Annotated in this window: 52 protein-coding genes and 1 tRNA gene (1 of these 53 running past the window's edge); 28 read left to right on the top strand and 25 right to left on the bottom strand. The window is 59.4% G+C overall.

What is annotated here, in order from left to right:
• Both IB245_RS27735 and IB245_RS27730 read left to right on the top strand, forming a co-directional pair.
• A protein-coding gene (locus IB245_RS27735) for a peptidoglycan DD-metalloendopeptidase family protein (RefSeq protein ID WP_008027123.1) crosses the window boundary here: on the top strand, nt 1-815 show its 3' portion. The gene continues 604 nt to the left of window position 1, outside the view; the window shows 815 of its 1,419 coding nt (coding positions 605-1,419); its start codon lies beyond the left edge, outside the window; the stop codon is at nt 813-815.
• A gap of 3 nt (nt 816-818) precedes the next feature.
• A complete protein-coding gene (locus IB245_RS27730; RefSeq protein WP_192229293.1) occupies nt 819-1,910 on the top strand; it encodes an anhydro-N-acetylmuramic acid kinase in 1,092 nt (363 codons plus the stop codon).
• Nucleotides 1,911-1,976: 66 nt separating this feature from the next.
• On the opposite strand, the gene erpA is transcribed toward IB245_RS27730, so the two are convergent.
• Entirely contained in the window at nt 1,977-2,327 is a 351-nt protein-coding gene (gene erpA / locus IB245_RS27725) for an iron-sulfur cluster insertion protein ErpA (protein ID WP_007947969.1), read from the bottom strand.
• 168 nt (nt 2,328-2,495) lie between these two features.
• Nucleotides 2,496-3,530: an N-acetyl-gamma-glutamyl-phosphate reductase gene (argC, locus tag IB245_RS27720; protein WP_192229292.1), complete on the bottom strand. Its 1,035-nt coding sequence runs from the start codon at nt 3,528-3,530 to the stop codon at nt 2,496-2,498.
• A gap of 135 nt (nt 3,531-3,665) precedes the next feature.
• Between argC and hemJ the strand changes: the two genes are divergently transcribed.
• From hemJ to coq7, 6 genes are all read left to right on the top strand, one after another.
• On the top strand, nt 3,666-4,094 hold the full coding sequence (gene hemJ / locus IB245_RS27715) for a protoporphyrinogen oxidase HemJ (protein ID WP_192229291.1): 429 nt from the start codon (nt 3,666-3,668) through the stop codon (nt 4,092-4,094).
• A 33-nt stretch (nt 4,095-4,127) separates the two neighbouring features.
• The gene (locus tag IB245_RS27710; RefSeq protein ID WP_192229290.1) at nt 4,128-5,096 is read left to right on the top strand and encodes an NAD(P)H-dependent flavin oxidoreductase; all 969 of its coding nucleotides are present in this window, start codon (nt 4,128-4,130) and stop codon (nt 5,094-5,096) included.
• Nucleotides 5,097-5,188: 92 nt separating this feature from the next.
• Nucleotides 5,189-6,133: a DUF805 domain-containing protein gene (locus IB245_RS27705; protein ID WP_192229289.1), complete on the top strand. Its 945-nt coding sequence runs from the start codon at nt 5,189-5,191 to the stop codon at nt 6,131-6,133.
• 95 nt (nt 6,134-6,228) lie between these two features.
• The gene (locus tag IB245_RS27700; protein ID WP_032828658.1) at nt 6,229-7,017 is read left to right on the top strand and encodes an SDR family NAD(P)-dependent oxidoreductase; all 789 of its coding nucleotides are present in this window, start codon (nt 6,229-6,231) and stop codon (nt 7,015-7,017) included.
• Between the two features lie 81 nt (nt 7,018-7,098).
• On the top strand, nt 7,099-7,437 hold the full coding sequence (locus IB245_RS27695) for a histidine triad nucleotide-binding protein (protein WP_008027110.1): 339 nt from the start codon (nt 7,099-7,101) through the stop codon (nt 7,435-7,437).
• 181 nt (nt 7,438-7,618) lie between these two features.
• Entirely contained in the window at nt 7,619-8,266 is a 648-nt protein-coding gene (gene coq7, locus IB245_RS27690) for a 2-polyprenyl-3-methyl-6-methoxy-1,4-benzoquinone monooxygenase (protein ID WP_008027108.1), read from the top strand.
• 116 nt (nt 8,267-8,382) lie between these two features.
• On the opposite strand, the gene speD is transcribed toward coq7, so the two are convergent.
• Together speD and IB245_RS27680 are read right to left on the bottom strand one after the other, a co-directional pair.
• Nucleotides 8,383-9,177, bottom strand: coding sequence for an adenosylmethionine decarboxylase (gene speD, locus IB245_RS27685; protein ID WP_008027106.1), 795 nt, complete (start codon nt 9,175-9,177; stop codon nt 8,383-8,385).
• A 239-nt stretch (nt 9,178-9,416) separates the two neighbouring features.
• Nucleotides 9,417-9,839, bottom strand: coding sequence for an OsmC family protein (locus IB245_RS27680; protein ID WP_007941657.1), 423 nt, complete (start codon nt 9,837-9,839; stop codon nt 9,417-9,419).
• Nucleotides 9,840-10,069: 230 nt separating this feature from the next.
• Here IB245_RS27680 and crp point away from each other — a divergent pair, with 230 nt between their 5' ends.
• Nucleotides 10,070-10,714: a cAMP-activated global transcriptional regulator CRP gene (gene crp, locus IB245_RS27675; protein WP_008027103.1), complete on the top strand. Its 645-nt coding sequence runs from the start codon at nt 10,070-10,072 to the stop codon at nt 10,712-10,714.
• Here crp and IB245_RS27670 read toward each other — a convergent pair.
• From IB245_RS27670 to IB245_RS27605, 14 genes are all read right to left on the bottom strand, one after another.
• Complete coding sequence (locus IB245_RS27670; RefSeq protein WP_192229288.1) at nt 10,711-11,412, bottom strand: biotin/lipoate A/B protein ligase family protein; 702 nt, start codon at nt 11,410-11,412, stop codon at nt 10,711-10,713. The genes crp and IB245_RS27670 overlap by 4 nt on opposite strands.
• 150 nt (nt 11,413-11,562) lie before the next feature.
• Entirely contained in the window at nt 11,563-12,399 is an 837-nt protein-coding gene (gene trpC / locus IB245_RS27665) for an indole-3-glycerol phosphate synthase TrpC (RefSeq protein WP_008035982.1), read from the bottom strand.
• Complete coding sequence (gene trpD / locus IB245_RS27660) at nt 12,396-13,445, bottom strand: anthranilate phosphoribosyltransferase (protein WP_008027097.1); 1,050 nt, start codon at nt 13,443-13,445, stop codon at nt 12,396-12,398. Before trpD ends, trpC begins: the two co-directional genes overlap by 4 nt.
• A gap of 9 nt (nt 13,446-13,454) precedes the next feature.
• Nucleotides 13,455-14,048 carry an aminodeoxychorismate/anthranilate synthase component II gene (locus IB245_RS27655; RefSeq protein WP_008027095.1) on the bottom strand — a complete coding sequence of 198 codons (594 nt, stop codon included), beginning with the start codon at nt 14,046-14,048 and terminating at the stop codon, nt 13,455-13,457.
• 107 nt (nt 14,049-14,155) lie between these two features.
• Complete coding sequence (gene trpE, locus IB245_RS27650; RefSeq protein WP_192229287.1) at nt 14,156-15,637, bottom strand: anthranilate synthase component I; 1,482 nt, start codon at nt 15,635-15,637, stop codon at nt 14,156-14,158.
• Nucleotides 15,638-15,708: 71 nt separating this feature from the next.
• Nucleotides 15,709-16,527 (bottom strand): phosphoglycolate phosphatase, encoded by an 819-nt coding sequence (locus tag IB245_RS27645; protein ID WP_084318377.1) that lies wholly within the window; start codon nt 16,525-16,527, stop codon nt 15,709-15,711.
• Nucleotides 16,524-17,198 (bottom strand): ribulose-phosphate 3-epimerase, encoded by a 675-nt coding sequence (gene rpe, locus IB245_RS27640; RefSeq protein ID WP_008035979.1) that lies wholly within the window; start codon nt 17,196-17,198, stop codon nt 16,524-16,526. Before rpe ends, IB245_RS27645 begins: the two co-directional genes overlap by 4 nt.
• Before the next feature lie 80 nt (nt 17,199-17,278).
• Nucleotides 17,279-18,427, bottom strand: coding sequence for an iron-containing alcohol dehydrogenase (locus IB245_RS27635; protein ID WP_192229286.1), 1,149 nt, complete (start codon nt 18,425-18,427; stop codon nt 17,279-17,281).
• A gap of 217 nt (nt 18,428-18,644) precedes the next feature.
• Nucleotides 18,645-19,469 (bottom strand): ABC transporter permease, encoded by an 825-nt coding sequence (locus IB245_RS27630; RefSeq protein ID WP_008027084.1) that lies wholly within the window; start codon nt 19,467-19,469, stop codon nt 18,645-18,647.
• A 13-nt stretch (nt 19,470-19,482) separates the two neighbouring features.
• Entirely contained in the window at nt 19,483-20,730 is a 1,248-nt protein-coding gene (locus IB245_RS27625) for an ABC transporter permease (protein ID WP_008027082.1), read from the bottom strand.
• Between the two features lie 207 nt (nt 20,731-20,937).
• Nucleotides 20,938-21,981 carry an ABC transporter substrate-binding protein gene (locus IB245_RS27620; RefSeq protein ID WP_008035977.1) on the bottom strand — a complete coding sequence of 348 codons (1,044 nt, stop codon included), beginning with the start codon at nt 21,979-21,981 and terminating at the stop codon, nt 20,938-20,940.
• A 44-nt stretch (nt 21,982-22,025) separates the two neighbouring features.
• Nucleotides 22,026-23,150, bottom strand: a complete 1,125-nt coding sequence (locus IB245_RS27615) for an ABC transporter ATP-binding protein (RefSeq protein ID WP_008027079.1) — start codon at nt 23,148-23,150, stop codon at nt 22,026-22,028.
• Between the two features lie 337 nt (nt 23,151-23,487).
• A complete protein-coding gene (locus IB245_RS27610; protein ID WP_003210977.1) occupies nt 23,488-24,117 on the bottom strand; it encodes a response regulator transcription factor in 630 nt (209 codons plus the stop codon).
• A gap of 141 nt (nt 24,118-24,258) precedes the next feature.
• The gene (locus IB245_RS27605) at nt 24,259-26,655 is read right to left on the bottom strand and encodes a PAS domain S-box protein (RefSeq protein WP_192229285.1); all 2,397 of its coding nucleotides are present in this window, start codon (nt 26,653-26,655) and stop codon (nt 24,259-24,261) included.
• A 73-nt stretch (nt 26,656-26,728) separates the two neighbouring features.
• Here IB245_RS27605 and IB245_RS27600 point away from each other — a divergent pair, with 73 nt between their 5' ends.
• Nucleotides 26,729-27,721, top strand: coding sequence for an alpha/beta hydrolase family protein (locus IB245_RS27600; protein WP_192229284.1), 993 nt, complete (start codon nt 26,729-26,731; stop codon nt 27,719-27,721).
• A gap of 118 nt (nt 27,722-27,839) precedes the next feature.
• Here IB245_RS27600 and IB245_RS27595 read toward each other — a convergent pair whose 3' ends face one another.
• Genes IB245_RS27595 through IB245_RS27585 form a run of 3 tightly spaced genes read right to left on the bottom strand, consistent with a single transcriptional unit; the run spans nt 27,840 to nt 30,296 of the window.
• Nucleotides 27,840-28,607 (bottom strand): TerB family tellurite resistance protein, encoded by a 768-nt coding sequence (locus IB245_RS27595; protein ID WP_008035968.1) that lies wholly within the window; start codon nt 28,605-28,607, stop codon nt 27,840-27,842.
• 1 nt (nt 28,608) lies between these two features.
• Nucleotides 28,609-29,280, bottom strand: coding sequence for an N-acetylmuramate alpha-1-phosphate uridylyltransferase MurU (gene murU / locus IB245_RS27590; RefSeq protein WP_192229283.1), 672 nt, complete (start codon nt 29,278-29,280; stop codon nt 28,609-28,611).
• Nucleotides 29,277-30,296 carry an aminoglycoside phosphotransferase family protein gene (locus IB245_RS27585; RefSeq protein ID WP_192229282.1) on the bottom strand — a complete coding sequence of 340 codons (1,020 nt, stop codon included), beginning with the start codon at nt 30,294-30,296 and terminating at the stop codon, nt 29,277-29,279. The genes murU and IB245_RS27585 overlap by 4 nt, the downstream gene beginning before the upstream one ends.
• Nucleotides 30,297-30,426: 130 nt before the next feature.
• On the opposite strand from IB245_RS27585, the gene IB245_RS27580 reads away from it, so the two are divergent.
• The 11 genes from IB245_RS27580 to IB245_RS27530 all read left to right on the top strand — a co-directional run bounded on the left by IB245_RS27580 (nt 30,427) and on the right by IB245_RS27530 (nt 44,621).
• Nucleotides 30,427-33,225, top strand: coding sequence for an LPS-assembly protein LptD (locus IB245_RS27580; RefSeq protein WP_192229281.1), 2,799 nt, complete (start codon nt 30,427-30,429; stop codon nt 33,223-33,225).
• On the top strand, nt 33,206-34,522 hold the full coding sequence (gene surA, locus IB245_RS27575) for a peptidylprolyl isomerase SurA (protein WP_192229280.1): 1,317 nt from the start codon (nt 33,206-33,208) through the stop codon (nt 34,520-34,522). The genes IB245_RS27580 and surA overlap by 20 nt, the downstream gene beginning before the upstream one ends.
• A complete protein-coding gene (pdxA, locus tag IB245_RS27570) occupies nt 34,519-35,508 on the top strand; it encodes a 4-hydroxythreonine-4-phosphate dehydrogenase PdxA (RefSeq protein WP_192229279.1) in 990 nt (329 codons plus the stop codon). Before surA ends, pdxA begins: the two co-directional genes overlap by 4 nt.
• Nucleotides 35,505-36,323, top strand: a complete 819-nt coding sequence (gene rsmA, locus IB245_RS27565) for a 16S rRNA (adenine(1518)-N(6)/adenine(1519)-N(6))-dimethyltransferase RsmA (RefSeq protein WP_192229278.1) — start codon at nt 35,505-35,507, stop codon at nt 36,321-36,323. The genes pdxA and rsmA overlap by 4 nt, the downstream gene beginning before the upstream one ends.
• 123 nt (nt 36,324-36,446) lie before the next feature.
• Nucleotides 36,447-36,827: a Co2+/Mg2+ efflux protein ApaG gene (apaG, locus tag IB245_RS27560; protein ID WP_192229277.1), complete on the top strand. Its 381-nt coding sequence runs from the start codon at nt 36,447-36,449 to the stop codon at nt 36,825-36,827.
• On the top strand, nt 36,827-37,711 hold the full coding sequence (locus IB245_RS27555; RefSeq protein ID WP_192229276.1) for a symmetrical bis(5'-nucleosyl)-tetraphosphatase: 885 nt from the start codon (nt 36,827-36,829) through the stop codon (nt 37,709-37,711). Before apaG ends, IB245_RS27555 begins: the two co-directional genes overlap by 1 nt.
• A gap of 33 nt (nt 37,712-37,744) precedes the next feature.
• A complete protein-coding gene (glpE, locus tag IB245_RS27550) occupies nt 37,745-38,074 on the top strand; it encodes a thiosulfate sulfurtransferase GlpE (protein ID WP_008027054.1) in 330 nt (109 codons plus the stop codon).
• A 296-nt stretch (nt 38,075-38,370) separates the two neighbouring features.
• Nucleotides 38,371-40,293, top strand: a complete 1,923-nt coding sequence (locus tag IB245_RS27545; protein WP_008027052.1) for a PrkA family serine protein kinase — start codon at nt 38,371-38,373, stop codon at nt 40,291-40,293.
• A 204-nt stretch (nt 40,294-40,497) separates the two neighbouring features.
• Nucleotides 40,498-41,769 carry a YeaH/YhbH family protein gene (locus IB245_RS27540; protein ID WP_008035961.1) on the top strand — a complete coding sequence of 424 codons (1,272 nt, stop codon included), beginning with the start codon at nt 40,498-40,500 and terminating at the stop codon, nt 41,767-41,769.
• Complete coding sequence (locus IB245_RS27535; RefSeq protein ID WP_008027050.1) at nt 41,766-43,328, top strand: SpoVR family protein; 1,563 nt, start codon at nt 41,766-41,768, stop codon at nt 43,326-43,328. Before IB245_RS27540 ends, IB245_RS27535 begins: the two co-directional genes overlap by 4 nt.
• Nucleotides 43,329-43,391: 63 nt before the next feature.
• Complete coding sequence (locus IB245_RS27530) at nt 43,392-44,621, top strand: multifunctional CCA addition/repair protein (protein ID WP_008035953.1); 1,230 nt, start codon at nt 43,392-43,394, stop codon at nt 44,619-44,621.
• Nucleotides 44,622-44,703: 82 nt separating this feature from the next.
• Here IB245_RS27530 and folK read toward each other — a convergent pair whose 3' ends face one another.
• Nucleotides 44,704-45,222 (bottom strand): 2-amino-4-hydroxy-6-hydroxymethyldihydropteridine diphosphokinase, encoded by a 519-nt coding sequence (gene folK / locus IB245_RS27525; protein WP_192229275.1) that lies wholly within the window; start codon nt 45,220-45,222, stop codon nt 44,704-44,706.
• The gene (gene folB, locus IB245_RS27520; RefSeq protein WP_008027044.1) at nt 45,213-45,569 is read right to left on the bottom strand and encodes a dihydroneopterin aldolase; all 357 of its coding nucleotides are present in this window, start codon (nt 45,567-45,569) and stop codon (nt 45,213-45,215) included. The genes folK and folB overlap by 10 nt, the downstream gene beginning before the upstream one ends.
• A gap of 74 nt (nt 45,570-45,643) precedes the next feature.
• On the opposite strand from folB, the gene plsY reads away from it, so the two are divergent.
• Nucleotides 45,644-46,213, top strand: coding sequence for a glycerol-3-phosphate 1-O-acyltransferase PlsY (gene plsY / locus IB245_RS27515; RefSeq protein ID WP_008035949.1), 570 nt, complete (start codon nt 45,644-45,646; stop codon nt 46,211-46,213).
• 23 nt (nt 46,214-46,236) lie between these two features.
• Here plsY and tsaD read toward each other — a convergent pair whose 3' ends face one another.
• Nucleotides 46,237-47,262 (bottom strand): tRNA (adenosine(37)-N6)-threonylcarbamoyltransferase complex transferase subunit TsaD, encoded by a 1,026-nt coding sequence (gene tsaD / locus IB245_RS27510; RefSeq protein ID WP_008027039.1) that lies wholly within the window; start codon nt 47,260-47,262, stop codon nt 46,237-46,239.
• A 199-nt stretch (nt 47,263-47,461) separates the two neighbouring features.
• On the opposite strand from tsaD, the gene rpsU reads away from it, so the two are divergent.
• The 6 genes from rpsU to IB245_RS27480 all read left to right on the top strand — a co-directional run bounded on the left by rpsU (nt 47,462) and on the right by IB245_RS27480 (nt 57,252).
• Complete coding sequence (gene rpsU, locus IB245_RS27505) at nt 47,462-47,677, top strand: 30S ribosomal protein S21 (protein ID WP_002551877.1); 216 nt, start codon at nt 47,462-47,464, stop codon at nt 47,675-47,677.
• Between the two features lie 481 nt (nt 47,678-48,158).
• Nucleotides 48,159-50,138: a DNA primase gene (dnaG, locus tag IB245_RS27500; protein WP_192229274.1), complete on the top strand. Its 1,980-nt coding sequence runs from the start codon at nt 48,159-48,161 to the stop codon at nt 50,136-50,138.
• 67 nt (nt 50,139-50,205) lie between these two features.
• Entirely contained in the window at nt 50,206-52,053 is a 1,848-nt protein-coding gene (gene rpoD, locus IB245_RS27495; protein ID WP_008027035.1) for an RNA polymerase sigma factor RpoD, read from the top strand.
• 122 nt (nt 52,054-52,175) lie between these two features.
• Complete coding sequence (locus IB245_RS27490) at nt 52,176-55,922, top strand: bifunctional diguanylate cyclase/phosphodiesterase (RefSeq protein WP_192229273.1); 3,747 nt, start codon at nt 52,176-52,178, stop codon at nt 55,920-55,922.
• Nucleotides 55,923-55,937: 15 nt separating this feature from the next.
• Nucleotides 55,938-56,014 (top strand) — tRNA-Ile (locus tag IB245_RS27485).
• 125 nt (nt 56,015-56,139) lie between these two features.
• Nucleotides 56,140-57,252: a site-specific integrase gene (locus IB245_RS27480; protein WP_192229272.1), complete on the top strand. Its 1,113-nt coding sequence runs from the start codon at nt 56,140-56,142 to the stop codon at nt 57,250-57,252.
• Here the strand turns inward: IB245_RS27480 and IB245_RS29495 are convergent.
• Nucleotides 57,167-57,346 (bottom strand): helix-turn-helix domain-containing protein, encoded by a 180-nt coding sequence (locus IB245_RS29495; RefSeq protein ID WP_412548049.1) that lies wholly within the window; start codon nt 57,344-57,346, stop codon nt 57,167-57,169. The two genes, IB245_RS27480 and IB245_RS29495, sit on opposite strands and share 86 nt — an antisense overlap.
• Nucleotides 57,347-57,671: the final 325 nt, after the last annotated feature.

The raw sequence follows: 57,671 nt of genomic DNA, 5'->3' as shown, positions 1-57,671 counted from the left end.
ACGTTCACGGCGTGATCAACAGCTCGTTGTCGCAATCCGCCGCGCGCGCAGGCCTGTCCCACAGCCTGACCATGGACATGGCCAGCGTGTTTGGCTATGACGTCGACTTCGCCCAGGATATTCGCCAGGGTGACGAGTTCGACGTGATCTACGAACAGAAAGTCGTCAACGGCAAGGCTGTCGGCAATGGCCCGATTCTTTCCGCGCGATTCACCAACCGCGGCAAGACCTACACCGCCGTGCGTTACACAAACAAACAAGGCAACAGCAGCTATTACACTGCTGACGGCAACAGCATGCGCAAGGCGTTTATCCGCACCCCGGTAGACTTTGCCCGCATCAGCTCGAAATTCTCCATGGGCCGCAAACACCCGATCCTGAACAAGATCCGCGCTCACAAAGGCGTCGACTACGCAGCTCCGCGCGGTACGCCAATCAAGGCGGCCGGTGATGGCAAGGTGTTGTTGGCCGGCCGTCGCGGCGGTTATGGCAATACCGTGATCATCCAGCACGGCAACACTTATCGCACGCTGTACGGCCATATGCAGGGCTTTGCGAAAGGTGTGCAGACCGGCAGCTCCGTCAAGCAGGGTCAAGTGATTGGCTATATCGGCACTACCGGCCTGTCCACCGGACCGCATCTGCACTACGAGTTCCAGGTCAATGGTGTGCACGTCGATCCACTAGGTCAAAAAGTGGCGATGGCCGATCCAATTTCCAAAGCAGAACGGGCACGTTTCCTCGCGCAGAGTCAGCCTCTGATGGCGCGTATGGACCAAGAGAAATCCACCCAACTGGCTTCGAGCAAGCGCTAAGCCATGACGCTCTATATAGGTGTGATGTCCGGAACCAGTCTCGATGGCCTGGACATCGCGCTGGTTGAGTTGAACCCGGCGATCAGACTGGTCGCCACGAACTACATTCCCATGCCTGATTCCCTGCGCACCGAGCTGCTTGGCTTGTGCGCCAGTGGCCCGGACGAGATTGCCCGCTCCGCCATCGCCCAGCAAAACTGGGTCACCCTAGCGGCGCAGGGCATTCGCACCCTTCTTGACCAACAAAACCTGAAACCCGAAGACATTCGCGCGATTGGCAGCCATGGCCAGACCATTCGCCACGAACCGGCACGCGGCTTCACGGTACAGATCGGCAACCCTGCCCTGCTGACCGAATTGACCGGTATCACCGTGGTCAGTGACTTCCGCAGTCGCGACGTTGCGGCCGGCGGGCAAGGCGCACCACTGGTGCCAGCGTTTCACGAAGCGCTGTTTGAAGAGCAAGCGGGCAACCGCGCGGTATTGAACGTCGGCGGTTTCAGCAACCTCAGCCTGATCGAACCCGGCCAACCCGTAGCCGGTTTCGACTGCGGCCCCGGGAACGTACTGCTGGACGCGTGGATTCATCAGCAACGCGGCGAAAACTTTGATCGTGACGGCCAATGGGCAGCCAGCGGCCAAGTCGAACCTGTTCTGTTGAAAGCGCTACTCAGTGATCCGTTCTTCGTGACCAAAGGCCCGAAGAGCACCGGCCGTGAAGTGTTCAATCTGCCATGGCTGACACAGCATCTTTCGCAATTGCCGACCTTCGCCGCCGAAGACGTGCAAGCAACACTGCTTGAGCTGACCGCGCTGACCATCGTCGAATCATTGCAAAGCGCCCAGGCGGATACCCGAGAGTTGCTGGTCTGCGGCGGCGGTGCGCACAACGCCACGTTGATGAAGCGCCTGGCCAGCCTGCTGCCAAACGCGAACGTCAGCAGCACCGCCACTCATGGCGTTGACCCGGACTGGGTCGAAGCCATGGCCTTCGCCTGGCTGGCTCATTGCTGCCTGGAAGGCATCGCGGCCAATCGCCCAAGCGTCACCGGCGCTCGCGGCCTGCGCGTACTTGGCGCCATCTACCCGGCCTGAACGCCAGACAGCAAAACGCCGCAGAGCCCTGAGGCCATGCGGCGTTTGTAATGCGGTGAATCGCGATCAGATCGAGAACGAAGAGCCGCAACCACACGTGGTGCTGGCGTTCGGGTTCTTGATCACGAAACGCGAACCTTCCAGACCTTCCTGATAATCCACCTCGGCACCTGCCAGGTACTGGAAGCTCATCGGATCGACGACCAGGCTCACGCCCTCGCGCTCGACGATGGTGTCGTCATCGGCCACTTCTTCATCGAAGGTGAAGCCGTACTGAAAACCTGAACAACCGCCGCCCGTAACGAATACGCGCAGCTTCAAGCGATCATTCCCCTCTTCATCGACCAGGCTCTTCACCTTGTGCGCGGCACCGTGGGTAAATTGCAAAGCCGTGGGGGTGAAGGATTCGACGCTCATGCTGACTATCTCCCGGCGTTACGCCGCCATAATGCGTGATGACGCGCATTATCCGCTTCTCCTAGAAAAGCGGTCAACTATTGTTACGGTATATCAATAAACCCGATCGCCGGCTCGAAACGCAAAAAGGCCCGTTCAACGGGCCTTTTTGCTGAGCGGGCTGAAGCCTTACGGCAACATGCCGGCGTGCGACAAGCCCAGACGCTCATCCAGACCGAACAGGATGTTCAGGTTCTGCACCGCCTGACCCGACGCACCTTTTACCAGGTTATCGATGACCGACAACACCACCACCAGGTCACCGTCCTGCGGACGATGCACGGCGATACGGCAGACGTTGGCGCCGCGCACGCTGCGGGTTTCCGGGTGGCTGCCTGCTGGCATCACATCAACGAACGGCTCGTTGGCATAGCGCTTTTCAAACAGTGCCTGCAGATCCACCGAACGATCCACGACCGTCGCGTAGAGCGTCGAGTGAATGCCGCGAATCATCGGCGTCAGGTGCGGAACGAAGGTCAGGCCGACATCCTTTCCTGCAGCACGACGCAGACCCTGGCGAATTTCCGGCAAGTGACGGTGACCTTTCACGGCGTAGGCCTTCATGCTTTCCGACGTTTCGGCGTACAGCGAACCTACGGCAGCACCACGACCGGCACCGCTGACGCCGGATTTGCAGTCAGCGATCAAGCGCGTGGTATCGGCCAGACTAGCTTCGAGCAATGGCAGGAAACCCAATTGCGTAGCCGTTGGATAGCAACCCGGTACGGCGATCAGGCGAGCCTGCTTGATCTGTTCGCGATTGACTTCCGGCAAGCCGTAGACCGCTTCTTCCAGCAGCTGCGGCGCACCGTGCGGCTGGCCGTACCACTTGGCCCACTCATCGGCATCTTGCAGACGGAAGTCCGCGGACAGGTCGATGACCTTGGTTCCGGCCGCCAGCAGTTCACCGGCCAGCGCGTGGGCAACACCGTGAGGCGTGGCGAAGAACACCACGTCGCAGGCGCCCAGGGTCTTGATGTCCGGAACGCTAAACGCCAGGCCGTCGTAATGGCCGCGCAGGTTCGGATACATATCAGCCACGGCCAGACCGGCCTCGGATCGGGAAGTGATCACCACCACTTCTGCCTGCGGATGCTGTGCCAACAGACGCAGCAGTTCGACACCGGTGTAACCCGTGCCGCCGACGATACCGACCTTGACCATAAACCTGCCCTCAACGAACCCACTGGAAAGCCGTCGATAATAGGGCCCGTATCGCCCTGCGACAACCGTCAAGGTGACGTGCGGACGCTCTACCCTCTACTATCTTCGCTACCGTGAACCTGGGAATAACCAAAAATGCTTTATCTGTGGCTCAAAGCGCTTCATATCATCAGCATGGTCTGCTGGTTTGCCGGCCTGTTTTACCTGCCGCGCCTGTTCGTCTATCACGCCCAAAGCGAAGACACCGTCAGCAAGGAACGCTTCAGCCTGATGGAGCGCAAGCTGTATCGCGGCATCATGGGCCCGGCGATGATCGCCACGCTGGTATTCGGCATTGCGCTGATTGCGCTGAACCCAGGCATATTCAGCCAAGGTGCCTGGATTCACGCCAAATTGACGCTGGTGGTGATCCTGATCGGCTACCACCACATGTGCGGCGCGCAGGTGAAACGATTTGCCCGTGGCGAAAACACCCGCAGCCATGTCTTTTATCGCTGGTTCAATGAAGTGCCGGTTCTGATATTGCTGGCTATCGTAATTCTGGTCGTCGTTCGGCCGTTCTAACTTCAATCGGCACCACTCACCGGGGTACTTCCAATGTCGCTGCCCGCTTTGCTCGAACAACGTTTGCGCCTGCCCGTGGTGGCAGCGCCGATGTTCCTGATTTCCAACCCGCAACTGGTACTCGCCTGCTGCCGTAATGGTGTGGTGGGCAGCTTCCCCGCGCTGAACCAGCGTGAGAGCAGCGGCTTCAAGGCCTGGCTGGAAGAAATCGAAGCAGGGTTGGCGACAATGGAAAACCCGGCGCCCTACGCCGTGAACCTGATCGTCCACAACAGCAACCCGCGCCTGCAAGCGGACCTGGAGATCTGCATCGAGCACAAGGTGCCGATCGTGATCACCAGCCTTGGTGCCGTTAAAGAACTGGTCGACGCAGTCCACGGCTACGGCGGCCTGGTATTCCATGACGTAACGACTCGTCGCCACGCAGAGAAAGCAGCGGAGGCTGGCGTAGATGGCTTGATCGCCGTTGCCGCAGGCGCCGGTGGACACGCGGGTACCTGGAGCCCGTTTTCGCTGATTGCCGAAATCCGCCAGTTCTTCGACAAGACGCTGTTGCTGGCCGGCTGCCTCAATCACGGTCACGAGATACTCGCGGCACAATTGCTCGGCGCGGATCTGGCCTACTTTGGTACGCGATTTATCGGCACCACTGAAAGCCATGCGCCTGAGGCCTACAAGGAGATGCTGCTGACATCCAGAGCGGCAGACATCATTCATACTCCAGCGGTGTCGGGTGTTCCGGCGAGTTTCATGCGCCAAAGCCTGGAAGCCGCCGGTTTCGACATGGCGGCGTTGCAAAACAAGGGCGAGGTCAACTTCGGCTCCAAGCTCAAGCCATTGAGCGATGAAGCCAAGGCCTGGAAAACCGTGTGGTCCGCCGGCCAGGGCGTCGGAGAGATAGACGATTTACCGAGCGTGGATCAATTGGTTGCCCGGCTGGACGCTGAATACCGCCAGGCGCTGGAGCTGGCAGCACAACTGCCGAAACGCTGGCCGCGTTAGCAGGAAATTTGGCCAGTCATCCTCGACTGGCCTGACACTCCGGGCTCGCAACTCTCTAACTATTCAAACACCCGCGACAAGGATGCTTCGCAATGAGCGACAACCGTTTCAAGATCGTATTCGACGGCGCTCTGCTGCCAGGGATCGACCTCACCACCGCCAAACTCAATCTGGCGGCGTTGTACAAAAGCGAAGTGGCAGCCGTCGAACGACTGTTCAACGGACAGGCTGTTACGCTCAAGCAAGGCCTGTCGCAGACTGACGCGCAAACCTACCTTCAGGCGCTGACGAAAACCGGCATCGAAGCCCGCATTGAAGCCGAGCCCTCGATTGAACTGAACCTGGCCGACGCTCACCACCACGCCCCCGCCAGCAGTAAACCCGCGTTCGCAGAACCAGAGTCGCCGTACGCACCACCTCAGGCCAGGGTCGGCGAAAACCTGCCGCCGTTCGGCACGCTCAAGCCTTTTGGCGTCGAAGGGCGAATCGGCCGTTTGCGCTATCTGGCCTGGACCATGGTGGCGACGCTGGTCATGCTCGGCGTCGGGTCGGTCGTCGCCATTTTCGCCATCGCCCTGATCGCCAGCGACTCGACTGCAGGCCTGATTGTCGGCGGCCTGGTGGTGGTGCTCCTGTGCATCGCCATCGCGGTCGTCACCGTTCAGATCAGCGTTCAGCGCCTGCACGACATCGGCTGGTCCGGCTGGCTCTGGCTGCTCAATCTAGTGCCGTTCATAGGCAGCTTCTTTCCGTTTGTGCTCATGTGCGTGCCGGGCAACACCATCGCCAATCGCTACGGCCCACCACCACCGCCAAACACCACCGCAGTCAAAGTGTTGTCTTCGCTGTGGGTGGTATTCATTGCCATCGTCTTTGTCGGTGTATTGGCCGGCGCTTTCAGTGCGATCCAGCAAGAGTACGAAGACGCTGCCGGACTCAGCTATGACAGCAGCTCGCTAACCACCGAAGAAGTGGAAGTCGAGCCCGCCGCAGAGGCTGAAGAAGTGCCGGATTCCGCAGACGAGGAAGCCCAATAAGCCCCGGCCCCTGTAGACTCTGCGAAAGAATGAACAGCGCTCCCCGCCCGTGACACCTGCGTCGCAGGCGCGGAGCTGTTGCGATGGAGAACTGCATGACCCGTTACGCTCTGATCACTGGCGCTTCCAGCGGCATCGGCCTGGCGATGGCCGAAGCGCTGGCCCGCCGTGGCCGCAGCCTGATTCTGGTGGCCCGACAGCGTGATCAGCTGGAAAGTATTGCAATTGAACTGACCCAACGTTTTGGCGTGGAGGTGTTGTTCCGCGCCTGCGACCTCGGCGAGCCGCTGCGCCTGTCCGGGTTTCTGCTGGAACTGGAAGAAGGCGACCGGCAGATCGACTTGCTGGTGAACTGCGCCGGCATCGGCACCTGCGGCCCGTTTCTGGCGCAGGACTGGATGACCGAACAAGACCTGATCGAGGTGAACATTCTGGCCCTCACTCGCCTGTGCCATGCCATCGGCAACAGCATGGCCTTGCAGGGCGGCGGGCAGATCTTGAACGTCGCCTCGGTTGCAGCGTTCCATCCCGGCCCGTGGATGAGCACTTACTACGCCAGCAAAGCCTATGTACTGCACTTTTCCGAAGGGTTGCGCGTCGAGCTGAAGAAATGCGCAGTCAAGGTTTCCGTACTCTGCCCCGGCCCGACCCGCACCGCGTTTTTCCGCACCGCACAACTGAACAGCGACAAACTGGTCGACAGCAAACTGCTGATGAGTCCCGAGGAAGTCGCGCTCTATACCGTGCGGGCTCTGGATAAGAATCGCGCCATTATTATTCCGGGCAGGCTGAACCGCTGGTTCGCTTTCCTGCCACGGCTCGGCTCACGCTGGCTGATCAGGACCATCACAGGCATGGTCAACAAGGCCTATTGCCCGCGCTGACCTGGCTTCAAGGCAAAAGGCTGGGCTCGGGGATCCCCCATGAGTACACTCAGGCCAGCCCAAACAACGGAGAAAACAGCTGTGGATACTCTGTTCACCAAGATCATCAACCGGGAAATCCCGGCGAAGATCATTTACGAGGACGACCAGGTACTGGCCTTCCACGACATCGCCCCGCAGGCACCGGTGCATTTTCTGGTGATCCCGAAGAAACCGGTGCGCACCTTGAACGACCTCACCGAGGACGACAAGGCATTGGCCGGGCATATTCTGTTCACTGCCCAGCGCCTGGCACTGGAACTGGGTTGCGAAAAAGGTTTTCGCGTTGTCATGAACTGCAATGAAGAAGGTGGGCAGACTGTCTACCACATTCATATGCATGTGCTGGGTCAGCGTCAGATGCACTGGCCGCCGGGTTGATCCACTGCGCATCCCTGTAGGAGCGAGGCTTGCCCGCGAAAAGGTCGATGCGGTTGTTCAGATAGACCGCATTATCGTTCTTCGCGGGCAAGCCTCGCTCCTACAGGGTTGATGACCCAGCGCAAACCTTCCCCGGCCGATTGGGTTAAACTGGCCGCCGAGATTCCTCCCGGAGATCAGCATGACTACCCAACGTCACTACTCGCCCATTGACCGTCTTCTGCTGCAAGCCGATGCCGCGATGCGTACCCTGCTGCCCTTCAGCGGCCAGCCGTACCGTCCGTCCCCTGCGATCGTGCAGCCGGAAACGCAAATGAGCGACGAAGACACCCGGCACGTCGCCGGTCTGATGCGCATCAACCATACCGGCGAAGTCTGCGCCCAGGCGCTGTATCAAGGGCAGGCCCTGACCGCCAAGTTGCCGCAGGTGCGCGCCGCCATGGAACATGCTGCTGAAGAAGAGATCGACCATCTGGTCTGGTGCGAGCAACGCATCAAGCAGTTGGGCAGCCATACCAGCATTCTCAACCCGCTGTTCTACGGCATGTCATTCGGGATTGGCGCGGTGGCCGGGTTGATCAGCGACAAGGTCAGCCTGGGTTTCGTTGCGGCTACCGAGCATCAGGTGTGCAAGCACTTGAACGAACACCTTGAGCAACTGCCGGCCGAGGACGAAAAGTCCCGGGCGATTCTTGAGCAGATGCGTGTTGATGAAGAGCAACATGCCGAAAGTGCGCTGGAGGCTGGGGGCTTTCGTTTTCCGGCGCCGGTGAAGTTCGGGATGAGCTTGATGGCCAAGGTGATGACCAAGAGTACCTACAGAATCTGACGATTGTGTTGTTCGTTAGGGCCTCTTCGCGGGCAAGCCTCGCTCCTACATGGGATCTGCGGCAATAAAAAAGGCGACTGCCGTGAGGGAGTCGCCTTTTTTTGTGCTCGAGAATCTTAGGTCGGCATGTTGCGCGCGTAGAAGATTTCGAGCATTTCGTGTTTCACACGATCCGTCACTTGGGCGCGTTGCTCAGGGGACAGGTTGTTGGTCGCGTCGCCGAACAGGTAGTTATCCAGTTCGAAGTTCTTCAGCAGCATTTTGGTGTGGAACAGGTTTTCCTGGTACACGTTCACGTCGGTCATCTGGTACGCGTCGCGGGTGTCTTCGGACAGGTAGTTCTGGATCGAGTTGATCTCGTGATCGATGAAGTGCTTGTTGCCTTCGACGTCACGGGTGAAACCGCGCACACGGTAATCCACGGTCACGATGTCCGAATCGAACTGGTGAATCAGGAAGTTGAGCGCTTTAAGCGGTGAAATGACGCCACAGGTCGACACGTCAATGTCCACACGGAAGGTCGCAATACCGTCGTCCGGATGGATTTCCGGGTAGGTGTGCACCGTGATGTGGCTCTTGTCGAGGTGGGCCAGGATGATTTCGGGCAACGGGCCCGGAGACTCTTCGATCTGGCTGTCGGTCGGGGTCACCGGCTCTTCAGAGATCAGAATCGTGACGCTGGCGCCCTGTGGGTCGTAGTCCTGACTGGCAATGTTCAGGATGTTGGCACCAATGATATCGACAACTTCCGTGAGGATCTGCGTCAGGCGTTTCGCGTTGTACTCTTCATTGATGTACTCGACGTAAGCCTGCTGGTCTTGCGGGGTTTCCGCGTAGCAGATGTCATAGATGTTGAAGCTCAAGGTCTTTGTCAGGTTATTGAACCCGTGGAGCTTGAGTTTGCTTTTCACCGTTAAAAACTCTCTATGTATTGCGGCCCGGGCCGCGTGATCAAGCATGCCCGTCAGATGCGAACGACGCACCTGCGTAGGACGGTTAACACCTCTTCGCGATGGCGATTTTGGTTGTCTGTTCGGGCGAGCGGCCTGTCGGTTGACGGACCACGACCCTGAAAAAAGTGGCGCATTATGCAGACGTCAGCTTGGGATCGCCAGAGTCTGCACCGCTTTTATGATAGTTGAATGTCGAATCAACCGAGTTCGATGATTTCGTAGTCGTGGGTAATCGCGACACCCGCCGCGCCGAGCATGATCGAGGCCGAGCAATACTTCTCGGCAGACAGCTCGATGGCGCGCTTGACCTGGGCTTCTTTCAGCCCGCGGCCCTTGACCACGAAGTGCATGTGGATCTTGGTGAAGACCTTCGGGTCCTCGGTCGCGCGCTCGGCTTCGAGGAAGGCTTCGCAGCTTTCGACGGCCTGACGGGACTTCTTGAGAATACTGACCACGTCGAAATTGCTGCAACCGCCGACACCCAGCAGGAGCATTTCCATCGGCCGGACACCCAGGTTACGACCACCGGCATCGGGCGGACCGTCCATGACCACGACATGACCGCTACCGGATTCGCCGAGGAACATGGCTTCGCCAGCCCATTGGATGCGTGCCTTCATCGCCAAGACTCCACTGTATAAAAAAGGGTCGCCAGCTTAGCACAGGGCCCTGGATTGACAGCGCTTGCCGTCCTAGGACAGAACCTTTTGCTTTGTAGGTAAAATCTCGAATATTGCAGGAAGTGTCTGTTAAGCTGGCGCCAATTCGCTGGCGCATTGCCAGCTTTGTAGCAACCTCAGTGCCTCATAAAAAAACCAAACACACCGTGCAGTCTTTCCGGGATACAACCATGGTTGCTATTGCCCCTACACCCAAGATCAAGAACCTCGACAAACTGTTGATGCATTGCCAGCGCCGTCGCTATGCGGCCAAGAGCAATATCATTTGCGCCGGCGACCGCTCGGAGACGCTGTTCTTCATCATCAAAGGCTCGGTCACCATCCTGATCGAGGATGATGACGGCCGTGAAATGATCATTGCCTACCTGAACTCCGGAGACTTCTTCGGCGAGTTGGGTCTGTTTGAACAGGCCGGTCTCGAACAGGAACGCAGCGCCTGGGTGCGCGCCAAGATCGAGTGCGAAGTCGCGGAAATCAGCTACGCCAAATTCCGCGAGCTGTCCCAGCAAGACCCGGACATTCTTTACGTACTTAGCGGACAAATCGCACAACGCTTGCGCAACACCACACGCAAGGTCGGTGACCTCGCATTCTTCGACGTGACAGGCCGCGTTGCCCGTTGCCTGCTGGAATTGTGCAAACAGCCCGATGCGATGACCCACCCCGATGGCATGCAGATCAAGGTGACCCGTCAGGAAATCGGGCGGATTGTCGGGTGCTCCCGGGAGATGGTCGGTCGCGTCCTTAAAGACCTGGAAGAACGCAACCTGGTGGACGTCAAAGGCAAGACCATGGTGGTCTTCGGGACGCGCTAAGCCTTGAACATGTCTGCCAGCAACTGGCGATAGAGTGCATCGAGCCGTGCCAATGCGTCAGGTGCGGCGAACTTCTCATGGAGTGCGATGTGGCTTTCGGCGCGGACCCGTTGCTCCAGGCCGCACGCTTCATTGAAGCGATTGACCGCCGCGACCATTGATTCGCGCTCGTTATCCAGCAACAACGCACCGTGCACCAACCCGACCGGGCGCGTGCCGCCCTTGCTCTGGCGCCAGCGCTGGGCGGTGCCGACCATCTTGCGACCGTCGAGATTGACGTTGAAACGGCCATCGCAAAATGCGCCGTCGATTTCGCCCAGGGACGAAACGCCGCCCAGTTCATCCAGCAACTGACAGATCGGATCGCAAAGTCGGCGATAGGCGGCTTCGATGCGGTTCTGGTCGCCCTCGCTACGCGGTGGCGCGTAGACCAGTGCGATGTTGATGGTTGAAGCGGATTGCGGCACGGGTTCACCGCCGGTTTCACGCAAGAGAACCGGCCAGCCTGCGGCGGCCGATACCTCGCAAGCGGTTTCGAAACCGGGCAGGCGGTTCAGGCGGCGTGGCATGACCAGTGCTTTGTCGTTTGGCTGCCAGAACAGCAGAGCAAACTCCGAATCGCCGGTGCAGACTGAGGCCAGCAAATCCTGTTCCGCTTGCAGGCCCGCTTCGATGGTCAAGGAAACAGGAGAGGTCATAAGGTCTTCCATAGGACGGTCAGTCTGTGGTGCTTCTTATGCCGCCATCGCGAGCAGGCTCGCTCCCACATTGGATCTTTGCCGTTAGCAAAACCCTTGTGGGAGCGAGACCGGCTTGCCGGCGATGGGGTCGACTCGATCTGCCAGTAATCAGTCGAGGGTAGAACCGCTGACGGGTACGCCACGCTCCGGGAAGAACAGGCGCTGAAGCTCGGTGCCCGGGCTTTCGGCGCGCATGAACGCTTCGCCGACCAGGAACGCATACACGTCGCTGATTTCCATCAGCTCGACATCGGCACGATTGAGGATGCCGCTTTCAGTGATCACCAAACGGTCACGCGGAATCCGCGGCAACAAGTCCAGCGTGGTTTCCAGACTGACGTCGAAGGTGTGCAGGTTGCGGTTGTTCACGCCGACCAACGGCGTGTCGAGGGTTTTCAAGGCCCGCTCCAGTTCGTCGCCGTCATGGACTTCCACCAGCACGTCGAGGCCAACGCTTTTTGCCACCGCCGCCAGCTCGGCCATTTTCACGTCGTCCAGCGCTGAGACGATCAACAGCACGCAGTCGGCGCCCAATGCACGGGCTTCGACGATCTGATACGGATCGATCATGAAATCCTTGCGAATCACCGGCAGTTTGCACGCCGCCCGGGCCTGTTGCAGATATGCATCTGCGCCCTGGAAATAATCGATATCGGTGAGCACCGACAGGCAGGTCGCGCCGCCCTTCTCGTAGCTCCTGGCGATATCGGCAGGAACGAAGTTCTCGCGAATCACGCCTTTGCTCGGCGAAGCTTTCTTGATTTCAGCAATGACCGCTGGCTGCTTCAGCTTGGCCTGCGCCAGCAATGCCTTGGCAAAACCACGGGGTGCATCGGCCGCCTTGGCCAGACTTTCCAGCTCGGCCAGGCTCACACGAGCGCTACGCTCGGCGACTTCCTGGACTTTGCGCGCCAGAATGTTTTCCAGAACCGTCGGTACACTCATCCCTCATTCTCCACTTTGAATACCGCGGTAAATGCACCCAACTCCTCAAGTTTTTCCCGAGCGAGGCCTGTGTGCAGCGCATCGTGCGCCAGGGCAACGCCTTCTTTCAAACTGGTCGCCAGGTCGGCGGCATAGAGTGCAGCACCGGCATTGAGCACGATCATCTCGGCAGCTTTCTGACCGCTCTCGGTCTTGCGCTTGCCCAGGGCATCGCGAATCAGCTCAAGCGAAGCGGCCGGGCTTTCCACCGCCAGGCCGTGCAGGCTCTGGCTCTTCATGCCCAAATCTTCCGGCTCGACCCAATACTCGGTGATCTGGTCATTCTTCAATTCCGCCACGTAGGTCGGCGCAGCCAGACTGAATTCGTCCAGGCCGTCTTTCGAGTTCACCACCAGCACATGCTTGCTGCCCAGACGTTGCAAGACTTCGGCCAATGGCCGGCACAGCGCCTGGCTGAACACGCCCACCACCTGATGTTTCACGCCAGCCGGATTCGTAAGCGGGCCGAGCATATTGAACAGGGTACGCAGACCAAGATCCTTGCGCGGGCCGGCGGCGTATTTCATGGCTTTGTGATGAGTCTGGGCAAACATGAAACCGATGCCGACGTTGTCGATGCAACGCGCTACCTGAACCGGCGTCAGGTTCAGATAGATGCCCGCCGCCTCCAGCAGATCGGCGCTGCCGCTTTTACCCGAGACCGCACGGTTACCGTGCTTGGCCACAGTGCAACCGGCGGCTGCCACCACAAAGGACGAAGCCGTCGAGACGTTGAAAATGTTCGCACCATCGCCGCCGGTGCCGACCACATCAACCACGCCGTCGAGGGTCTTCAGTTCGACCTTGTCCGCCAGCTCGCGCATGACCGACACGGCGCCGACGATCTCGTCGATGCTTTCGCTCTTCATGCGCATGGCCATCATGAACGCGCCGATCTGCGCGTCCGTACATTGCCCGGTCATGATCTCGCGCATCACATCGCGCATTTCATCGGTGCTGAGGTCGAGTTGATCGACGATACGGCTGAGGGCTGTCTTGATATTCATGGGAAGTCCTTAGCGCGTGCCGCCGGTTTGTTTGAGGAAGTTGGCGAACAACTCGTGGCCCTGCTCGGTCAGGATAGACTCAGGGTGAAATTGCACACCTTCGATATTCAGCGTCTTGTGGCGCAGGCCCATGATTTCGTCGACCGAACCGTCTTCAAGCTGAGTCCAGGCGGTCAGTTCCAGGCAGTCCGGCAAGGTTTCGCGCTTGACGATCAGCGAGTGATAACGCGTGACGGTCAGCGGATGGTTCAGGCCTTCGAAGACACCTTTGTCCTCGTGGAACACCGGGCTGGTCTTGCCGTGCATCACCTGGCGGGCACGAACCACATCGCCGCCGAAGGCCTGGCCGATGGATTGATGGCCCAGGCACACGCCGAGAATCGGTAGTTTGCCGGCGAAATGCTTGATGACGTCAATCGAGACGCCCGCTTCGGTCGGCGTGCAAGGACCGGGCGACACAACGATGCGCTCCGGGTTGAGGGCTTCGATTTCGGCAACGGTCAGTTCATCGTTGCGCACGACTTTGACCTGGGAGCCTAGCTCACCGAGGTATTGCACAACGTTGTAGGTAAAAGAGTCGTAGTTATCGATCATCAGCAACATGGCTTGAGAACCTCTTGAATTCACGGACTATAAAGGCTGCCTTCGAATGAGCGACCCGCAGCGCTTTGTCAGCCAAAGCGACATGGCATACGGGTCACGTTCATCGGTCAGCTTTCCGGGGTTTGTTCAGCCAGGGCGACTGCGCGGAACATGGCACGACGCTTGTTCAGGGTTTCTTCCCATTCCAGCGCCGGCACCGAGTCGGCAACGATGCCGCCACCGGCCTGCACGTGCAGTTCGCCGTTCTTGATCACGGCGGTGCGGATCGCAATCGCCGTGTCCATGTTGCCGTTCCAGGCAAAGTAACCGACCGCGCCGCCATAGACGCCACGCTTGACCGGCTCCAGTTCGTCGATGATTTCCATCGCGCGAATCTTCGGTGCGCCGGACAAGGTGCCCGCCGGCAGGATCGCCCGCAATGCGTCCATTGCCGTCAGCCCGGCTTTCAGTTGCCCGGTGACGTTGGAAACAATGTGCATCACGTTGGAATAACGCTCGATAACCATTTTCTCGGTGAGCTTCACCGAGCCGATTTCCGATACGCGACCGGTGTCGTTACGACCCAGGTCGATCAGCATCAGGTGTTCGGCGATTTCCTTGTGATCGGAGAGCAGGTCTTTCTCCAGCGCCAGGTCTGCCTCTTCGTTGGCCCCACGCGGACGGGTGCCAGCAATTGGGCGAACGGTGATCAGATTGTCTTCGACTCGCACCAGCACTTCCGGTGAACTGCCGACGACGTGGAAGTCGCCGAAGTTGAAGAAGTACATATAAGGCGTCGGGTTGAAGCAACGCAGCGCCCGGTACAGATCAATCGGCGCCGCCTTGAAGTCGATCGACATGCGCTGGGACGGCACGACCTGCATGCAGTCACCGGCCAGGATGTATTCCTTGATGGTGTCGACGGCTTTTTCGTAATCGTCCTGGGTGAAACTGGAGCGGAACACCGGGTCAGCCGATTGTTGCTTGCTGAAGTCCAGGCCACGGCGCGGAGTGATTGGCTGACGGAGTTTTTCCAGCAGCTCTTGCAGGCGCGCCTGACCTTGCTCGAAGGCATCGTCCTGCGACGGGTCGGCCAGGACAATTGCGTGCATTTTGCCGGCGAGGTTGTCGAACACCACCACCGCATCGGACACCATCAGCAGAATGTCCGGCACGCCCAGCGGATCCGGGTTCGGGCACTTGCCCAGACGCTTCTCCACATAGCGCACGCAGTCGTAACCGAAATAACCCACCAGGCCGCCGTTGAAGCGTGGCAGGCCGGGGATGGTCGGTACGTTGTAACGGGCTTTGAATTCTTCGACGAACGCCAGCGGGTCTTCCGCTTCATGGCTTTCGATCTCGACGCCGTCATGGGTCACGCTGATGTGATGGTCATGAACCCGCAGCACAGTGCGGCACGGCAGGCCGATGATCGAGTAACGGCCCCACTTCTCCCCACCCTGCACGGATTCGAGCAAGTAGGAATTGGGCTCGTCGGCCAGTTTCAGGTAGATCGACAGCGGCGTGTCGAAGTCGGCCAGGGTTTCGCAGGCAAGCGGGATGCGGTTATAGCCGGCAGCGGCCAAACGCAGGAATTCTTCGCGGATCATGGGGTAGCCTCGTGGCTTGAGGTGCTAACAGTCAGGTATGCAAACGCGCCGGTAGACCGGCCAGGAACAAGTCAGGCGCGCCAACGCCAGCGGGCCAGGGCCTTGATGACTTTCATCCAGAGTTTGCGGGTGACCACCACGATGGCGTTTCCAGAAGGGGGTTGAACAGCGTCGGCCAACGTTATCTCAGCGGCCGGATCCAGGCAACCGGGAATTAACTTGCGCAGGTCGTCGATGACCAGCGCCGGCGACTCTTCGGCAATCGGCCGACCGTGGTTATAGCCATAACTGAGGGCCACGCATTTGACCCCCGCCGCTTTCGCCGCCAGCACATCGCTGCGCGAATCGCCGACAAACAGCGATTGCGACGCCGGGATGTTGGCCATTTTCATCACGAAAAACAGCGCAGCCGGGTCAGGTTTCTTCTGCGGCAAGGTATCGCCGCCGATGATCCATTTGAAATAGCGGCCGATTTTCATCTGATCCAGCAACGGCGCGACGAAGCGCTCCGGCTTGTTGGTGATCAGCGCCATCTCCACGCCTTGCTTGTTCAGCCACTTGAGGGTGTCACGCACGCCGGGGTAAACCACCGTCAGGTCGTGACCGTCCTCGTAAAAGCCGTTGAACAATTCCAGGGCATGTTCAGCCTCGACATCATCGACACCTTCGGCGTCGATGTGATTGGCCAGGGCCCGGCGCACCAGCATGTGCACGCCGTTGCCGACCCAGTCACGCACCGATTCGATGCCGACAGGCTGGCGCCCGAGTTTGAGCAGCATGTTATCCACCGCCGCGGCGAGGTCAGGGACCGAATCGACCAGCGTGCCGTCCAGATCGAACATCACCAGCCGTGGCAGACGCCCCGGGAACAGCTGCTCAAAGCCACTCATGGACGGGCCAGCGCCAGTTCGGAACGCATCTTCTCGATGACTTCCTGGTAGTTCGGCGCGTTGAAGATCGCCGAGCCGGCCACGAAGGTATCGGCGCCAGCCGCCGCGATTTCACGAATGTTGTTCACGTTCACGCCGCCGTCGATTTCCAGGCGGATGTCACGGCCCGAGGCATCGATCAATGCGCGTGCTTCACGCAGCTTGTCGAGGGTGCCGGGGATGAACTTCTGCCCGCCGAAGCCCGGGTTGACGCTCATCAGCAGGATCATGTCGACCTTGTCCATCACGTACTTGAGTACGTCCAGCGGGGTCGCCGGGTTGAACACCAGGCCCGACTTGCAGCCGCCTTCGCGGATCAGTTGCAGGGAACGGTCGACGTGCTGCGTGGCTTCCGGGTGGAAGGTGATGTACGTCGCGCCGGCCTCGATGAAGTCGCCAACGATGCGATCCACCGGGCTGACCATCAGGTGCGCGTCGATCGGCGCGGTTACGCCGTACTTGCGCAGCGCGGCACAGACCATCGGGCCGATGGTCAGGTTCGGCACGTAGTGGTTGTCCATGACATCGAAGTGCACGAAGTCGGCGCCGGCGGCCAGAACGTTGTCCACTTCTTCACCCAGGCGGGCGAAGTCGGCGGAGAGAATCGACGGAGCAATTACGAAGGGCTGCATGACGCACCTTTTCTGAGCAGAATCACGATGGCGCGCATTGTATACCTCATGCTTTGACGCGCGCACCGTAAGGACGATGATCAGTAGGCCGCGCGGTAGATCTTCTCGATATCAATCGCACTCAGTTTGCGTGGATTGTTGCGCATCAGGCGCTCGATACCCGCTGCTTCCAGGGCCAAGGCCGGAATCGCATCCTCTGGAACACCGAAACTGCGCAGGCCCGACGGGATTTCTACCGCTGCGCACAACGCGGTCATCGCCTCGACGGCTTTGTCCGCAGCGTCATTGGCGCTCAGATGAGCGGTCTTCACGCCCATGGCTTCGGCAATATCCTGCATGCGCTCGACGCAGGCCATCTTGTTCCAGGTCATGACGTACGGCAGCAACAAGGCGTTGCTGACGCCGTGGGCGATGTTGAAACGCCCGCCCAGCGGATACGCCAGCGCATGCACCGCACCGACCCCGGCATTGCCGAACGCCATGCCGGCCATCAGGCTGGCGGTGGCCATGTCTTCACGCGCCTGCAGATTGGAAGGATTGGCGTAGGCCTTGGGTAACGCCTGGGTGATCAACTTGATCGCGCCGATGGCCAGTGCGTCGGTAATCGCTGAAGCATTGAGGGACAAATAAGATTCGATGGCGTGCACCAGCGCATCGACGCCACTGGCGGCGGTGACACTGCGTGGGCAGGTCAGGGTCATTTGCGGGCTGACCAGCGCCACGTCCGGCAACAGATAGTCGCTGATGATGCCCTTTTTCAGTTGCGCGACCTTGTCGGAGAGGATCGCGACGTTGGTCACTTCCGAGCCGGTGCCGGCGGTGGTCGGGATGGCGATCAGCGGCGGGCCCTTGCGCGGCACCTGGTCGATGCCGAACAGATCCTCCAGCGCGCCGTGATAACCGGCATACGCGGCAACACTTTTGGCGATGTCGATCGCGCTGCCGCCGCCCAGACCGATCAGCCCGTCGTGCCCGCCTTCGCGGTAAACGCGCATGCAGTCTTCGACGATGGCGATTTCCGGGTCCGGCAGTACACGGTCGAAAATCTCGTAGCTACGGTCCCCCAACTGCGCGAGCGCCAACTCCACCGTGCCGGACTTGACCAGCGCGGCGTCGGTGACGATCAGCGGGTTGTCGATGTCCAGGCGCTTGAGCTCGGCGGACAGTTGCTCGATGGCAGCTGCGCCGGTGATCAGTTTGTGTGCGATTTTGAAAGAGGAAAGACTCATCGTGCGCAGCCTCTTATAGATAGGGGAGCTGGGCACAATAGTAGCTGGGGATTGGGGTTTGTCTGCTATTCAGGGTGTGAATGATCAAACATGGGAACAACACAAATCTAATGTAGGAGCGAAGCTTGCTCGCGAAGGGGCCATGTCAGTCAACATCGATGCTGAATGTTCCGGCCTCTTCGCGAGCAAGCTTCGCTCCTACAAAATCAAAAACTAATCAGACCTGGGCGGTGCGCAGTTTTTCGCTGCGGCCACGCAGCCATTCCAGGGTCAGCAGCAGGATCACCGAGAAGGCGATCAGCAGCGTTGCCGCGGCGGCAATCGTCGGGCTGAGGTTTTCGCGGATACCGCTGAACATCTGCCGTGGCAAGGTCGCTTGCTCGGGACCGGCGAGGAACAACGTCACCACCACTTCATCGAACGAGGTCGCGAAGGCAAACAGTGCACCGGAGATCACACCCGGAGCAATCAGCGGCAAGGTCACGCGGCGGAACGCGGTCAGCGGCGAAGCACCGAGGCTGGCAGCGGCGCGCACCAGGTTGTGGTTAAACCCCTGCAACGTTGCCGACACCGTGATGATCACAAACGGCACACCCAACACCGCGTGCACCACGATCAACGAGAAGAAGCTGTTGCCCAGGCCCAGCGGTGCAAAGAACAGATAACTAGCGACACCGATGATCACCACCGGCACCACCATCGGCGAAATCACCAACGCCATCACCAGCGCCTTGCCCGGGAAGTCGCCCCGAGTCAGGCCAATCGCCGCCAGCGTACCGAACACCATCGCCAGCACGGTCGCCGCCGGGGCGACGATGATGCTGTTCTTCAGTGCACGCATCCATTCCGCCGAGGCGAAGAAATCCTGATACCAGTGCAGCGAAAAACCTTGCAGCGGATACACCAGGAAACTGCCCGAGTTGAACGACAACGGGATGATCACCAACACCGGCAGAATCAGGAACAGCAAAATCAAGCCGCAGAGAATCCGCAAGCTGTAGAACCACACCCGTTCGATGGGCGACATATAAGGACTCAGCATTTCGATTCTCCCCTTAGCTCAGGCGCAGGCGACTGGCGCCCACCAGCCAGCTGTAAATCAGATAAAGCACCACGGTCGCCAACAGCAGCAGCCCACCGAGTGCGGTCGCCATGCCCCAGTTGATGCTGGTGTTGGTGTAGAAGGCGACGAAGTAACTGACCATCTGATCGTTCGGGCTGCCCAGCAAGGCCGGGGTGATGTAGTAGCCGATGGCGAGGATGAACACCAACAGGCAGCCGGCGCCGACACCGGCATAGGTCTGCGGGAAGTACACCCGCCAGAAACTGGCGAACGGGTGGCAACCGAGGGAAATCGCGGCGCGCATGTAGGTCGGCGAGATGCCTTTCATCACGCTGTAGATCGGCAGGATCATGAACGGCAGCAGGATGTGCACCATCGAGATGTAAACCCCGGTGCGGTTGAACACCAGCTCCAGCGGCTTATCGATGATGCCCATGGCCATCAGGCCGCTGTTGATCAGCCCGCCCGATTGCAGCAATACGATCCACGCGGCGACGCGCACCAGAATCGAGGTCCAGAACGGCAGCAACACCAGGATCATCAGCAGGTTGCTTTGACGCGACGGCAGATTCGCCAGCAGGTAAGCCAACGGATAGGCGAGCACCAGGCAAATGGCGGTGATGATCAGGCCCATCCAGAAGGTGCGGGCGAAGATGTCGAGGTAAATCGCCTGATCGGGCGTGGCCGGGGCGATTTCGCCGAGGTCGTCGATGCGGTGATCGACCGCGGCCAGCAAGTAGTACGGCGTGATGTTGCTGGTGTTGCGGCGCACCGCTTGCCAGTAGGCCGGGTCGCCCCAACGCTCGTCGAGCCCTTCCAGCGCGTCTTTATAAGAGGCCGGTTCGGTAGCGAACGGCAAGGCGCGGGCGGTTTTGGTCAGCAGGCTGCGATAGCCGGCCAATTCCATGTTCAAGCGCTTGGACAGGTCGCCCAGGGTCTGATTCTTGCGCGCTTCAGCGAGGTCTTCGCTGGCCGCTTTGTAAACCGGTTCAGCGGGCAGGCCACGGCCGTCCCAGCTGGCGATGGCCGCCACGGTGCGCGGCATGCCGCCGACCACTTCCGGGTTACCAACACTTTTGTAGAGCAGCGCCACGATGGGCACCAGGAACACCAGCAACAGAAACAGCACCAATGGCGCGATCAAGGCCTGGGCCTTCCAGCGGTTGATCCGCTCGGCGTGCTTGAGCCGCTGCTTCAAGGTGGGGTCAGTGCCCGCGTTCAGGGGAATGGCGGTGGCCATGGCGTACTCCGGAAATCTTTGATCGTTACAGAGGCGGCATCCATTGACCGCGAGGCCGCCTCTGTTCTTGATAACTACACATCACCCCCCGTAGGAGCGAAGCTTGCTCGCGAAGGCAGCGTGTCAGTCAACATTGATGTTGAATGTGCTGACGTCTTCGCGGGCGAGCCTCGCTCCTACGGGAGTCGATAAGCCCACGGGGTGGTCTTATTTCGCAGCCCAGGAATTGAAGCGCTGCTCCAGTTGCTCGCCGTTGTCAGCCCAGAAGCTGACGTCGATCTGCACTTGGTTGGCGATGTTTTCCGGGGTGGTCGGCATGTCTTTCAGGACATCCTTGGACAACAGCGGTACGGCTTGGGTGTTGGCCGGGCCGTAGGCGATGTTTTCCGAGTAGGTCTTCTGCTGCTGCGGCGCCACCGAATACGCGATGAATTTCTTCGCCGCTTCAGCACGTGCCTTGTCCAGGCCTTTTGGAATGGCCCATGCGTCGAAGTCGTAGATACCGCCGTTCCACACGACTTTCAGGTTGCTTTCTTTCTGCACGGCAGCGATCCGGCCGTTGTAGGCCGAGCTCATGACCACGTCACCGGAGGCGAGGTATTGCGGCGGTTGTGCGCCGGCTTCCCACCACTGGATGTTTGGTTTCAGCTCATCGAGCTTCTTGAACGCGCGGTCCTGACCGTCTTTGCCGGCCAGCACTTTGTAGACGTCTTTCGGCGCAACGCCGTCGGCCATCAGTGCGAATTCCAGGGTGTACTTGGCGCCTTTACGCAGGCCGCGCTTACCCGGGAATTTCTTGGTGTCCCAGAAATCCACCCAGCTGGTGGGTGCGGAGGCCAGCTTGTCGGCGTTGTAGGCCAACACGGTCGACCACACGAAGAAACCTACGCCGCAAGGCTGGATAGCGCCTTTGACGTAGTCTTCGGTCTTGCCGAACAGCGCCGGGTCGAGTTGCTCGAACATGTCTTCGTCGCAACCGCGGGACAGTTCTGGCGACTCAACTTCCACCAGATCCCAGGACACGCTCTTGGTGTCGACCATGGCTTTGACCTTGGCCATCTCGCCGTTGTACTCGCCCGCCACGATCTTGCCGTTACCCGCCGCTTCCCACGGTGCGTAGAAGGCTTTGACCTGCGCGGCCTTGTTCGCCCCGCCAAAGGACACCACGGTCAGGTCCGGGCCCGCCGCCATCGCGTGTGCCGCACCGATCATGCCCATGACCAGGGCGGTGAATTTCAGGGATCTCAACATTTATTGTTCTCTCCACGTGCAGGGTTGGTTGAAGCAGGGGGCGATCAGTTCGCCTCTAGAAGTGGGTCGAGCGCGCGAACGTGTTCGACCTCCCAGCCAAGCGGTACCACGTCGCCGACAGCAAGCCCGGGATCGAGCTCGGCAATCGGTTGTTTCACGAAGAAGTCGGTCTTGCCGCAGACTTCCAGGCGAACCCGGACGTGGTCGCCCAGATAGATGAATTCCGCCACCCTCCCTGAGAAGCGGTTGACACAGGACTCGCTCGAACCATTGAGGCTCACGCGTTCCGGACGAATTGACAGCGTGACGGGTTCGCCGGTCTTGCCGACATTGACCGCCAGCGCTTCAACCTTTTCACCGCGACCGAGTTCGACGATGCAACGATCGCCGGTCTGGCTGTGCAGGCGGCCGTTGAGACGGTTGTTCTCGCCGATGAAGTTGGCGACGAAGGTGTTTTTCGGTTCTTCGTAGAGGCTGCGTGGAGGGGCGATCTGCTGGATTTCGCCCTGATGGAACACCGCCACGCGGTCGGACATGGTCAGGGCTTCGCCCTGGTCGTGGGTCACGTAGACCACGGTCACGCCGAGGCGCTGGTGCAGATGCTTGATCTCCATCTGCATGTGTTCGCGCAGTTGTTTGTCGAGTGCGCCGAGGGGTTCGTCCATCAGCACCAGTTGCGGTTCGAACACCAATGCACGGGCCAGGGCCACACGCTGTTGCTGACCACCGGACAGTTGCGCCGGATAACGCTGGGCGAAGGTCTCGAGCTGAACCATGCTCAGGACACGTTTGACCCGGTCGCTGACATCGCTCTTGTTCAAGCCGCGCACGGTCAGCGGGAACGCGAGGTTCTCGGCGACGGTCATGTGCGGGAACAATGCATAGTTCTGGAACACCATGCCGATGTCGCGCTTGTGCGGCGGCACGTTGTTGATGGCGCGCCCGGCCAGGAGGATTTCACCGGCGGTCGGGGTTTCGAAACCGGCGAGCATCATCAGGCTGGTGGTCTTGCCGGAACCGGATGGCCCGAGCAACGTGAGGAACTCGCCTTTGCGAATGTCCAGGTTGAGGTCTTTGACGATCAGGTTCTCGCCGTCGTAGCTCTTTTGCACTCCACGAAAGCTGACCAGAATGTCATTGGCCCCTGCGCTTGAATCGACCTGGCTCATACCCACACCTTTGTTATTGATGACTGCTGTGGACTAAGCCTAGTGGACGCTGGGGAGCACGCAAATCGGGGCGCAGGAGAGAATCGCCTCAGCCGGATGGAAGGTTGGGGGTAGGGATTGCCCTACAAGGATGGCGGGGATGGGTATGTCGTTTCGGGATGGGGGCAGGTGGTGAGCTGCGAGCCTTACGGAGCGGCGATAGCGGTTTTAAAGGCATGTCGCAAATGGACATGCCACAACGTTTCGTAGGAGCGAGGCTTGCCCGCGAAGGCGATCTTACTGACGCTAAAAGCTTCGCGGGCAAGCCTCGCTCCTACAGGATCCGTGGTGAATCGTGTTAGAGCAGTTTGTGTTCCATGGCGTACTTCACCAGTTCAGCCAGGGATGTGATGTTGAGTTTCTGCATCAGCCGCGCCTTGTGGGTGCTGATGGTTTTGCTGCTCAGGGCCAGTTGCTGGGCGATGTCGTTGACGTTGGCGCCCTGGGCCAGGCGTTCGAACACCGAGAATTCGCGCTCCGAGAGCAACGAATGCAGCGGCCGCGAATCGGTCAGGCCGACTTCGAAAACCATGCGGTCGGCCAGGTCCGGGTCGATGTATCGACCGCCCGCCGCGACCTTGCGGATCGCCGTCAGCAGCAGCGCCGGGTCGCTGTCCTTGGTCGCGTAACCCGCCGCGCCGACCTTCAACGCCCGGGCAGCCATTTGCGCTTCGTCGTGCATCGACAACACCAGGATCGCCGGTGGATTGTTCAGTGCGCGAATCCGCGGAATCGCTTCCAGGCCATTGACGCCCGGCATCGAGATGTCCAGCAACACCACTTCGCAAGGCACATGACGCAAGGTTTCGAGCAACTGCTCGCCATTACTCGCCTCGCCCACCACCAGCAAGTCCTTGGCCAGGCCGATCAGTTGTTTAATGCCTTCGCGAACGATGGTGTGGTCTTCGGCTACCAGTACACGGATCACGGTCTTTCTCCAGATTCAAGATCATTCGCGAGCAAGCCCGCTCCCACATTTGGATCTGTGGCGTTCACACAATCCGTGTGGGAGCGAGCCGGCTCCGGGCGGCGTTCCGACGAAGGCGTCAGTAAAACCAACACAAATTCTTCAGGCCTCATCCAAAGGTACGCGCACACTCAACGTCGTGCCCTCCCCCGGCTCACTTTCAAGCGACAGCTCCCCGCCCATGATCAACACCCGCTCGCGCATGCCCACAACCCCGAAGGATGTTGGCCGGCCAGTAGCGGCGACAAATCCTACGCCATCATCGCTGACAGTCAGACACAACTCGTCGCCCTCAAGCGTCAATGTCAGTTCAACAGTATGCGCCTGGGCATGCCGCATGACATTGGTCAGCGCTTCCTGAAGGATCCGGAACAAGCCGATCGCCTTGGCATCGCTGAGCACCGGCAAGTTCTCCGGTACTTGCACCAGACACGGAATCTGCGTGCGTGCCTCGAAACGCCGGGCCTGCCATTCGATGGCCGAAGCAATCCCGGCATCGAGAATCGGTGGCCGCAGTGCCGTGGCCACATCGCGCACCAGTTGGAACAACTGAGCGATCAAGCGCTTCATGCTGTTCAAACGTTCATTCAGACCTGGGTCGAGCTGGGCGTAGGCCAGTTCGCACATGGACGTTTCCAGTTTCAGCACGGTCAACATCTGACCCAACTCGTCGTGAACTTCCCTGGCGATGCGCGCCTTTTCCTCTTCTCGCACGCTCTCCAGGTGTGCGGACAATTCACGCAATTGCTCACGGGAGCTGGCCAGTTCCAGCTCGATGCGCTTGCTCTCGCTGATGTCCCAGACGATGCCGTCCCAGACATAGGTGCCGTCATCGAGGCGACGCGTGATGGCCTTGATCTCGGCCCAACGCTGATCGCCCTGGCGCGTGAGAATCCGCCCTTGCCACGACCAGTCACTGTCAGTGTCCAGCGCATGATCCTGCGTCTGGTGGTAACTGGCCTTGTCGTCCGGATGCACCAGGCTGCGCAGGCCTTTGTCGCGGTGGGCCAGGGTCGCCGGCGAGTAACCGACCAGGCTCTCGCTGCCCTCACTGATGTAGGCAAAGTCGATCTGCCCTGTCATCGGTGCCCGCTCCAGGCGAAAGACCAATCCCGGTACGTTGGCAGCGATCCCTTGCAGACGCGCCTCGCTTTCCTGCAACGCGGCCAGCGCACGACGACGCTCGGTGACGTCGTTGAGGTAGACCACCAGGTATTCGCCATCGCGAAAACGCAGGAAGCTCAACGACACATCCGTCGGCAGAATACTGCCATCGGCTCGCAGGCAATTGGTTTCAAAGCTGAGAGGCCCTTCTTCACTGGCGCGGGCGCGTTTCCACAGGTTCAGCCAGCGGTCCATGTGCAGACCCGGTTCAAAGTCGATCAACGGCCGATCGATGATGCCACCCGACGGATAGCCGAGCATGGTTTCCGCGGCGCGGTTGGCGTAGCGCACATGGCTGTCCCAGTTGACCCAGAGAATGCCGACGGTGCTCTGGTCGATAGAAAACTGGGTGAGGCGCAGCGCTTCTTCGCTGGCGGCACGCAAGGCAATGTCTTCCCGTGCTACCAGCAACCGCTGCTCAAGACTGTGTTGCTGCCGACGCTGCCAGACCACGATCGCCATGCAGCTCAGCATCAACACCGCCAACAGCAGGCAGAGGTTCTGCCAGAAACCCGGCGACTCGGTCAGTCGCGGGTATTTGGCTTGCAGCCATTGGTTGTGCAGTTGTTCCAGGTCTTTGGCGGGGATCGCCCGCAGCGCGCTTTCGATGATGCCGGCGAGTTCCGGCCAGTCCCGCCGTGTAGCCACGCGCAGCAGTTGCGGCAGGCCAATATCACCGACCACCACCAACCCGGCAAACTCCGGTTCGACAGACAAACGCCCGAATTGCGCTTCGTCGACCACGGCATAACTGGCCTGCTGACTCAACAACAGTTGCAGTGCCTGACGCTCGATCGGCACACCCTGGAGGTTCAAGTGCGGGTAATTGCTGCGCAGGTAATCGGCGGTGGCGCTGGGCATGCGTACGGCGACGCGGGTCTGGCTATCGAGTTTTTCCAACTCGACCACGCCGGCGCCCTTCTGGTCGCTGACCACCAGTTGCGGCACCCGCATGTATGGATCGGAAAACTGCCACAGGCGCAGGCCGCCGGGGGTTTGCGCCAACCCCGGAGCGATGTCGATTTCACCTTCGCGCGCGGCGGCTTCCAGTTGCGCAAGGTCGGGATAGTTACGCCAGCTCAGCTCGACCTTGAGCGCTTTTGCCAGCCATTTCATCAGCTCGACGTTAACCCCGGACAACCGCTGCAAGCGGCGATCGTATTGCGCATAGGGCACTTGCAACACCAGTCCGACGCGTAATTCATTATGTTGCGCGAGCCATTGCTGTTGGCTCGCAGACAACTGCGCGATGTGCTCCGGTGGCGCAGGCGCCGCCCAGCCCATCAAGGGAAACCACAAACAGCCGATAACCCACAGACAGCAAAAACGCATCATTGAAATCTCACACACTGACAAATACTGACCAACCCATTAGGCTGCCGGAACCACTTCTGGCCTGGAATATCCGATGCCCCCTGTCTACCGCCTGGCACTGCCAGCATTGTGCCTGTCGCTGATCCTGCCTTGCGCCTTTTCCGTCGAGGCCGCAGACCCGGCACCGGCCGCCGCGGAAAAACCCGCAGAAGAAAAACCGGTTGAACGTCAGCCGCTGCTTGAGCGTAGTCAGGAAGAAGCGGCAGCACTTGAGCGAAAAATCCCCGCTCAGGAACAGCAACAACTCCAAGCCGGCAGCGACACGTTTCTGGCCTTGTGGAAACCGGCCAATACCGCTGACCCCAAGGGTGCGGTGATTATCATCCCGGGCGCGGGCGAAACCGTTGACTGGCCGCAGGCAATCGGCCCGTTGCGGCGCCAATTGCCGGACGCCGAGTGGAGCAGCCTGAGTATCACCTTGCCAGACGTGCAAAGCGATGCCATTGCGCCACGTATTGTTGAAGTAACGCCATCGCCCAAAGCACCCGATGCCGGCAGCAAGGACTCGACCACGGCGGCGCCCATCGAGCAGGCGGCGGGCGGTGAAGCGGAGGTGGCCGACAAGGCCATTGCTGAAACCAGCGATGAACAGGTCAAAGCTGACGCCGAACGAATTTTTGCACGCATCGATGCGGCTGTTGCCTACGCCGAACAGCAGAGCGCTCGCAGCATCGTGGTGCTGGGGCATGGCACCGGCGCTTACTGGGCCGCGCGTTATCTAAGCGAGAGGCAGCCCTCGCAAGTCGAGAAGTTCGCGATGGTCGCCGCGCAGACGCCCGTGGCAGCGAAACCTGGCCTGGCTGAGCTGACGCCGACACTAAAACTGCCCACCGCCGACATCTTCTATAAGGACAAGCCGCTGGACCGCAATGCAGCTCTGGAACGCTTGCAGGCCAGCAAGCGCTTGAAGGGTTCGGCGTTCAGTCAGGTATCGCTCAAGGCGTTGCCGGGTGACTCGAAAGCAGAGCAAGAGCAGTTGGTTCGCCGGGTGCGGGGCTGGTTGAATCCTCAGGCTGCGGCGGACTGATAGACCGAGGCGCGCCCTTCGCGGGCAAGTCGGATCGCCGCACCGCTCGCTCCTACAGGACTTCATCGTACCTGTAGGAGCGAGGCTTGCCCGCGAAGGCGTCATCACTGACGACGCATCACTTGAAATCCCGCCGCTGACGAATCAACGTATAGGCGTTATGCAATTCGCGCGTCTTGTCCGTTGCCTCGCGCACCTGCAACGCCGTCGCACCGCTGCCGGCAATTTTGTCCGGATGATGACGACTCAGCAGGCGCCGATAGGCGCGTTTGATCTGCGCTGGTTCGGTGGTGGCAGACACACCCAACAGCGACAACGCTTCCTGATAAGTGATGGCAGTGCCGGCCGACGATTGCTTGTGCGGCTCATAGTCAGACGCCAGCGCCTGCACCTGATACGACGTCCAGCCCAGCCATTTACCCCATTGGCGAATCAGTTCGCGCTCGGCATGCCCGGCACGACCATCGGCCCAGACCATTCGCCAACAGGCGCGCAATACACCTTCCGCCGCATGGGGTTGCTCACTCAAGCGTCGCAGATAACCGCGCAACCGGTCACGGCCCGACTTGCCGCGGTTGAACGCGGCAATTGCCCGACGCTTGGCCGACTCGGACATGTCCAGTGCCTGCATTTCCAGGCGCGCCTGCTGGATATGTCCGTCTACCACTCGCCCATCGCATTTGGCCAGCCGTCCCAGCAATACGAACAGCAGCTCATCGTTGCGCAGCACCGGCCTGCCACCGAGCTTTTCACGCAAATGTCCCCACGAATGCAATTGCAGGTGCCGATCCAGCGCCTGCCCCAATAAAGCGCCGAGCAAGGCCCCCGGAATGCTGGCAATGGCAAAGCCCGCTCCGGCTCCAATCAGAGTCCCTGGCCACAGCATCTCAGCGACTCGCTTCAATCAGAGTTTCAACTTCCGCCAGACGCTCGTGAGTTCCGACATCCACCCACCGTCCGCTCAGCCGCTCACCCGAGACTTGCCCATCGGCCATGGCCGTGCGCAGCAGCGGTGCAAGCTTGAACGCCCCGGCGGTGTGCCCGTCGAACAGCTGCGGATGCAACACTGCAATGCCGCTGTAAGTCAGGGTCGGCGAATCTGCCTGGCCGTCGTGCACTCGCCCGTCGACCAGCGTGAAATCGCCTGCCGGGTGGTGGCTCGGGTTATCCGCCAACACCAGATGCGCCAGGCCGCTGATGGGTTGATGCAAGACGCTGAAGTCATAGTCGGTCCAGATATCACCGTTGACCACCACAAACGCCTCATCACCCAACAATGGCAATGCACGGAAAATCCCGCCACCGGTCTCCAGCGGTTCACCTTCGGGCGAGTACTGGATACTCACGCCATAACGCGAGCCATCGCCCAGATAGTCTTCGATCTGCTGTCCCAGCCAGGCATGGTTGATCACGATTTCGGTAAACCCGGCAGCGGCCAGCGCGCGCAGGTGATACTCGATCAGCGGCACCCCGCCAGCGCGGACCAGCGGTTTTGGCGTGGTCAGGGTCAGCGGGCGCATGCGCTCGCCTTTGCCCGCAGCCAGAATCATTGCCTTCATGCATTCACTCCAGCACGCAGACTCAGCAGCAACACATCCAGTTCCGCCAGTTCAGGACGGCGGGCGATCACTGCTTCTATATAAGCAAAGAAGCGCGGCACGTCGGCGAGGTAACGCGGCTTGCCATCGCGATGGCAGATGCGGGCGAAGATACCGATGACTTTCAGGTGACGCTGCACGCCCATCAGGTCGCTGGCGCGCAGGAAGTCTTCGAAGTCTGGCTGGACGGGAATGCCGAGGGCACCCGCTTGCTGCCAGTAATCTTGCAGCCAACCGTGCACACGCTCCTCGGGCCAGCTCAGGAACGCGTCCTTGAACAGGCAGGTCACGTCATAGGTCACCGGGCCATAGACCGCATCCTGGAAATCCAGCACGCCGGGATTCGGCTCGCTGAGCATCAGGTTGCGCGGCATGTAGTCGCGATGCACCAGGACTTTCGGTTGCGCCAGGGCGCTGTCGATCAGCAGCTGCGACACGTTCTGCCAGAGCATTTGCTGCGCAGCGTCGAACTCGATGCCCAACTCACGCTTCACAAACCACTCGGGGAACAATTCCAGCTCGCGACGCAGCAGCGCCACGTCATAACTCGGCAGCGGAGCAACCATCGGCAACTGCTGAAAAGCCAACAGAGCCTGCAAGGCATCCTTGAACAAATCGTCGGCATTTTCGCTGTCGATAACGTCCAGATAGGTCTTGTTGCCCAGGTCATTGAGCAAAAGAAAACCGCGCTCGAGGTCTTCGGCATAAATTTTCGGCACATTTATTCCGGATTTCGCCAGCAAAAAAGCGATATCCACGAAGGGTTTGCAGTTTTCCTGGGGCGGCGGCGCGTCCATTACGACGAAACTTTTGCCGCCGCCTTCCCAACGGAAATAGCGCCGAAAACTCGCATCACTGCTGGCCGCGGTCAACGTGGCCGGGGGTACGGCGCCCCACCTCTGCTCTGCAAAGAGGGTCGCCAACTGCTCATCGAGCCAAACTTTCAGGTGTTGCAAACGTACATCTTGGTCAGGCATTGCAAGGGTCTCCGACGGCGCTAGCCGTCAAGCGGGTCATGCTTTATTATCCAGCATCTTTTTCAGACCATCGAGAGGCGTGCGGCCCACACCGCGGGCAGATGGCACGCAGGAAGCCCGGACTAATAAGATGGCATTGAAATCCCCCGCGTTTCGTAAAAAATTTCCGTTGTTGGTCACTGGCAGTCTGCTGGCCCTGCAACCTCTAGCCACTTCGTTCGTGGTCGCCGCGGAACAGTATGACTGCTCAGTCTCTGCTTCGGGTGCCTGGAACTGTGCGCCCAAGACGTCGGCGGCTGCATTGCCACCGCGTCCCATCCATGAGGGCAGCGCAGTCTCCGCAACCGGTGAAGCACCTACCGAGAGCGGCGCCAGTGAAGACACCGGCACCAAGCCTGTGCTGGTCACCGAATCCAAAGGCCGCGCCCTCAAGTCCCGTAGCGCAGACTACAGTCACCTCGACTGGGTTCCGCGCGAGAATCTCACTGCAGCGCAATTGGCCGAAACCGGTCCTTACTGCTCTGGTTCCTATATCGAACCAATTCGTCCTGGCATGAATGACAAGACGAATAAAAGTGACGCCCCGACGTTTGTCGGTGCCAAGGCTTCTCGCTACAAGCAGGATGAACAGATCGCTACCCTGGCCGGTGACGTGGTCCTGCGTCAGGGCAGCATGCAGGCCGAAGCCGACGAAGCGAACCTCTACCAGGCCGAGAGCCGTGGCGAGCTGGACGGCAACGTGCGCATTCGCGACAACGGCGCGCTGATCGTCGGCGACCACGCCGAAGTGCAGCTCGACACCGGCGAAGCCAAGGTCGACAACGCCGAATACGTGATGCACAAATCCCGTATCCGCGGTAACGCGCTGTACGCCAAGCGTGCCGAAAACGCGATCATCCGCCTCAAGGATGGTACGTACACCACGTGCGAACCGAACAGCAACGCCTGGCAGCTCAAGGGCAACAACATCACCTTGAACCCGGCGACCGGTTTCGGTACCGCGACCAACGTGACGCTGCGGGTCAAGGACATTCCGGTTCTGTACACGCCGTACATCTACTTCCCGATCGACGACCGTCGTCAGTCCGGCTTCCTGCCGCCAACCATTGGCAGCGGCAGCGACACTGGCTTCCTGTTGGTCACCCCGTACTACTTCAACCTGGCGCCGAACTACGACGCCACGTTGTACCCGCGCTACATGAGCAAGCGCGGCCTGTTGATGGAAGGCGAGTTCCGTTACCTGACCAAGTCCACCGAAGGTCAGTTCGGCGCCGCGTACCTCAACGACGAGAACGACGATCGCAAGCTTCAAACGGATTCCGAAAAAACCCGCTACATGTACAACTGGCAGCACAAGGGCGGTCTCGACTCGCGAGTATTCACGCAGGTCGACTACACCAAGATCAGCGATCCGTATTACTTCCAGGATCTGCAGACCGACCAGCTTGGCGTGAAGTCGTCCGATTACGTGAACCAGCAGGGCTCTGTCAGCTATCGTGGCGACAGCTACGTTGCACGCCTCAATGCCCAGGCCTATCAGCTGGCGACCGTATCGAACATCACACCGTACGACCGCTTGCCACAGCTCACCTTCAACGGTCAGTTGCCAACGCACCCGAACGGTTTGAATTTCGACTACGAAACAGAAATCGTGCGATTCGAGCGCGACCTGAAAACGGGCTCGTTCTCCGATGAAGACGGCAACCTGTCGCCTCGTCTGGACACCAACGTAGCGGGCCTGGCTCGTGCCAACGGTAATCGTCTGAACCTCAAGCCAGGCGTGAGCCTGCCGCTGGACTGGACGTATGGCTTCGTCAAGCCATCGCTCAAATATCAATACACCCAGTACGACCTGGATCTCGATGGCACCGGTAAAAACGACCTCCTGACGAACCGCAATAACGCTTCGGCGCTTGGCGAGTCGTTCAGCAGCTCGCAAAACCGCGGCGTCCCGATCGCCAGCGTCGACAGCGGCCTGTATTTCGATCGCAACACCTCCTGGTTCGGCAAGAACTACCGCCAGACCCTGGAACCACGCCTGTTCTACCTGTATGTCCCTGAAGAAGACCAGAAGGACATTCCGGTTTTCGACACCGGCGAGTACACCTTCAACTATGCGTCGCTGTTCCGCGACAACCGCTTCTCGGGCTCCGACCGCGTCGGCGACGAGAACAAACTGTCGCTGGGCGTGACCAGCCGCTGGATCGAAGAAAACGGCTTTGAACGTCAACGCATCAGCGTCGGCCAGGCCTTGTACTTCAAGGATCGCGAAGTCCAGTTGCCGGGTATCGACGCAAAAACCCGCGCAGATGCGCAGGCCAACGTTTCTCCGTATGCGCTGGAATACGAATACCGCTGGAACCGCGATTGGCGCACGACTGCCGATTACAACTGGGATCCGGACAGCCACAGCCCTCGCTCGGGCAGTGCGATGTTCCACTACCAGCCTGAAGACAACCCGAACAAGGTCATCAACGCCGGCTATCGCTATCGCAATGACCAGGTCCGTTACGACCAGAACACCGGCCAATGGTCGGTGGGCGGTGGTGACTACGGCACGCCGGGCACCCCGGGTTACGTGAAGGACTACTACAAGATCCAGCAGCACGACTTCTCGGTGATCTGGCCGATCGTGCCGCAATGGAACGCCATCAGCCGCTGGCAGTATGACTACAACCAGAACCGTACCCTGGAAGCCTTCGGTGGTTTCGAGTACGACAACTGCTGCTGGAAACTGCGCCTGATCAACCGTTACTGGGTTTCCTATGACGAATTCAGTCAGGAAGTTCCGCAAAACGAAAAAGGCGACCATGGCATCTTCCTCCAAATCGTTCTGAAAGGTCTCGGCGGCGTTGTTGGCCAAAAAGTAGAGAGCTTCCTCGACAAAGGCATCCAAGGTTATCGTGAACGTGAAGACCAAGCTTTCTGATTGTCTGCGCCCGCTGATGCTGGGCGCGCTGTTCCTGGGTACTGCGGCGAATGCCGCGGTACAGTCCATCGATAAAGTGGTGGCCATTGTCGACAACGATGTGGTCATGCAGAGCCAGCTGGACCAACGTGTTCATGAAGTTCAGCAAACCATCGCCAAACGCGGTTCTGCTGCGCCGCCGGCCAGCGTGCTGGATCAGCAGGTGCTTGAGCGCCTGATCGTCGAAAACCTGCAACTGCAGATCGGCGAACGCTCCGGCATTCGCATCACCGATGAAGAGCTGAATCAGGCGGTCGGCACCATTGCCCAGCGCAATAACATGTCGATCGATCAATTCCGCGCGGCCCTGACTCGTGATGGCCTGTCTTATGAAGACGCTCGCGAGCAGATTCGTCGTGAAATGATCATCAGCCGCGTGCGTCAACGCCGTGTGGCTGAGCGCATTCAAGTGTCCGAGCAGGAAGTGAAGAACTTCCTCGCTTCCGACCTTGGCAAAATGCAGCTGTCCGAAGAGTTCCGCTTGGCCAACATCCTGATTCCTACACCGGAAAGTGCTAATTCCGATGCGATTCAGAGTGCTGCCAAACAGGCCGACGCGGTTTACCAGCAGCTCAAGCAAGGCGCTGACTTCGCTCAGTTGGCAATCGCCAAATCCGCCAGCGAAACCGCACTGGAAGGCGGCGACATGGGCTGGCGTAAAGCCGCTCAATTGCCACCTCCGTTCGATCGCATGCTGAGCACCATGTCGGTCGGCGATGTCACCCAGCCGATGCGTACGCCGGGCGGCTTCATCATCCTGAAGATCCTCGACAAGCGTGGCGGCGAGACCCAGACCCGTGACGAAGTACACGTGCGTCATATCCTGGTCAAACCTAGCCCGATCCGCGACGAAGCAAAAACCAAGGCCCTGGCCCAATCGCTCTACACCCGTATCGAATCGGGCGAAGATTTCGGCGAACTGGCGAAAAGCTTCTCGGAAGACCCGGGTTCCGCCCTCAACGGCGGCGACCTGAACTGGATCGACCCGAATGCATTGGTGCCCGAGTTCCGCGAAGTGATGGCCAAGACCCCGCAAGGTCAGCTGTCCAAGCCGTTCCAGACCCAATATGGCTGGCACGTCCTGGAAGTCCTTGGCCGCCGCGCCACGGACAGCACCACCCAGGCCCGTGAGCAGCAAGCAATGACCGTACTGCGTAACCGCAAATACGACGAAGAGCTGCAAACCTGGCTGCGTCAGATCCGTGACGAAGCGTACGTAGAGATCAAACTCCCTGGTGCAGACCAGGCAGCGCAGTGAAACCCCAACGTTTCGCGCTGACACCCGGCGAACCGGCCGGCATAGGTCCTGACCTGTGCCTGCTGGTTGCCTCGCAAGCCCAGCCACATCCCTTGATTGCCATTACCAGCCGCGACCTGCTCCTTGAGCGGGCCGCGCAGCTGGGCGTGGCTGTTGATTTGCTGCCGGTGACCCCGGACAGCTGGCCGGATGTCCCCGCGCCAGCCAACAGCCTGTATGTCTGGGATACACCGCTCAATGCGCCGGTGACTGCCGGTCAACTCGACAAAGCCAATGCCGCTTTCGTACTGGAAACCCTGACCCGCGCTGGTCAGGGCTGCCTGGACGGACACTTCGCCGGCATGATCACCGCACCTGTGCACAAGGGCGTGATCAACGAATCGGGTATCGCCTTTTCCGGGCATACAGAATTTCTCGCCGACCTGACGCAGACCGCGCAAGTGGTGATGATGCTTGCGACCCGCGGATTGCGCGTGGCGCTGGTCACCACTCACCTGCCCCTTCGCGAGATTGCCGATGCAATCACACCGGAGCGTCTGGAGCGGGTCACGCGGATTCTGCATGCCGACCTGCAACAAAAATTCGGCATCGCCCAGCCGCGTATCCTGGTGTGCGGGCTCAATCCCCATGCCGGCGAAGGCGGACACCTGGGCCATGAAGAAATCGACATCATCGAACCTACATTAGAGCGCCTGCGTGGCGAAGGCATGGACCTTCGCGGTCCCCTGCCCGCCGACACTCTGTTTACCCCCAAATATCTGGAGCACTGCGACGCGGTGCTGGCGATGTACCACGACCAGGGCTTGCCTGTGCTGAAATACAAAGGCTTCGGCGCAGCAGTCAACGTGACCCTCGGCTTGCCGATCATCCGCACGTCGGTCGACCACGGCACCGCCCTGGACCTGGCCGGCAGCGGCAAAATCGACACCGGCAGCCTGCAAGTCGCCCTGGAAACCGCCTACCAGATGGCCGAGACCCGTTTATGACCGAGCATTACCAACACAAGGCGCGCAAACGCTTTGGCCAGAACTTCCTGCACGATGCCGGCGTTATCGACCGCATCCTGCGCTCCATCCATGCCAAGCCCGAAGACCGCCTGCTGGAAATCGGTCCGGGCCAGGGCGCGCTGACCCAGGGCCTGCTGAACAGCGGTGCCCAGCTGGACGTAGTAGAGCTGGATAAAGACCTGATCCCGATCCTCAACCAGCAGTTCGCCGGCAAGAGCAATTTCAACCTGCACCAGGGCGATGCGCTGAAGTTCGACTTCAACAGCCTGAACGCTGCGCCGAACAGCCTGCGCGTGGTGGGCAACCTGCCTTACAACATCTCCACGCCGCTGATTTTCCACCTGCTGCACAACGCAGGCATCATTCGCGACATGCACTTCATGCTGCAGAAAGAAGTGGTCGAGCGTCTGGCGGCAGGCCCTGGCGGCGGTGACTGGGGGCGTCTGTCGATCATGGTCCAGTACCATTGTCGTGTAGAGCACTTGTTCAACGTTGGCCCCGGCGCATTCAACCCGCCGCCGAAAGTCGATTCTGCCATCGTGCGCCTGGTGCCTCACGCCGTACTGCCGCACCCGGCCAAGGATCACCGCTTGCTGGAGCGCGTCGTGCGCGAAGCCTTCAACCAGCGCCGCAAGACCCTGCGCAACACCCTCAAGTTGCTGCTGAGCAACGACGAAATCGCCGCCGCCGGTGTCGACGGCAGCCTGCGTCCGGAGCAGCTCGATCTGGCCGCCTTCGTACGCCTGGCCGACAAGCTCAGCGAACAAGTCCTACAGAAACCCGCCGCCGACTGACAGGCAACAAGCGTTATCGGGTAGGACACCAGCCCTCATGTCTGGTTTACTACCCGATACTTGGCCTAGACTGAGTTCCATCAGCTACGCCCCGCGTCCCGCTTCGTTTTTAAGGCCTCTTGAATGTCCGATCCTCGTTATCAGGTCGACGTCAGCGTCGTCACCCGCTATCTGGCAGAACAATCGCAACCCGAGCAAAACCGCTTTGCCTTCGCTTACACCATCACCGTGCACAACAATGGTGAATTACCAGCCAAGCTGTTGTCGCGGCACTGGGTGATCACCGATGGTGACGGGCATGTCGAGGAGGTTCGCGGTGCCGGCGTGGTTGGCCAACAGCCGTTGATCGACGCAGGCGAGAGCCACACCTATAGCAGCGGCACGGTCATGACCTCAAAGGTCGGCACCATGCAAGGGACTTATCAGATGCTCGCTGACGACGGCAAACACTTCGACGCCATCATCGCTCCATTCCGCCTGGCGGTGCCCGGAGCCCTGCACTGATGGCAACGTATGCCGTTGGCGACCTGCAAGGTTGCCTCGAACCGTTGAAATGCCTGCTCAAGCAAGTCGCCTTCGACCCTGCCCGGGACAAACTGTGGCTGGTGGGCGATCTGGTCAACCGTGGCCCGCAGTCGCTGGAAACCTTGCGCTTCCTCTATAGCATTCGCGAATCACTGGTGTGCGTGCTCGGCAACCACGATCTTCATCTGCTGGCCGCCGGGCATAACATCGAACGCCTGAAGAAAGCCGACACCCTGCGCGAGATTCTCGAAGCTCCGGATCGTGTGGAACTGCTGGAATGGGTGCGCCAGCAAAAGCTCATGCACTACGACGAGCAGCGCAACATCGCCTTGGTCCACGCCGGCATCCCCCCGCAATGGTCGCTGCGCAAAGCCCTGAAGTGCGCCGCCGAAGTCGAAGAAGCCCTGCGCGACGACAATCGTTTCGCGCCTTACCTCGACGGCATGTACGGCAACGAACCGCTGAAATGGGACAGCGATCTCAAAGGCGTAACCCGCCTGCGCGTGATCACCAACTATTTCACCCGCATGCGTTTCTGCACCAGCGAAGGCAAACTCGACCTCAAGGGCAAGGAAGGCGTCGACACCGCACCGCCGGGTTATGCGCCTTGGTTCAAGTACAAGGAGCGCAAGACCAGGGACGTGAAGATCATCTTCGGCCACTGGGCAGCGCTCGAAGGCCAGTGCAACGAGCCGGGCATCTTCGCCCTCGACACCGGTTGCGTCTGGGGCGGTTCGATGACCCTGATGAACGTCGACACCCTTGAGCGCCTGCAGTGCAAATGCGACGAGCATGGCCACACCTTCCTGCCGTCAGTCGCCTCCCCTATTTCCGAACAAACGCCAGCCAGCGCCCGGCGCTAGACTGCGCTTTCAGCCGAGCCACAGGAGCCCGCCATGAGCGAATTCAAACGTATCCCCCCAGAACAGGCCCAGGCCCTGCGCGAACAAGGCGCAGTGGTGGTCGATGTTCGAGACCCGGCAACATTTGCCGCGCTGCACATCAGCGGCTCGAAGCATCTGGACAACCATTCCCTGCATGCTTTCATTCAGGGCGCAGACCTGGACGCACCGACGGTGGTGGTCTGCTATCACGGCAATTCCAGCCAGGGCGCAGCGGCCTACCTGATCAGCCAGGGCTTCTCCGATGTCTACAGCATGGACGGCGGTTTTGAGCTGTGGCGTACGACATATCCTTCGGAAACTGCGCAAGGCACTTCCGAATAATTTTTTTGTAACGTGCAAGCCCCGGCTGCCGCGGGCTCGCGCGGTGGCAGACGAACGGTCTGCCACAACTAATTACGTATCTCGCCTTTACCTCCCGAATAAGCAACTATCCTTAAGCGCAGGCCATCCAAAACAGGGGAGAGCCGGTACACCGGCGCGCGGGTCATCGGGAGTAGCTTTCGGGGCGGTACGCTTTGAAAGGGTTCTGGGGGGTAAACAGCGACTGCATATCCGGTCGCTGCCAGCATCGACTGACTGATCCGGCGTCGGCTCCACGTATCGAGCGAGGTGACGTCATGAGTATCTTTAGCCACTTCCAACAACGCTTCGAGTCCACACGCCAGGAAGAACTCTCACTGCAAGAGTACCTGGAGCTGTGCAAAAAGGACCGCAGCGCCTATGTTTCCGCCGCCGAGCGTCTGTTGCTGGCCATCGGAGAACCGGAGCTGCTCGACACCTCGACCAACTCGAGGCTTTCGCGAATCTTTTCCAACAAGGTGATCCGCCGCTATCCGGCCTTTGAAGACTTCCACGGGATGGAAGAATGCATCGACCAGATCGTCTCGTATTTCCGCCATGCCGCTCAGGGTCTGGAAGAGAAAAAACAAATCCTCTATCTGCTCGGCCCCGTCGGCGGCGGTAAATCGTCCCTCGCCGAGAAGCTGAAACAGCTTATCGAGAAGGTGCCTTTCTACGCGATCAAAGGCTCGCCGGTTTTCGAATCTCCTTTGGGTCTGTTCAACGCCACCGAAGATGGCGCGATCCTCGAAGAAGACTTCGGCATTCCGCGGCGCTATCTCAACACCATCATGTCGCCATGGGCCACCAAGCGTCTGGCCGAATTCGGCGGTGACATCAGCCAGTTCCGCGTAGTGAAGCTCTATCCGTCGATCCTCAACCAAATCGCCGTGGCCAAAACCGAGCCGGGAGACGAAAACAACCAGGACATCTCGGCACTGGTGGGCAAGGTCGATATCCGCAAACTGGAAGAATTCCCGCAAAACGACGCCGACGCCTACAGCTACTCGGGCGCACTGTGCCGGGCCAACCAGGGCCTGATGGAATTCGTCGAAATGTTCAAGGCACCGATCAAGGTGCTGCACCCATTGCTGACCGCCACCCAGGAAGGCAACTACAACAGCACCGAAGGTCTGGGGGCGATTCCGTTTACCGGGATCCTGCTGGCTCACTCCAACGAATCGGAATGGCACACCTTCCGCAACAACAAGAACAACGAAGCCTTCATCGACCGGATCTACATCGTCAAAGTGCCATACTGCCTGCGGGTCAGCGACGAAGTGAAGATCTACGACAAGCTCTTGTTCAACAGCTCCCTGGCCAAGGCGCACTGCGCACCGGACACGCTGAAGATGCTCGCCCAGTTCACCGTACTCTCGCGCCTCAAGGAGCCGGAAAACTCGAATATCTACTCCAAGATGCGGGTCTACGACGGTGAAAACCTCAAGGACACCGATCCAAAGGCCAAGTCGATCCAGGAATACCGCGACAATGCCGGTGTCGACGAAGGCATGAACGGTCTGTCGACCCGTTTCGCGTTCAAGATTCTGTCGAAGGTCTTCAACTTCGATCCGCACGAAATCGCCGCCAACCCGGTGCATTTGCTCTACGTGCTGGAACAACAGATCGAACAGGAACAATTCCAGGCTGAAACCCGCGAACGCTACCTGCGCTTCCTCAAGGAGTACCTGGCGCCGCGTTACATCGAGTTCATCGGCAAGGAAATCCAGACCGCCTACCTCGAGTCGTACAGCGAGTACGGCCAGAATATCTTCGATCGTTACGTGCTGTACGCCGACTTCTGGATCCAGGACCAGGAATACCGCGACCCGGAAACCGGCGAGATCCTCAATCGCGTGGCGCTGAACGAAGAACTGGAGAAAATCGAAAAACCGGCCGGCATCAGCAATCCGAAGGATTTCCGCAACGAAATCGTCAACTTCGTGCTGCGCGCCCGTGCCAACAACAACGGCAAGAACCCGACCTGGCTCAGCTACGAAAAACTGCGGGTGGTCATCGAGAAGAAAATGTTCTCCAACACCGAGGACCTCCTGCCCGTCATCAGCTTCAACGCCAAGGCGAGCAAAGAGGACCAGCAGAAACACAACGACTTCGTCACACGGATGGTCGAGCGGGGCTACACCGACAAACAGGTACGACTGCTGTCCGAGTGGTACCTGCGGGTCAGAAAATCACAATAACCCGCTGCCGGTCAGACCGGTTGTCGTCAGCCAGAGGCCTGTGTACGCATTTTCTGTTACACAGGCCTCTGGAAGGTGTTCGAAAGTCGGTAGCGAGTTCAGGCAGCATCCAAAGCGCTTGGGGGAGCGTTGAATATCCCTTGGCCTTCGGTCCGATGCTGCATCACCGCTCGCCCCTTTCAGGACAGCTTCTAAGGAGCAGTCATGAGCTATGTGATCGACCGACGTCTCAATGGCAAGAACAAGAGCACGGTGAACCGTCAGCGGTTTCTGCGGCGTTACCGTGATCACATCAAAAAGGCTGTCGAAGAGGCGGTCAGCCGGCGCTCCATCACCGACATGGAACACGGCGAACAGATCAGCATTCCCGGCCGCGACATCGACGAGCCGGTGCTTCACCACGGTCGCGGGGGCAAACAGACCGTCGTGCACCCCGGCAACAAAGAGTTCACCAGTGGCGAGCACATCGCCCGTCCGCCCGGAGGTGGCGGCGGCAGAGGGCCCGGCAAGGCTGGCAACTCGGGCGAAGGCATGGACGAGTTCGTCTTCCAGATCACCCAGGAAGAGTTCCTCGAGTTCATGTTCGAGGACCTGGAACTGCCCAATCTGGTCAAGCGCAACCTGACCGGCACCGATACCTTCAAAACCGTTCGTGCAGGCATCAGCAACGAAGGCAACCCGTCGCGGATCAACATCATCCGCACCTTGCGCTCGGCCCACGCCCGACGAATCGCCCTGTCCGGCAGCAGCCGGGCGAAACTGCGCGAAGCCAAAGAGGAATTGCTGCGACTCAGGCAGGAAGAACCGGACAACTTCGGCGATATTCAGGAAATCGAGGCGGAAATAGAAAAACTCAGTGCGCGCATTCATCGCATACCGTTCCTCGACACCTTCGACCTCAAGTACAACCTGCTGGTCAAGCAACCCAACCCCAGTTCGAAGGCGGTGATGTTCTGCCTGATGGACGTGTCCGGCTCCATGACCCAGGCGACCAAGGACATCGCCAAGCGTTTCTTTATCCTGCTGTACCTGTTCCTCAAGCGTAACTACGACAAGATTGACGTGGTTTTCATCCGCCACCACACCAGTGCCCGGGAAGTGGATGAGGAAGAATTCTTCTATTCCCGCGAAACCGGCGGCACCATCGTTTCCAGCGCGTTGAAACTGATGCAGGAGATCATGGCCGAACGCTATCCGAGCAACGAGTGGAACATCTACGCCGCCCAGGCTTCTGACGGCGATAACTGGAATGACGACTCGCCGATCTGCCGCGACATTCTGATCAACCAGATCATGCCGTTCGTGCAGTACTACACTTACGTTGAGATCACCCCGCGCGAACATCAGGCCCTGTGGTTCGAGTACGAGCGCATTGCCGAAGCCTTTTCTGACACCTTTGCCCAGCAACAACTGGTCTCGGCCGGGGATATCTATCCGGTCTTCCGTGAACTCTTCCAGCGCAGGTTAGTGACATGACCGCCAAAGAGCAGAAGCGCCAACCCATTTCCACCGGCTCCGAATGGACGTTCGAGCTGATCCAGGCCTACGACCGCGAAATCAGTCGTATCGCGGCTCGTTATGCGCTCGACACCTACCCTAACCAGATCGAAGTGATCACGGCCGAGCAGATGATGGATGCGTATGCCTCCGTCGGTATGCCGCTGGGTTATCACCATTGGTCGTACGGCAAACACTTCCTCAGCACCGAAAAATCCTACACTCGCGGGCAGATGGGGCTGGCGTACGAAATCGTGATCAACTCGGACCCCTGCATCGCCTACCTGATGGAAGAAAACACCATCTGCATGCAGGCGCTGGTGGTGGCTCACGCCTGCTACGGGCACAACAGCTTCTTCAAAGGCAACTACCTGTTTCGCACCTGGACCGACGCCAGCTCGATCATCGATTACCTGGTGTTCGCCAAGCAGTACATCATGCAGTGCGAAGAGCGCCACGGCATCGACGCGGTCGAGGACCTGCTGGACTCCTGCCATGCGCTGATGAACTACGGGGTTGACCGCTACAAACGCCCTTACCCGATTTCCGCCGAGGAAGAACGTCGTCGGCAAAAGGACCGGGAGGAGCATTTGCAGAAACAGATCAACGATCTGTGGCGCACCATTCCGAAAGGCGCGGACAAGTACAGCGACCGGGACAACGCACGCTTCCCCGCCGAACCGCAGGAAAACATCCTGTACTTCATCGAAAAACACGCGCCGCTGCTGGAGCCTTGGCAGCGGGAGATCGTGCGGATCGTGCGTAAGATCGCCCAGTATTTTTACCCGCAACGCCAGACTCAGGTGATGAACGAAGGCTGGGCCACGTTCTGGCATTACACCCTGATGAACGACCTGTACGACGAAGGCCTGGTCACCGACGGCTTCATGATGGAGTTCCTGACGTCCCACACCAGCGTGGTCTTCCAGCCGGGCTTCGACAGCCCGTACTACAACGGAATAAACCCCTACACCCTGGGCTTTGCCATGTACCGTGATATCCGGCGCATGTGTGAAACCCCCACCGAGGAAGATTATCGCTGGTTCCCGGAAATCGCCGGCACCGACTGGCTATCCACCATCAAGTTCGCCATGAGCAGCTTCAAGGATGAAAGCTTCATCCTGCAGTACCTGTCGCCGAAGGTGATCCGCGACCTGAAATTGTTCAGCATTCTCGATGATGATCAGAAGGACGACCTGCTGGTACCGGCCATCCACGACGAAGATGGCTACCGCACCATCCGGGAAACCCTGGCCGCGCAGTACAACCTGGGCAATCGCGAACCCAACATCCAGATCTACAGCATCGACCGCCGCGGAGACCGCTCCCTGACCCTGCGTCACCAGCAACACGACCGCAAACCGCTGGGCGAGTCCACCGAGGAAGTGCTTAAACACTTGCACCGCCTCTGGGGCTTCGACATTCACCTGGAAACCCTGCAAGGGGATCAGGTGATGAAAACCCACCACGTACCGCCCAGAAGCGAGCACAGCGAAGGCGAATACGGCCGGCTGGACCTGGCTGTCATTCATCTTTGATCCTGTTCGTGCCTCCGCAAGCTCGACGCAACGGTTATTCTGTCGGGCTAACGGAGGTTTTTTATGCGGATTTATAAAGTCGGCGGTGCGGTACGCGATCGCCTGCTGGGCAAACCTGTCACCGATATCGACTGGGTCGTGGTCGGCGCCACCACCGAAGAAATGCTCGCCAAGGGCTATCGCCCGGTGGGCGCGGACTTCCCGGTGTTTCTTCATCCAAAAAGTGGTGAGGAATATGCCCTCGCCCGGACTGAACGCAAAAGCGGACGCGGTTACGGCGGCTTTACCTTTCACGCCAGCCCTGAAGTCACCCTCGAAGAAGACCTGATTCGTCGCGACCTGACGATCAACGCCATGGCTGAAGACGATCAACAGAATTTGACCGACCCGTACCATGGCCAACGCGATCTCGAAGCTCGCGTTCTGCGTCACGTTTCCCCCGCATTCGCCGAAGACCCGCTCCGTGTTCTGCGAGTTGCGCGCTTTGCCGCTCGTTATGCGGAATTGGGCTTCACCGTCGCACCGGAAACGCTGGAGCTGATGCGCCAACTCAGCGAGTCGGGCGAACTGGAGGCATTGACCGCCGAACGCAGCTGGAAAGAAATTTCTCGCGCACTGCTGGAAGATCAACCGCAAGTGTTTATCGAAGTGCTGCGCGAGTGCGGCGCTCTCAAGGTGCTGATGCCAGAAGTCGATGCCCTGTTCGGCGTACCGCAACCGGAAGCTCATCACCCGGAAATCGACACGGGCGTGCACACCTTGAGCGTGCTTGAGCAATCAGCGCTGCACAAACAACCACTGACTGTGCGCTGGGCTTGCCTGCTGCATGACCTGGGCAAAGGACTGACGCCGAAAGAAGATTGGCCGCGGCACATCGCCCACGAACACACCGGCCTGAAGCTGATCAAAGCGGTCAATGAACGCTTCAAGGCACCGAAGGACTGCCAGGAACTGGCTTTGCTGGTGGGGCAATATCACACCCATGGCCATCGCGCCCTGGAGCTAAAGCCCTCGACGCTGCTGGAGCTGCTGCAAAGTTTTGACGTCTATCGTCGTCCGCAGCGGTTTGAAGAGTTTATTGCGGCGTGTGAAATGGACGCGCGCGGGCGCAAAGGACTGGAGCAGAGAAGTTATCCACAGGCGGATTATTTGCGCGGGGCGGCGAACGCTGCTCGCAGCGTGGCGGTACAACCGTTGCTGGAGAAGGGATTCAAGGGGCCTGAATTGGGAGAGGCGATCAAGCGTGAGCGGCTCAAGGCCTTGAAAGCCTACAAAGACGGGGCGTCTGCCTGAAAAGCATCGCGAGCAGGCTCGCTCCCACAGGTTTAGCGCAACCCTTGTGGGAGCGAGCCTGCTCGCGATGGCGTCATCAGCCTCACAGGAGATGCAATGGAGTCAACGGCTCCCCACGCCATTCAAACGCCACCGGCGCCAACACCTGATCAATCTGCGCTTCGCCCCACAACGCCGCAAAGCTTTTACCTACACCCGGATGCACACGATCCGGCGCAATGAGCGACAACGGCCACAATACGAAGGCATTTTTCAGGATCTCTGCCCGCGGCAGAATCAATCCGTCGAAGTTGCCCACCAGATCACCGAACAACAGCACGTCGATATCCAGCGGCAAACCCTTGCGGTCCGGTGCATAGCGGCCGTTGTCCGCCTCGATGAATTTCAGTCGGCGGTCCAGCTCTATCAGCGGCAAATCGGTGTAAGCCGAGACCACGAAATTGAAGAACGGCCCGCTCTTGATCCCCACCGGCTGGCTTTCAAACACCGCCGAGCATCTTATATCCACCAGAAAACCCGCCAAGGCTTCCAGGCCAGCCTGCAAATGGATTTCGCGCTCGATATTGCTACCGAGCCCGAGGTACACCTGAGTCAGCGACATCCGCGCTCGATCTCCACGCCCACACCACCGGTGGCCGCCGGGACGGCACCTGGCTTGGTCAGTTTGAGACGCATCCAGGTAATGTTGAACTCGCTCATCAGCACTTCAACCAGGCGCTCGGCAAAAGTCTCGACCAACTGGAACTGCGCTTGCTCGGCAAAGGCCTGGATGCGCGACGAAACGCTCGCGTAATCGAGCGCCAGGGTCAGGTCATCACCCGCCGCGGCCGGGCGATTGTCCCAGGCGAAGCTCAGATCAAGACGCAAGCACTGTCGGATGCCTCGCTCCCAGTCGTAGGCACCGATCACGGTGTCGACTTCCAGGCCCTCGATAAACACTCTGTCCAAGCACTTTTCTCCGCTGCACGACAAGGGCGCAATGCGCCGTTAGAATCAGGGCGTCCTCGCCCGGAATAGTTAGCATGTTTTGGTTACTGGCGACTCTCGCCTACCTGCTCGGCTCTCTGTCCTTCGCCATTTTGCTCAGCCGCCTGACCGGTAGCCCCGATCCGCGAATGAGTGGCTCGGGCAATGCCGGTGCCACCAACATGTTGCGTCTGGCCGGCAAGAAACTCGCCATCCTGACCTTGATCGGCGACCTCTGCAAAGGGCTGCTGCCGGTACTGATCGCCGGTGTTGCGGGTCTTTCGCTGCAAGAACAGGCCTGGATCGGCGTTTGTGCCGTCATCGGTCACCTGTTCCCGCTGTATTTTCGCTTTCGCGGTGGCAAAGGTGTCGCCACTGCTGCCGGCATGTTACTGGGGCTTTACCCGCCAGCAGCCCTGCTGGCGGTCTGTGCCTGGCTGCTGACGTTCTACCTGACCCGCACCAGCTCACTCGCCGCGCTGATCGCCACACCGCTGACCCTGCCGCTGCTGGCCTGGCAGGAACCGGCGGCCTTGCTGCCCATGAGCGCGCTCACGGGCATGATCGTCTGGCGTCATCGGGGCAATCTACGCGACCTGTTTGCCGGGCGCGAACGGCATTTTTAAATACCGGACGTGAGCGCCGCTCATCACAGCCCCGACAATTGCTCCATCGGCCAGCGTGCCTGCACGCTGATCGCCAGACTTTCGTGCTGACCGGCCTGCAAGCGCTGGCAGCCGGCAAACGCAATCATTGCGCCGTTGTCGGTGCAGAACTCCGGACGGGCGTAAAACACGTCGCCCTTCATGTCGCCGAGCATTTTTTCCAGTGAAGAGCGCAGCGCCTTGTTGGCGCTGACGCCCCCTGCGATGACCAGACGCTTCATGCCCGCCTGTTTCAGGGCGCGCTTGCACTTGATGGTCAAAGTCTCCACCACGGCCTGCTGGAACGCCAGCGCGATGTCGCAACGGGCTTGCTCGCTGTCGTCCCCGGCGCTGACGCTCTGCTGCCAGGTGTTGAGGGCGAAGGTTTTCAGGCCACTGAAGCTGAAAGCCAGGCCCGGGCGGTCGCACATCGGACGCGGAAAAGTGAAACGTCCTGCAACGCCTTGCTCCGCCAGACGAGCGATTTCCGGACCGCCTGGATAATTCAGCCCCATCATCTTCGCGGTCTTGTCGAAGGCTTCACCGGCAGCATCGTCGAGGGTTTCGCCCAAGAGCGTGTATTGACCGATCCCGTCGACCTGAACCAGCTGCGTATGACCGCCCGACACCAACAAAGCGACGAACGGGAATTCCGGCGGTTGCGACTCCAGCATCGGCGCCAGCAAATGGCCTTCCATGTGGTGCACGCCGAGCGCCGGAATGCCCCAGGCAAAGGCCAGCGCCTGAGCGCAGGAAGCACCGACCAGCAGCGCCCCGACCAGCCCCGGACCCGCGGTGTAGGCGATCGCGTCGATCTCGGTGGGCACGCAGCCCGCCTCGGCCAACACCTGACGAATCAAGGGCAGCATGCGTTTGACGTGGTCACGCGAAGCCAGCTCCGGCACCACGCCACCATAGGCGCGATGCAGGTCGATCTGGCTGAACAGCGCGTCGGCCAGCAAGCCGCGTTCACTGTCATATAATGCGACACCGGTTTCGTCGCAGGAGGTTTCTAATCCCAGTACTAGCATGGGTTTGCGCCTTGTTTAGGCTGAATTCGAAGGCGCGCATAATAGTCGCCATGTGATGCCCCGACTAGCGGTTTTCGATCAGAGGCTTTGCATTCCGAGCGATGAGGGGTTAACATCCGCAACCCTTAAAAACCGACGTCTTCAAGTGCTCTTTTGCCGCGAGGATGTTGACCCCGGTAATGAATGAAGGTAGCTCTGGATGCCAGCCGTCAAAGTAAAAGAGAACGAACCCTTCGACGTAGCTCTGCGTCGTTTCAAGCGCTCCTGCGAAAAAGCCGGTGTACTGGCTGAAGTTCGTAGCCGCGAATTTTACGAGAAGCCAACTTCTGAGCGTAAGCGCAAAGCAGCAGCCGCTGTTAAGCGTCACGCCAAGAAAGTTCAGCGCGAACAGCGCCGCGCCGTTCGTCTGTACTAATACACAGACGTTCGTAGCAAGCTTCTGCCAAGCCCGGCCCTCAGCCGGGCTAATGGCATTTGCGGACAACGCTTGATGCTTCACCGTCAAAGCCGCAGACGCGACCGAGACAAACCTGCTTCACAGCGTCAGACCTGGCTCTTTTGCCAGCGGTGCACGTCTTTTCTGACGAGCCTTCCAAGGCTACTGACGAGCACACCCACTGATTCCTCTCACGACGATCAGCCCAAGGCACCTTCTTGCGTGCCCGCTTATGAGCTATCCGAGGCCATCGACTGGCCGCAGCGGATTCAGCGAAACACTTTCAAATAGTCGAATACTGATTGGTATTAACGTCAGTGGATTTTCGGCAGATACACTTCCCGACAGCGATTACGCAGACGACACTGGTCGAGCCGCACACTTTGCGCGCCTCAAGCAATGACCCGCGTTCGCCGGCCCTTCGTTTTGGGTCCATTTCAGCGCAGATGACGAGACCGCCATGGCCGGGCTAATTCCCCAGAGCTTCATTGACGACCTTCTGAACCGCACCGACATCGTCGATGTGGTCAGCTCGCGGCTGCAACTGAAAAAGGCCGGCAAGAACTACACTGCCTGCTGCCCGTTCCACAAAGAAAAAACCCCTTCTTTCAGCGTCAGCCCCGACAAGCAGTTCTATTACTGCTTCGGTTGCGGTGCTGGCGGTAACGCCCTCGGCTTCATGATGGACCACGACAACCTGGACTTCATCCAGGCGGTCGAAGAACTGGCCAAAGCCGCCGGCATGGAAATCCCCCGCGAAGAAAGCGGCCGGCCGCACAAACCACGGCAGCCGACCGATTCGCCGCTGTACCCGCTGCTCACTGCCGCCGCCGATTTCTATCGCCAGGCACTGAAAAGCCATCCGTCGCGCAAAGCCGCCGTGGATTACTTGAAGGGTCGCGGGTTGACTGGCGAGATCGCCCGGGACTTCGGCCTCGGTTTCGCTCCGCCCGGCTGGGACAATCTGTTCAAGCACTTGAGCAGCGACACGCTGCAACAGAAAGCCATGGTCGATGCCGGCCTGCTGATCGAAAACGCCGAAACCGGCAAACGCTATGACCGCTTCCGCGATCGCGTGATGTTTCCGATCCGCGACAGCCGAGGCCGCATCATCGCTTTCGGTGGTCGGGTGCTAGGTGACGACAAACCGAAATACCTGAACTCACCGGAAACCCCGGTATTCCATAAAGGCCAGGAACTCTACGGCCTTTATGAAGCACGCAAAAACAACCGCAACCTCGACGAAATCATCGTCGTCGAAGGCTACATGGACGTCATCGCCCTCGCCCAGCAAGGCCTGCGCAATGCCGTCGCCACACTCGGCACCGCCACCAGCGAAGAGCACTTGAAGCGTCTGTTTCGCGTCGTGCCCAACGTTTTGTTCTGCTTCGACGGCGACCAGGCTGGCCGCAACGCCGCATGGCGAGCACTGGAAGCCACCCTGCCCTGCCTGCAAGACGGGCGACGGGCGCGCTTTCTGTTTCTGCCCGAGGGCGAAGACCCGGATACGCTGGTCCGCTCCGAAGGCACCGATGCGTTCCGCGCGCGGATCAACCAGCACGCGCAGCCATTGGCAGACTACTTCTTTCAGCAACTGACCGAGGAATCGGACCCGCGCTCGCTCGAAGGCAAGGCCCACATGGCCACCCTCGCGGCGCCGCTGATCGACAAGGTTCCGGGAGCGAACCTGCGGATCCTCATGCGCAAGCGCCTGTCCGAAATCACCGGACTCAGTGGCGAAGCCGTGAGCCAGCTGGTGCAAAGCGCACCTCAGGATGCGCCGCCTGCCTACGACCCGGGCATCGATTACGACGCGATGCCGGATTATGGCGATTACCATCAGCCGCAGGCGCAAGAGATGTACGTGCCGCAGCAGGAATGGACGCCGAAGAAACCCGGCGCCGGCGGCAAGAAATGGGACAAGAAACCGTGGGACAAAAATGGCAAGCGTGGCGGTGATCGCGATCAACAAAGCGCCCCGCGCACACCGATTGCCGTGGAAGCCCCGACCCTGATTGCGCTTCGCACGCTCATTCATCATCCGGAACTGGCTGGCAGGGTAGAAACCGCCGATCACTTCGCCAATGAGAGCAACACCTACGCGCAATTGCTGGTGGCCCTTATCGAGGCCGTGCAAAAAAATCCTAAGCTAAACTCAATTCAGTTAATGGCCCGCTGGCACGGGACGGAGCAGGGACGTCTTCTCAAAGCATTGGCGGAAAAGGAATGGCTGATTGAAGGCGGCAACCTTGAACAACAGTTTTTAGACACCATTACTAGGCTATCAGCCGGTCAACACACCGATAGCCTGGAAGCACTTATCAGAAAAGCAAGACAGCCGGGATTGACCGCAGAGGAAGCAAATCAGATCGCAAATCAGATGCGCGACCTATTAAAACGCAATATGACTGTACCAAACCCGACCTCAACTGGCGCGTGAGGTCATAGCTCAGGTATAATCCTCGGCTTGTTTTTTGCCCGCCAAGACCTTCAGTGGATAGGGTGTTATGTCCGGAAAAGCGCAACAGCAGTCTCGTATCAAAGAGTTGATCACACTTGGTCGTGAGCAGGGCTACCTGACTTACGCGGAGGTCAACGACCACCTGCCGGAGGATATTTCAGATCCGGAACAGGTGGAAGACATCATCCGCATGATCAATGACATGGGGATCAACGTATTCGAGGTTGCGCCAGATAAGGATTCCCTTATGCTGGCCGACGCCGATACCGACGAAGCCGCGGCCGAAGAGGCAGCAGCAGCGTTGGCAGCGGTCGAAACCGACATCGGTCGCACCACCGACCCGGTGCGCATGTACATGCGCGAAATGGGTACGGTAGAGCTCCTGACACGTGAAGGCGAAATCGAAATCGCCAAACGTATTGAAGAAGGCATCCGCGAAGTGATGGGCGCAATTGCGCACTTCCCTGGCACGGTTGACCATATTCTCTCCGAATACACTCGCGTCACCACCGAAGGTGGCCGCCTGTCCGACGTCCTGAGCGGTTATATCGACCCGGACGACGGCATTGCGCCGCCTGCTGCAGAAGTGCCGCCGCCAGTCGATCCGAAAGCCGTGAAAGCGGACGACGATACCGACGACGATGACGCCGAAGCTTCGGATGACGAAGAAGAAGCCGAAAGCGGTCCGGATCCGATCATCGCCGCACAGCGTTTTGGCGCTGTCGCTGATCAGATGGAAATCACCCGCAAGGCCCTGAAAAAGCACGGTCGCAACAACAAGGCAGCTATCGCTGAACTGTTGGCCCTGGCTGAGCTGTTCATGCCGATCAAACTGGTGCCGAAGCAATTCGAAGGCCTGGTCGAGCGTGTTCGCAGTGCCCTGGATCGTCTGCGTCAGCAAGAGCGCGCGATCATGCAATTGTGCGTGCGTGATGCCCGTATGCCGCGTGCCGACTTCCTGCGCCAGTTCCCGGGCAACGAAGTTGACGAAAGCTGGAGCGACGCTCTGGCCAAAGGCAAAAGCAAATATGCTGAAGCCATTGGTCGCCTGCAGCCGGATATCATTCGTTGCCAGCAGAAGCTGACCGCGCTGGAAACCGAAACAGGTTTGACGATCGCCGAGATCAAGGACATCAACCGTCGCATGTCGATCGGTGAGGCCAAGGCCCGCCGCGCGAAGAAAGAGATGGTCGAAGCGAACTTGCGTCTGGTGATCTCCATCGCCAAGAAGTACACCAACCGTGGCCTGCAATTCCTCGATCTGATCCAGGAAGGCAACATCGGTTTGATGAAAGCGGTAGACAAGTTCGAATACCGCCGCGGCTACAAATTCTCGACTTATGCCACCTGGTGGATCCGTCAGGCGATCACTCGCTCGATCGCCGACCAGGCCCGCACCATCCGTATTCCGGTGCACATGATCGAGACGATCAACAAGCTCAACCGTATTTCCCGGCAGATGTTGCAGGAAATGGGTCGCGAACCGACCCCGGAAGAGCTGGGCGAACGCATGGAAATGCCTGAGGACAAAATCCGCAAGGTATTGAAGATCGCTAAAGAGCCGATCTCCATGGAAACCCCGATCGGTGATGACGAAGACTCCCATCTGGGTGACTTCATCGAAGACTCGACCATGCAGTCGCCAATCGATGTTGCTACCGTTGAGAGCCTTAAAGAAGCGACTCGCGAAGTCCTGTCCGGCCTCACTGCCCGTGAAGCCAAGGTTCTGCGCATGCGCTTCGGTATCGACATGAATACCGACCACACGCTTGAAGAGGTTGGTAAGCAGTTCGACGTGACCCGTGAACGGATTCGTCAGATCGAAGCCAAGGCGCTGCGCAAGCTGCGCCACCCGACGAGAAGCGAGCATCTGCGCTCCTTCCTCGACGAGTGATTACAAAACCCCCGGCCCAGGCCGGGGGTTTTGCTTTATGCAGATTAAATCCCCCGCACTTCCCTCCCGCCGAATTGCCCGTCTACACTCGAAACATTCCCCCGAGCCATAACGAGACCGTTATGCCCAGACTGCCGACCGTGCTTTTTTTGCTGTCGCTGATGACCTGGACCGCAACGGCTGGCGCGCTGACTCTGACCGACGAAGAACGTAGCTGGTTGACGGCCCACCCTGACTTACGCTTGGGTGTCGATGCGTCATGGCCACCCTTTGAGTTTCGTGATGATCAGGGCCGCTATCAGGGCCTTGCGGCGGATTACATCGACCTGATTCGCCAACGCTTGGCCATTAAGCTCACTCCCATCGAGCCTGTGAGCTGGACGGCTGTGCTTGAGCAGGCCAGACAAGCGAAACTGGACCTGTTGCCGGGCATCATGTCGACCCCGGAGCGTCAGAAATACCTGGCGTTTACGCGCCCCTACCTCGACTTTCCGATCGTCATTCTTGCCCACGTCGGAGGCGCTCAACCGCACAAGCTTGAAGAGTTGTACGGTCTGAAAATCGCCGTGGTGGAAAACTACGCGCCTCATGAACTGCTGCGCACTCATCACCCCGACCTGAACCTTGTGGGCATGCCCAACGTCAGTTCGGCCTTGCAGGCACTGGCGACCGATGAAGTGGACGCGGTGGTCGGCGATCTCGCTTCCAGCGTCTGGAGCCTGCGCCAACTCAAGCTCGATGGGCTCTATGTCAGCGGCGAGACGCCCTATCGATATCAACTGGCCATGGGCGTGCCTCAGAACAAGAAGATTCTGGTCGGCATCCTCGACAAAGTCCTGGCAGACATGACACCGGCAGAAATCAGCGCCATCCAGGAACATTGGGTCGGTAACGTCCTCGATCATCGAACCTTCTGGTCCGATCTGATCGTTTACGGCCTGCCGGGGTTGCTGTTGCTGATCACCGTGCTGGCGGTGGTCATCCGGATCAATCGTCGACTGAGTTCGGAAATCTCCCGCCGCGTCGACCTGGAACAGGAACTGCGCAGCAGCGAATACCATTATCGCGGGCTGGTGGAGAGCCTTTCGGCCATTGCCTGGGAAGCGCGGATCACCGATTTCACCTACAGCTATGTGTCACCCCACGCCGAAGAATTGCTTGGTTATCCCCTGTCCCATTGGCTGATTCCGGGGTTCTGGCGCAACATCATCCACCCCGCCGACCTGACTAGCGCCCAGACCTTCTGCGATCACGAAGTCTTGGCCGGGCGCGATCACAGCCTCGATTACCGGGTCATCACCGCTGACGGCCGTTGCCTGTGGGTGCGCGACATCGTCAGCCTGATCGAGCACGGTCATGAGCCGGTGATGCGCGGGCTGATGATCGACATCAGCGAAACCAAGCGCACCGAAGAGGCGTTGCGCCTGTCGGAGCAGAAGTTTGCCTCGGTATTCCAGCAATGCCCGGACATTCTGGTCATTGCGCGGTTGTCGGATGGCTGCCTGCTGGAGGTCAACGAAGCGTTCGAGGAGCAGATTGGTCTCAAAGCCGAGGAAGTCATCGGTCAGACCGCCACCGACCTGAACATCTGGGGCATACCCGGCGTTGGGCCAGGTCTGTTGCAACGCTTGCAGGCCGGCAGTATCCGTAACCTGGAGATGCCCTTTCGCCGCAGCAATGGCCAAGTGTTTACCGGCCTGATCTCCGCCGAACCTTTCGATCTCGATACGACCCCGGCGTTGGTGGTGGTTGTGCGCGATATCAGCAAGCTCAAGGAAACCCAGCAACAGCTGCAAACGTCCGAAGAAAAATTCGCCAAAGCCTTCCACGCGTCCCCCGACGGTTTGCTGCTGTCCCGGCAGAGCGATGGCTTGCTGCTGGAGGTCAACGAAGGCTTCAGCCGCATTACCGGCTTCAACAGTGCGATGTCGGTGGATCGTTCGGCGCTTGAGCTGGGGATCTGGGTCAATCTCAACGAACGCAAACAGATGCTCGACCTGCTGCACCGGGACGGTTTCGTCCGTGACTTCAGTTGCCATATCCGCCGAAGCGACGGGCAGATCCGCCTCTGCGAGGTGTCCAGCCGGCCGCTGCCGATCGGCGATGAAGACTGCATGCTGACCATCGCCCGGGACATCACCGAGCGACATCTGATGCAGGAAAAACTGCAACAAGCCGCGACGGTGTTCGAGAGCACCGCCGAGGGGGTTTTGATCACCGACACGCAGCAACACATCAGCGCGGTCAATCGCGCGTTTACCGAGATTACCGGCTACAGCGAAAGTGAAGCACTGGGCCACACCCCGCGCCTGCTTGCCTCGGGCCTGCACGACAGCGCTTTCTACGCCGCCATGTGGCATCAACTGACCGCCGAAGGCCATTGGCAGGGCGAGATTTCCAACCGGCGCAAAAACGGCGAGTTGTACCCGAGCTGGCTGACCATCAGCGCCGTGCGCAACCGCGACAAGTTCATCACCCACTTTGTGGCCGTGTTCGCGGACATTTCCAGCCTGAAGCACGCACAAGCCAAACTCGATTATCAGGCGCACCACGACCCGCTCACCGGCCTGCCCAACCGTACGCTGTTCGAGAGCCGATTGCTGACCGCACTCAACAACCAGCAGGAAAACGGCGGCCAGGGCGCGGTGTTGTTCCTCGATCTGGACCGCTTCAAACACATCAACGACAGCCTCGGCCACCCGGTCGGCGACCTGCTGCTCAAGGGCATCGCCGTGCGTCTGAAGGAGCAGTTGCGCGATATCGACACCGTGGCGCGGCTGGGCGGCGACGAGTTCATCATCCTGCTGCCAGGCCTGCAGCAATCCACCGACGCCGACAATATCGCAACCAAGTTGCTCAACTGCTTCAGCGCGCCATTCCAGGCGGGCGAGCATGAGTTCTTCATCAGCGCCAGCATCGGCACCAGCCTGTATCCCAAGGACGGCTGTGACGTCGCCACGCTGGTCAAAAACGCCGACGCGGCGATGTATCGCTCCAAGGCCAAGGGCCGCAACCGGGTCGAAAGCTATACCCGCGACCTGACCGCCCAGGCCAGCGAGCGCGTCGCACTGGAGCACGAGCTGCGCCGTGCCATCGAGCGCAATGAGCTGTCCCTGTGTTACCAGCCCAAAATCAGCCTGGAGGACCATCGCCTTGTCGGCGCCGAAGCGCTGATCCGCTGGCATCACCCGACCTTCGGCGCCGTGCCGCCAGAGCACTTCATTCCGCTGGCCGAAGAGAACGGGATGATCCTGCAAATCGGCGACTGGGTGCTCGAGACCGCATGTCGGCAGATGTACGAATGGAATCAGACCTATGAATGCCTCGGCCCGCTGTCGGTCAACCTCGCAGGCGCACAACTGCGTCAACCCAACCTGCTCGGCCGGATCGAACAACTGCTCAAGGACAACGGTCTTCAGCCCGGCTTATTGCAACTGGAAATTACCGAGAACTTCATCATGAGCCAGGCCGAGGAAGCGCTGGCGGTGCTGCATCAACTCAAACACCTGGGCGTGCAGCTGGCCATCGACGATTTTGGCACGGGCTATTCCTCCCTGAGCTACCTCAAACGCCTGCCGCTGGATATTCTCAAGATTGACCAGTCTTTCGTCCGCGGCCTGCCGGATGATCCCCACGATGCGGCAATCGTTCGCGCCATCATCGCGCTGGGCCGCAGCATGCAATTCACCGTGATAGCCGAAGGCGTCGAGACACTGGCGCAGCAACTATTTCTCGCCGAAGAAGGCTGCGAACAGATTCAGGGCTACATCGTCAGCTTGCCATTGCGGGCGGACGAATTCGCCGCGACGTTTCTTCGTATAGCCGTATCGGATTTTTCGGATAGCACAGCCGAGAAACCGTCGCTATAATCCGCGGCCTACTGAGGGCCTATAGCTCAGTTGGTTAGAGCAGAGGACTCATAATCCTTTGGTCCACGGTTCAAGTCCGTGTGGGCCCACCATACTCAAAGCCGCGCATTGCGCGGCTTTCGTGTTTCTGGATGGACCACCGCAGATACAGTCCTATGGTCCAAGGGTACAAATTAGGTACAGTGCTGGTTCGCCAGCCGCCTAGGAGCACCCTCTCATGGCAACTCTCGTAAAGACCCCTTCCGGCACCTGGAAGGCACTCATTCGCAAAACTGGCTGGCCCACCGTCGCCAAAACCTTTCGCACCAAGCGTGATGCGGAAGACTGGTCGCGGCGTACCGAAGACGAAATGGTCAGAGGTGTGTACATCCAGCGCAGCGGCTCCGAGCGCATGACGCTGGAAGCAGCCCTGAAGCGATACCTGAGTGACATTACCCCTACCAAAAAGCCAACAACCCAACGTGGCGAGATCAACAAAGCCAAGAAGCTCATCGAGCACTTAGGCAAGTATTCCCTCGCAGCCCTCTCCGCTGAAATCATCGCTGGCTACCGCGACAAGCGCCTGAGCGAGCCGGGACGCGATGGAAACATCAGCAACAATACCGTTCGCCTCGAATTGGCCTTGTTGAGCCACCTGTATACGGTGGCCATTCAGGAATGGGGGTTAGGACTTACGTTCAATCCGTTGCTGAACATTCGCAAGCCAAGCCCCGGTGAAGGTAGAGACCGCCGCCTTTCACCAGACGAAGAACGGAGCTTGCTCGCGGCTGTAAACGCGCACAGCAATCCGATGCTGGGATGGATCGTTCGCATTGCTCTTGAGACAGGTATGCGCTCGTCCGAGATCTCTTCCTTGCGTCGCCCTCAAGTCGATCTGGCAAAGCGTGTCATACGCCTCTCAGACACGAAGAACGATGCTTCCCGCACCGTCCCCCTGAGCAAACGCGCAACAGAAGCGTTCCAAGCCGCGATGAACAACCCGGTGCGCCCAATCGACTGCAATTTGGTGTTTTTTGGCGAACCAGGGAAGGACGGGAAACGCCGGCCGTATGCTTTCACCAAGATTTGGGGTCAGTTGAAGAACAAGCTTGCCCTGCCTGACTTTAGATTTCATGACCTGCGCCATGAGGCAGTCAGCCGACTTGTAGAGGGAGGCCTTAGCGATCAGCAGGTAGCAGCCATCAGCGGACACAAATCGATGCAAATGCTCCGCCGCTACACTCATTTGCGTGCTGAAGACTTGGTCAATGAGCTAGATGTTCTGGCACGGAATCGAGACGAAAAACAGAAGGAATCGAAGCCAGAGCCTTCGATACAGCTTGACGGCTAATCCCCATGGCTTTGGCGATTTCGCTTTGGTTGTAGCCAGAAGCTCGCAGCATGAGCATTTGCTTTTTGTTGTCCGTCAAACGCGTGTCCGCCATCAGTCGCGCCTGGTCTCGCAGCTCTGCCTCATCTGCCGGCTGTAAAGCCTGACGAGAAACATGCGTATGGATGAACAAGTCAGCCATGACATTGCCCGACTGAGCGGAAGCTCTACTCAACCTAGCGCTCTGCTGAGTCAAGCGCGACAGCTCAATCTCAAACTGCTCCTGGGACCGCTTTGCGCGACGATATGAGGAGTGTAGTGGTCTAATGAAACCGGACACCCATTTAGGCGAGAATGCTCGCCAGATCGAGGTGTCAGATGACCAAACAACGCCGCTCCTTTACTCCTGAATTCAAGCGCGAGGCTGCCGACCTTGTGCT

Source organism: Pseudomonas sp. PDM02 (genome assembly GCF_014852285.1).
In the GTDB taxonomy this organism is placed as follows: Bacteria; Pseudomonadota; Gammaproteobacteria; order Pseudomonadales; family Pseudomonadaceae; genus Aquipseudomonas; species Aquipseudomonas migulae.
Note: the sequence above shows the minus strand (reverse complement) of the source record. Positions and strands in the feature narration are given on the sequence as shown.

Bases quoted from the DNA above. Each gene is read 5' to 3' on its own strand.
- IB245_RS27730 (WP_192229293.1), top strand. From the start codon at position 819: ATGACGCTCTATATAGGTGTGATGTCCGGAACCAGTCTCGATGGCCTG.
- erpA (WP_007947969.1), bottom strand. From the start codon at position 2,327: ATGAGCGTCGAATCCTTCACCCCCACGGCTTTGCAATTTACCCACGGT.
- argC (WP_192229292.1), bottom strand. From the start codon at position 3,530: ATGGTCAAGGTCGGTATCGTCGGCGGCACGGGTTACACCGGTGTCGAA.
- hemJ (WP_192229291.1), top strand. From the start codon at position 3,666: ATGCTTTATCTGTGGCTCAAAGCGCTTCATATCATCAGCATGGTCTGC.
- IB245_RS27710 (WP_192229290.1), top strand. From the start codon at position 4,128: ATGTCGCTGCCCGCTTTGCTCGAACAACGTTTGCGCCTGCCCGTGGTG.
- IB245_RS27705 (WP_192229289.1), top strand. From the start codon at position 5,189: ATGAGCGACAACCGTTTCAAGATCGTATTCGACGGCGCTCTGCTGCCA.
- IB245_RS27700 (WP_032828658.1), top strand. From the start codon at position 6,229: ATGACCCGTTACGCTCTGATCACTGGCGCTTCCAGCGGCATCGGCCTG.
- coq7 (WP_008027108.1), top strand. From the start codon at position 7,619: ATGACTACCCAACGTCACTACTCGCCCATTGACCGTCTTCTGCTGCAA.
- IB245_RS27680 (WP_007941657.1), bottom strand. From the start codon at position 9,839: ATGAAGGCACGCATCCAATGGGCTGGCGAAGCCATGTTCCTCGGCGAA.
- crp (WP_008027103.1), top strand. From the start codon at position 10,070: ATGGTTGCTATTGCCCCTACACCCAAGATCAAGAACCTCGACAAACTG.
- IB245_RS27670 (WP_192229288.1), bottom strand. From the start codon at position 11,412: ATGACCTCTCCTGTTTCCTTGACCATCGAAGCGGGCCTGCAAGCGGAA.
- trpC (WP_008035982.1), bottom strand. From the start codon at position 12,399: ATGAGTGTACCGACGGTTCTGGAAAACATTCTGGCGCGCAAAGTCCAG.
- trpD (WP_008027097.1), bottom strand. From the start codon at position 13,445: ATGAATATCAAGACAGCCCTCAGCCGTATCGTCGATCAACTCGACCTC.
- IB245_RS27655 (WP_008027095.1), bottom strand. From the start codon at position 14,048: ATGTTGCTGATGATCGATAACTACGACTCTTTTACCTACAACGTTGTG.
- trpE (WP_192229287.1), bottom strand. From the start codon at position 15,637: ATGATCCGCGAAGAATTCCTGCGTTTGGCCGCTGCCGGCTATAACCGC.
- IB245_RS27645 (WP_084318377.1), bottom strand. From the start codon at position 16,527: ATGAGTGGCTTTGAGCAGCTGTTCCCGGGGCGTCTGCCACGGCTGGTG.
- rpe (WP_008035979.1), bottom strand. From the start codon at position 17,198: ATGCAGCCCTTCGTAATTGCTCCGTCGATTCTCTCCGCCGACTTCGCC.
- IB245_RS27635 (WP_192229286.1), bottom strand. From the start codon at position 18,427: ATGAGTCTTTCCTCTTTCAAAATCGCACACAAACTGATCACCGGCGCA.
- IB245_RS27630 (WP_008027084.1), bottom strand. From the start codon at position 19,469: ATGCTGAGTCCTTATATGTCGCCCATCGAACGGGTGTGGTTCTACAGC.
- IB245_RS27625 (WP_008027082.1), bottom strand. From the start codon at position 20,730: ATGGCCACCGCCATTCCCCTGAACGCGGGCACTGACCCCACCTTGAAG.
- IB245_RS27620 (WP_008035977.1), bottom strand. From the start codon at position 21,981: ATGTTGAGATCCCTGAAATTCACCGCCCTGGTCATGGGCATGATCGGT.
- IB245_RS27615 (WP_008027079.1), bottom strand. From the start codon at position 23,150: ATGAGCCAGGTCGATTCAAGCGCAGGGGCCAATGACATTCTGGTCAGC.
- IB245_RS27605 (WP_192229285.1), bottom strand. From the start codon at position 26,655: ATGATGCGTTTTTGCTGTCTGTGGGTTATCGGCTGTTTGTGGTTTCCC.
- IB245_RS27600 (WP_192229284.1), top strand. From the start codon at position 26,729: ATGCCCCCTGTCTACCGCCTGGCACTGCCAGCATTGTGCCTGTCGCTG.
- IB245_RS27595 (WP_008035968.1), bottom strand. From the start codon at position 28,607: ATGCTGTGGCCAGGGACTCTGATTGGAGCCGGAGCGGGCTTTGCCATT.
- murU (WP_192229283.1), bottom strand. From the start codon at position 29,280: ATGAAGGCAATGATTCTGGCTGCGGGCAAAGGCGAGCGCATGCGCCCG.
- IB245_RS27585 (WP_192229282.1), bottom strand. From the start codon at position 30,296: ATGCCTGACCAAGATGTACGTTTGCAACACCTGAAAGTTTGGCTCGAT.
- IB245_RS27580 (WP_192229281.1), top strand. From the start codon at position 30,427: ATGGCATTGAAATCCCCCGCGTTTCGTAAAAAATTTCCGTTGTTGGTC.
- rsmA (WP_192229278.1), top strand. From the start codon at position 35,505: ATGACCGAGCATTACCAACACAAGGCGCGCAAACGCTTTGGCCAGAAC.
- apaG (WP_192229277.1), top strand. From the start codon at position 36,447: ATGTCCGATCCTCGTTATCAGGTCGACGTCAGCGTCGTCACCCGCTAT.
- IB245_RS27555 (WP_192229276.1), top strand. From the start codon at position 36,827: ATGGCAACGTATGCCGTTGGCGACCTGCAAGGTTGCCTCGAACCGTTG.
- glpE (WP_008027054.1), top strand. From the start codon at position 37,745: ATGAGCGAATTCAAACGTATCCCCCCAGAACAGGCCCAGGCCCTGCGC.
- IB245_RS27545 (WP_008027052.1), top strand. From the start codon at position 38,371: ATGAGTATCTTTAGCCACTTCCAACAACGCTTCGAGTCCACACGCCAG.
- IB245_RS27540 (WP_008035961.1), top strand. From the start codon at position 40,498: ATGAGCTATGTGATCGACCGACGTCTCAATGGCAAGAACAAGAGCACG.
- IB245_RS27535 (WP_008027050.1), top strand. From the start codon at position 41,766: ATGACCGCCAAAGAGCAGAAGCGCCAACCCATTTCCACCGGCTCCGAA.
- IB245_RS27530 (WP_008035953.1), top strand. From the start codon at position 43,392: ATGCGGATTTATAAAGTCGGCGGTGCGGTACGCGATCGCCTGCTGGGC.
- folK (WP_192229275.1), bottom strand. From the start codon at position 45,222: ATGTCGCTGACTCAGGTGTACCTCGGGCTCGGTAGCAATATCGAGCGC.
- plsY (WP_008035949.1), top strand. From the start codon at position 45,644: ATGTTTTGGTTACTGGCGACTCTCGCCTACCTGCTCGGCTCTCTGTCC.
- tsaD (WP_008027039.1), bottom strand. From the start codon at position 47,262: ATGCTAGTACTGGGATTAGAAACCTCCTGCGACGAAACCGGTGTCGCA.
- rpsU (WP_002551877.1), top strand. From the start codon at position 47,462: ATGCCAGCCGTCAAAGTAAAAGAGAACGAACCCTTCGACGTAGCTCTG.
- dnaG (WP_192229274.1), top strand. From the start codon at position 48,159: ATGGCCGGGCTAATTCCCCAGAGCTTCATTGACGACCTTCTGAACCGC.
- rpoD (WP_008027035.1), top strand. From the start codon at position 50,206: ATGTCCGGAAAAGCGCAACAGCAGTCTCGTATCAAAGAGTTGATCACA.
- IB245_RS27490 (WP_192229273.1), top strand. From the start codon at position 52,176: ATGCCCAGACTGCCGACCGTGCTTTTTTTGCTGTCGCTGATGACCTGG.
- IB245_RS27480 (WP_192229272.1), top strand. From the start codon at position 56,140: ATGGCAACTCTCGTAAAGACCCCTTCCGGCACCTGGAAGGCACTCATT.
- IB245_RS29495 (WP_412548049.1), bottom strand. From the start codon at position 57,346: ATGGCGGACACGCGTTTGACGGACAACAAAAAGCAAATGCTCATGCTG.